General features: G+C 40.7%; 62 protein-coding genes (2 of these 62 cut by a window edge). 41 read left to right on the forward strand and 21 right to left on the reverse strand.

Going from position 1 to position 57,671, the window contains the following annotated elements:
- Together AY606_RS06680 and AY606_RS06685 are read right to left on the reverse strand one after the other, a co-directional pair.
- A protein-coding gene (locus AY606_RS06680; RefSeq protein WP_067866631.1) for a MacB family efflux pump subunit crosses the window boundary here: on the reverse strand, positions 1-274 show its 5' portion. It extends 1,706 nt beyond the left edge of the window; 274 of the gene's 1,980 nt are visible here — the first part of the coding sequence; it begins with the start codon at positions 272-274; its stop codon lies off the left edge, out of view.
- Positions 275-276: 2 nt separating this feature from the next.
- A complete protein-coding gene (locus tag AY606_RS06685) occupies positions 277-1,620 on the reverse strand; it encodes a MacA family efflux pump subunit (protein ID WP_067866377.1) in 1,344 nt (447 codons plus the stop codon).
- 583 nt (positions 1,621-2,203) lie between these two features.
- On the opposite strand from AY606_RS06685, the gene AY606_RS06690 reads away from it, so the two are divergent.
- Positions 2,204-2,653, forward strand: a complete 450-nt coding sequence (locus AY606_RS06690) for a bacteriohemerythrin (protein WP_067866378.1) — start codon at positions 2,204-2,206, stop codon at positions 2,651-2,653.
- Here AY606_RS06690 and holA read toward each other — a convergent pair.
- The 4 genes from holA to AY606_RS06710 all read right to left on the reverse strand — a co-directional run bounded on the left by holA (position 2,650) and on the right by AY606_RS06710 (position 7,554).
- Positions 2,650-3,648 (reverse strand): DNA polymerase III subunit delta, encoded by a 999-nt coding sequence (holA, locus tag AY606_RS06695; RefSeq protein WP_067866381.1) that lies wholly within the window; start codon positions 3,646-3,648, stop codon positions 2,650-2,652. The genes AY606_RS06690 and holA overlap by 4 nt on opposite strands.
- A gap of 16 nt (positions 3,649-3,664) precedes the next feature.
- Complete coding sequence (locus tag AY606_RS06700; protein WP_067866383.1) at positions 3,665-4,198, reverse strand: LPS-assembly lipoprotein LptE; 534 nt, start codon at positions 4,196-4,198, stop codon at positions 3,665-3,667.
- 212 nt (positions 4,199-4,410) lie between these two features.
- Positions 4,411-7,047, reverse strand: a complete 2,637-nt coding sequence (gene leuS, locus AY606_RS06705) for a leucine--tRNA ligase (protein WP_067866385.1) — start codon at positions 7,045-7,047, stop codon at positions 4,411-4,413.
- A gap of 147 nt (positions 7,048-7,194) precedes the next feature.
- Positions 7,195-7,554 carry a DUF4124 domain-containing protein gene (locus AY606_RS06710; protein WP_067866387.1) on the reverse strand — a complete coding sequence of 120 codons (360 nt, stop codon included), beginning with the start codon at positions 7,552-7,554 and terminating at the stop codon, positions 7,195-7,197.
- Between the two features lie 788 nt (positions 7,555-8,342).
- Here AY606_RS06710 and AY606_RS06715 point away from each other — a divergent pair.
- The 21 genes from AY606_RS06715 (at position 8,343) to AY606_RS06815 (ending at position 30,069) form a co-directional block, all read left to right on the forward strand.
- Positions 8,343-10,070 carry an acetolactate synthase 3 large subunit gene (locus AY606_RS06715; protein WP_067866389.1) on the forward strand — a complete coding sequence of 576 codons (1,728 nt, stop codon included), beginning with the start codon at positions 8,343-8,345 and terminating at the stop codon, positions 10,068-10,070.
- The gene (gene ilvN / locus AY606_RS06720) at positions 10,067-10,558 is read left to right on the forward strand and encodes an acetolactate synthase small subunit (protein ID WP_067866391.1); all 492 of its coding nucleotides are present in this window, start codon (positions 10,067-10,069) and stop codon (positions 10,556-10,558) included. Before AY606_RS06715 ends, ilvN begins: the two co-directional genes overlap by 4 nt.
- Before the next feature lie 120 nt (positions 10,559-10,678).
- Complete coding sequence (gene ilvC / locus AY606_RS06725) at positions 10,679-11,695, forward strand: ketol-acid reductoisomerase (protein ID WP_067866393.1); 1,017 nt, start codon at positions 10,679-10,681, stop codon at positions 11,693-11,695.
- A gap of 250 nt (positions 11,696-11,945) precedes the next feature.
- Positions 11,946-12,761: an XAC2610-related protein gene (locus AY606_RS06730; protein ID WP_067866395.1), complete on the forward strand. Its 816-nt coding sequence runs from the start codon at positions 11,946-11,948 to the stop codon at positions 12,759-12,761.
- 907 nt (positions 12,762-13,668) lie between these two features.
- Positions 13,669-14,199, forward strand: a complete 531-nt coding sequence (locus AY606_RS06735; RefSeq protein WP_067866396.1) for a hypothetical protein — start codon at positions 13,669-13,671, stop codon at positions 14,197-14,199.
- A 73-nt stretch (positions 14,200-14,272) separates the two neighbouring features.
- Complete coding sequence (locus AY606_RS06740) at positions 14,273-14,977, forward strand: fimbrial biogenesis chaperone (RefSeq protein ID WP_067866398.1); 705 nt, start codon at positions 14,273-14,275, stop codon at positions 14,975-14,977.
- 21 nt (positions 14,978-14,998) lie between these two features.
- A complete protein-coding gene (locus tag AY606_RS06745; protein ID WP_067866400.1) occupies positions 14,999-17,329 on the forward strand; it encodes a fimbria/pilus outer membrane usher protein in 2,331 nt (776 codons plus the stop codon).
- A 13-nt stretch (positions 17,330-17,342) separates the two neighbouring features.
- Entirely contained in the window at positions 17,343-17,759 is a 417-nt protein-coding gene (locus AY606_RS06750; protein WP_067866402.1) for a hypothetical protein, read from the forward strand.
- A 182-nt stretch (positions 17,760-17,941) separates the two neighbouring features.
- On the forward strand, positions 17,942-19,225 hold the full coding sequence (locus AY606_RS06755; protein WP_067866404.1) for a glycosyltransferase family 4 protein: 1,284 nt from the start codon (positions 17,942-17,944) through the stop codon (positions 19,223-19,225).
- Positions 19,226-19,256: 31 nt separating this feature from the next.
- Positions 19,257-19,808 carry a phosphatase PAP2 family protein gene (locus tag AY606_RS06760; RefSeq protein WP_067866406.1) on the forward strand — a complete coding sequence of 184 codons (552 nt, stop codon included), beginning with the start codon at positions 19,257-19,259 and terminating at the stop codon, positions 19,806-19,808.
- An 85-nt stretch (positions 19,809-19,893) separates the two neighbouring features.
- A complete protein-coding gene (iscX, locus tag AY606_RS06765; RefSeq protein ID WP_067866409.1) occupies positions 19,894-20,094 on the forward strand; it encodes a Fe-S cluster assembly protein IscX in 201 nt (66 codons plus the stop codon).
- A 109-nt stretch (positions 20,095-20,203) separates the two neighbouring features.
- The gene (gene ndk / locus AY606_RS06770) at positions 20,204-20,635 is read left to right on the forward strand and encodes a nucleoside-diphosphate kinase (RefSeq protein ID WP_067866411.1); all 432 of its coding nucleotides are present in this window, start codon (positions 20,204-20,206) and stop codon (positions 20,633-20,635) included.
- A 123-nt stretch (positions 20,636-20,758) separates the two neighbouring features.
- Positions 20,759-21,994, forward strand: coding sequence for a dual-specificity RNA methyltransferase RlmN (gene rlmN, locus AY606_RS06775; RefSeq protein WP_067866412.1), 1,236 nt, complete (start codon positions 20,759-20,761; stop codon positions 21,992-21,994).
- Positions 21,995-22,055: 61 nt separating this feature from the next.
- A complete protein-coding gene (gene pilW, locus AY606_RS06780) occupies positions 22,056-22,817 on the forward strand; it encodes a type IV pilus biogenesis/stability protein PilW (RefSeq protein ID WP_067866414.1) in 762 nt (253 codons plus the stop codon).
- Positions 22,808-23,596, forward strand: coding sequence for a helix-turn-helix domain-containing protein (locus tag AY606_RS06785; protein ID WP_067866416.1), 789 nt, complete (start codon positions 22,808-22,810; stop codon positions 23,594-23,596). Before pilW ends, AY606_RS06785 begins: the two co-directional genes overlap by 10 nt.
- A gap of 24 nt (positions 23,597-23,620) precedes the next feature.
- A complete protein-coding gene (gene ispG, locus AY606_RS06790; RefSeq protein WP_067866417.1) occupies positions 23,621-24,736 on the forward strand; it encodes a flavodoxin-dependent (E)-4-hydroxy-3-methylbut-2-enyl-diphosphate synthase in 1,116 nt (371 codons plus the stop codon).
- Positions 24,737-24,743: 7 nt separating this feature from the next.
- Positions 24,744-26,039 carry a histidine--tRNA ligase gene (hisS, locus tag AY606_RS06795; RefSeq protein WP_067866419.1) on the forward strand — a complete coding sequence of 432 codons (1,296 nt, stop codon included), beginning with the start codon at positions 24,744-24,746 and terminating at the stop codon, positions 26,037-26,039.
- A 30-nt stretch (positions 26,040-26,069) separates the two neighbouring features.
- Positions 26,070-26,771, forward strand: a complete 702-nt coding sequence (locus AY606_RS06800; RefSeq protein ID WP_067866420.1) for a YfgM family protein — start codon at positions 26,070-26,072, stop codon at positions 26,769-26,771.
- On the forward strand, positions 26,771-27,919 hold the full coding sequence (gene bamB, locus AY606_RS06805; protein ID WP_067866422.1) for an outer membrane protein assembly factor BamB: 1,149 nt from the start codon (positions 26,771-26,773) through the stop codon (positions 27,917-27,919). The genes AY606_RS06800 and bamB overlap by 1 nt, the downstream gene beginning before the upstream one ends.
- 3 nt (positions 27,920-27,922) lie before the next feature.
- Complete coding sequence (der, locus tag AY606_RS06810) at positions 27,923-29,332, forward strand: ribosome biogenesis GTPase Der (RefSeq protein WP_067866424.1); 1,410 nt, start codon at positions 27,923-27,925, stop codon at positions 29,330-29,332.
- Between the two features lie 89 nt (positions 29,333-29,421).
- Positions 29,422-30,069 carry a 4'-phosphopantetheinyl transferase family protein gene (locus AY606_RS06815; RefSeq protein WP_081408374.1) on the forward strand — a complete coding sequence of 216 codons (648 nt, stop codon included), beginning with the start codon at positions 29,422-29,424 and terminating at the stop codon, positions 30,067-30,069.
- A 75-nt stretch (positions 30,070-30,144) separates the two neighbouring features.
- On the opposite strand, the gene AY606_RS06820 is transcribed toward AY606_RS06815, so the two are convergent.
- Positions 30,145-30,918 (reverse strand): SDR family oxidoreductase, encoded by a 774-nt coding sequence (locus tag AY606_RS06820; protein WP_067866428.1) that lies wholly within the window; start codon positions 30,916-30,918, stop codon positions 30,145-30,147.
- A 121-nt stretch (positions 30,919-31,039) separates the two neighbouring features.
- On the opposite strand from AY606_RS06820, the gene mazG reads away from it, so the two are divergent.
- The 9 genes from mazG (at position 31,040) to yjgA (ending at position 37,670) form a co-directional block, all read left to right on the forward strand.
- Positions 31,040-31,801 (forward strand): nucleoside triphosphate pyrophosphohydrolase, encoded by a 762-nt coding sequence (gene mazG / locus AY606_RS06825; RefSeq protein WP_067866430.1) that lies wholly within the window; start codon positions 31,040-31,042, stop codon positions 31,799-31,801.
- A gap of 67 nt (positions 31,802-31,868) precedes the next feature.
- Entirely contained in the window at positions 31,869-32,219 is a 351-nt protein-coding gene (locus tag AY606_RS06830) for a ComEA family DNA-binding protein (protein ID WP_249409229.1), read from the forward strand.
- A 136-nt stretch (positions 32,220-32,355) separates the two neighbouring features.
- On the forward strand, positions 32,356-33,807 hold the full coding sequence (pcnB, locus tag AY606_RS06835; protein WP_067866434.1) for a polynucleotide adenylyltransferase PcnB: 1,452 nt from the start codon (positions 32,356-32,358) through the stop codon (positions 33,805-33,807).
- A complete protein-coding gene (folK, locus tag AY606_RS06840) occupies positions 33,804-34,292 on the forward strand; it encodes a 2-amino-4-hydroxy-6-hydroxymethyldihydropteridine diphosphokinase (RefSeq protein ID WP_067866436.1) in 489 nt (162 codons plus the stop codon). The genes pcnB and folK overlap by 4 nt, the downstream gene beginning before the upstream one ends.
- 39 nt (positions 34,293-34,331) lie before the next feature.
- Complete coding sequence (gene panB / locus AY606_RS06845; protein WP_067866438.1) at positions 34,332-35,141, forward strand: 3-methyl-2-oxobutanoate hydroxymethyltransferase; 810 nt, start codon at positions 34,332-34,334, stop codon at positions 35,139-35,141.
- Positions 35,142-35,143: 2 nt separating this feature from the next.
- Entirely contained in the window at positions 35,144-35,989 is an 846-nt protein-coding gene (panC, locus tag AY606_RS06850; protein WP_067866440.1) for a pantoate--beta-alanine ligase, read from the forward strand.
- A gap of 24 nt (positions 35,990-36,013) precedes the next feature.
- Complete coding sequence (gene rapZ, locus AY606_RS06855) at positions 36,014-36,865, forward strand: RNase adapter RapZ (RefSeq protein ID WP_067866442.1); 852 nt, start codon at positions 36,014-36,016, stop codon at positions 36,863-36,865.
- Positions 36,862-37,131 carry an HPr family phosphocarrier protein gene (locus AY606_RS06860; RefSeq protein WP_010325935.1) on the forward strand — a complete coding sequence of 90 codons (270 nt, stop codon included), beginning with the start codon at positions 36,862-36,864 and terminating at the stop codon, positions 37,129-37,131. The genes rapZ and AY606_RS06860 overlap by 4 nt, the downstream gene beginning before the upstream one ends.
- 2 nt (positions 37,132-37,133) lie before the next feature.
- Positions 37,134-37,670, forward strand: a complete 537-nt coding sequence (gene yjgA, locus AY606_RS06865; RefSeq protein WP_067866444.1) for a ribosome biogenesis factor YjgA — start codon at positions 37,134-37,136, stop codon at positions 37,668-37,670.
- Between the two features lie 250 nt (positions 37,671-37,920).
- Here yjgA and AY606_RS06870 read toward each other — a convergent pair whose 3' ends face one another.
- On the reverse strand, positions 37,921-39,561 hold the full coding sequence (locus AY606_RS06870; protein WP_067866447.1) for an acyl-CoA synthetase: 1,641 nt from the start codon (positions 39,559-39,561) through the stop codon (positions 37,921-37,923).
- Between the two features lie 532 nt (positions 39,562-40,093).
- Between AY606_RS06870 and AY606_RS16080 the strand changes: the two genes are divergently transcribed.
- From AY606_RS16080 to infC, 3 genes are all read left to right on the forward strand, one after another.
- Positions 40,094-40,243: a hypothetical protein gene (locus tag AY606_RS16080; protein WP_155858135.1), complete on the forward strand. Its 150-nt coding sequence runs from the start codon at positions 40,094-40,096 to the stop codon at positions 40,241-40,243.
- Between the two features lie 232 nt (positions 40,244-40,475).
- Positions 40,476-42,398: a threonine--tRNA ligase gene (gene thrS / locus AY606_RS06875; RefSeq protein WP_067866449.1), complete on the forward strand. Its 1,923-nt coding sequence runs from the start codon at positions 40,476-40,478 to the stop codon at positions 42,396-42,398.
- A gap of 5 nt (positions 42,399-42,403) precedes the next feature.
- Positions 42,404-42,955, forward strand: coding sequence for a translation initiation factor IF-3 (gene infC / locus AY606_RS06880; protein ID WP_067721967.1), 552 nt, complete (start codon positions 42,404-42,406; stop codon positions 42,953-42,955).
- A gap of 151 nt (positions 42,956-43,106) precedes the next feature.
- Here infC and AY606_RS16590 read toward each other — a convergent pair whose 3' ends face one another.
- Positions 43,107-43,247 carry a hypothetical protein gene (locus AY606_RS16590; protein WP_249409226.1) on the reverse strand — a complete coding sequence of 47 codons (141 nt, stop codon included), beginning with the start codon at positions 43,245-43,247 and terminating at the stop codon, positions 43,107-43,109.
- Between the two features lie 323 nt (positions 43,248-43,570).
- On the reverse strand, positions 43,571-44,029 hold the full coding sequence (locus tag AY606_RS06890; protein ID WP_067866451.1) for an Hsp20 family protein: 459 nt from the start codon (positions 44,027-44,029) through the stop codon (positions 43,571-43,573).
- Positions 44,030-44,357: 328 nt separating this feature from the next.
- On the opposite strand from AY606_RS06890, the gene AY606_RS06895 reads away from it, so the two are divergent.
- From AY606_RS06895 to AY606_RS06905, 3 genes are all read left to right on the forward strand, one after another.
- Positions 44,358-44,981 carry a glutathione S-transferase N-terminal domain-containing protein gene (locus tag AY606_RS06895; protein WP_067866453.1) on the forward strand — a complete coding sequence of 208 codons (624 nt, stop codon included), beginning with the start codon at positions 44,358-44,360 and terminating at the stop codon, positions 44,979-44,981.
- A gap of 108 nt (positions 44,982-45,089) precedes the next feature.
- A complete protein-coding gene (locus tag AY606_RS06900) occupies positions 45,090-45,374 on the forward strand; it encodes a hypothetical protein (protein WP_067866455.1) in 285 nt (94 codons plus the stop codon).
- Positions 45,375-45,392: 18 nt separating this feature from the next.
- Positions 45,393-45,815, forward strand: a complete 423-nt coding sequence (locus tag AY606_RS06905; RefSeq protein WP_067866633.1) for a YqaA family protein — start codon at positions 45,393-45,395, stop codon at positions 45,813-45,815.
- A gap of 50 nt (positions 45,816-45,865) precedes the next feature.
- On the opposite strand, the gene AY606_RS06910 is transcribed toward AY606_RS06905, so the two are convergent.
- Together AY606_RS06910 and AY606_RS06915 are read right to left on the reverse strand one after the other, a co-directional pair.
- Positions 45,866-46,609 carry an energy transducer TonB family protein gene (locus tag AY606_RS06910; RefSeq protein ID WP_067866456.1) on the reverse strand — a complete coding sequence of 248 codons (744 nt, stop codon included), beginning with the start codon at positions 46,607-46,609 and terminating at the stop codon, positions 45,866-45,868.
- A 103-nt stretch (positions 46,610-46,712) separates the two neighbouring features.
- Positions 46,713-47,972, reverse strand: a complete 1,260-nt coding sequence (locus AY606_RS06915; protein ID WP_067866458.1) for an MFS transporter — start codon at positions 47,970-47,972, stop codon at positions 46,713-46,715.
- Between the two features lie 236 nt (positions 47,973-48,208).
- Here AY606_RS06915 and rpmI point away from each other — a divergent pair, with 236 nt between their 5' ends.
- Positions 48,209-48,403, forward strand: coding sequence for a 50S ribosomal protein L35 (gene rpmI, locus AY606_RS06920; RefSeq protein ID WP_067721945.1), 195 nt, complete (start codon positions 48,209-48,211; stop codon positions 48,401-48,403).
- 12 nt (positions 48,404-48,415) lie between these two features.
- Entirely contained in the window at positions 48,416-48,775 is a 360-nt protein-coding gene (rplT, locus tag AY606_RS06925) for a 50S ribosomal protein L20 (RefSeq protein WP_067721943.1), read from the forward strand.
- Between the two features lie 121 nt (positions 48,776-48,896).
- Here the strand turns inward: rplT and AY606_RS06930 are convergent, their stop codons facing one another.
- The 3 genes from AY606_RS06930 to lgt form a co-directional block, all read right to left on the reverse strand.
- Positions 48,897-49,277 (reverse strand): hypothetical protein, encoded by a 381-nt coding sequence (locus AY606_RS06930; protein WP_067866460.1) that lies wholly within the window; start codon positions 49,275-49,277, stop codon positions 48,897-48,899.
- Positions 49,277-49,663 carry a hypothetical protein gene (locus AY606_RS06935; protein ID WP_067866462.1) on the reverse strand — a complete coding sequence of 129 codons (387 nt, stop codon included), beginning with the start codon at positions 49,661-49,663 and terminating at the stop codon, positions 49,277-49,279. Before AY606_RS06935 ends, AY606_RS06930 begins: the two co-directional genes overlap by 1 nt.
- Before the next feature lie 223 nt (positions 49,664-49,886).
- On the reverse strand, positions 49,887-50,699 hold the full coding sequence (gene lgt / locus AY606_RS06940; protein WP_067866464.1) for a prolipoprotein diacylglyceryl transferase: 813 nt from the start codon (positions 50,697-50,699) through the stop codon (positions 49,887-49,889).
- Positions 50,700-50,792: 93 nt separating this feature from the next.
- Here lgt and AY606_RS06945 point away from each other — a divergent pair, with 93 nt between their 5' ends.
- Positions 50,793-51,575 (forward strand): NRDE family protein, encoded by a 783-nt coding sequence (locus AY606_RS06945; protein ID WP_067866465.1) that lies wholly within the window; start codon positions 50,793-50,795, stop codon positions 51,573-51,575.
- A gap of 79 nt (positions 51,576-51,654) precedes the next feature.
- Here the strand turns inward: AY606_RS06945 and AY606_RS06950 are convergent, their stop codons facing one another.
- From AY606_RS06950 to AY606_RS06965, 4 genes are all read right to left on the reverse strand, one after another.
- Entirely contained in the window at positions 51,655-53,883 is a 2,229-nt protein-coding gene (locus AY606_RS06950) for a PhoX family protein (protein WP_067866467.1), read from the reverse strand.
- Positions 53,884-54,070: 187 nt separating this feature from the next.
- A complete protein-coding gene (tatC, locus tag AY606_RS06955; protein WP_067866469.1) occupies positions 54,071-54,850 on the reverse strand; it encodes a twin-arginine translocase subunit TatC in 780 nt (259 codons plus the stop codon).
- On the reverse strand, positions 54,847-55,314 hold the full coding sequence (gene tatB / locus AY606_RS06960; RefSeq protein WP_067866471.1) for a Sec-independent protein translocase protein TatB: 468 nt from the start codon (positions 55,312-55,314) through the stop codon (positions 54,847-54,849). Before tatB ends, tatC begins: the two co-directional genes overlap by 4 nt.
- Before the next feature lie 6 nt (positions 55,315-55,320).
- Positions 55,321-55,554, reverse strand: a complete 234-nt coding sequence (locus tag AY606_RS06965) for a Sec-independent protein translocase subunit TatA (RefSeq protein WP_067866473.1) — start codon at positions 55,552-55,554, stop codon at positions 55,321-55,323.
- Between the two features lie 154 nt (positions 55,555-55,708).
- Between AY606_RS06965 and AY606_RS06970 the strand changes: the two genes are divergently transcribed.
- Positions 55,709-56,584, forward strand: a complete 876-nt coding sequence (locus AY606_RS06970) for an AEC family transporter (protein ID WP_067866475.1) — start codon at positions 55,709-55,711, stop codon at positions 56,582-56,584.
- 161 nt (positions 56,585-56,745) lie between these two features.
- Here AY606_RS06970 and rdgB read toward each other — a convergent pair whose 3' ends face one another.
- Both rdgB and AY606_RS06980 read right to left on the reverse strand, forming a co-directional pair.
- Positions 56,746-57,372, reverse strand: coding sequence for an RdgB/HAM1 family non-canonical purine NTP pyrophosphatase (gene rdgB / locus AY606_RS06975; RefSeq protein ID WP_067866478.1), 627 nt, complete (start codon positions 57,370-57,372; stop codon positions 56,746-56,748).
- Between the two features lie 115 nt (positions 57,373-57,487).
- Positions 57,488-57,671: the end of a tetratricopeptide repeat protein gene (locus AY606_RS06980; protein ID WP_067866480.1), read on the reverse strand. 404 nt of this gene lie beyond the right edge of the window; 184 of the gene's 588 nt are visible here — the last part of the coding sequence; its start codon lies beyond the right edge, outside the window — the gene reads right to left on this strand; the stop codon is at positions 57,488-57,490.

The following is a 57,671-nucleotide window of genomic DNA, read 5'->3' on the forward strand; positions in this document are numbered from 1 at the left end:
AATATTCACGGCGTAGTTGCGCCAGTTCATCTGCTACTAATTTTCGTGTTTCGCGTCCTTGAACCTGATAGCTGCCCGCAGTTGGCTGATCTAAACAACCGAGGATATTCATTAAGGTTGACTTACCCGAACCGGATTGCCCAACAATGGCCACGAGTTCTCCCGGATAAATCTCTAAATTGATGCCCTTCAGAATCTGAATGGTGTTTTCCCCGGCAGGAAATTCACGAGTCAGATCTGTGACCTTGAGCAAAGGTTGTTGATCTTGACTCATCATTACATTCTCATTGGACCGGCACCACCGCCAGCACGGTTACTACGTTTTGCAGAATCATTCGAGGTATCAGAACCATCTGCAATCACTACTTTGTCACCTTGTTTCAAGCCTTTAATCACTTGAGCGGTTACACGGTTATTTAAACCCACCAATACCGGTTGCGGTTTTGCCGTACCATCAGCCTGAACCACGCGAACCATCGATATAGAGGCTTTACCTTGTTCAATCAGTGCTTTTTCTTCGGCAGAAAGTTCCAGGCGTTTTGGACGTTCGGCTTTAGCTTGATCGGTATCAGTTGGTTTTGCTGCTTTGGTTCTGTCTGCACTGCGATCAGTACGTTTGCCTTGTGGACGGTTTGAGCTTTGCAAGGCTGCTGCCGGGACAGTTAAGGTATTTTTTGCTTCACTGAGTACGATATAAACCTGCGCAGTCATATCAATACGCAACTTGCCATCTTCATTGGGTACATCAAATAAGGCGTTGTAATACACTGCAGAACTTGAAGATGAGGTTGAGCTGTTATTGGTTTCAGTATTAATTGAATTCGGTGCAGGTTCTACTTGGCGTAGTTTTGCATAATGCTTTTTGTCACTATTACCCAAAGTGGTGAAGTAAACGGTTTGACCTTCTTCAACTTTCATCACGTCAGCTTCTGAAATTTCAGCCTTAATGGTCATGGTATCGAGTTTTGCAAGTTTAACAATGGTCGGTGCACTTTGGTTGGCATTTACCGTTTGACCTTCCTCGGTCACAATTGCCACAATAGTGCCATCCATAGGCGCAACAATTTGGGTATAGCCCAAATTTTCTTTAGCAGTTGCCAGTGTTAAGCGAGATTGTTCAATTTGCGCATTAATCGCCAAAATGTCGGCTTGTGCAGTTTTATAACTGGCCAAGGCTGATTCTAATTCAGCGCGTGAAGTCGCATCTTGAGCATACATGGCTTGCTGGCGTTGATATTCAGCTTGAACTTTGGCCAAATTTGCTTGCTTGACTGCGAGTTGAGCCTGTTGATTTTTAATACTCGCTTCAGCTGTTTTAAAATCATTTTCCTGACGAATCGAATCAATTTGCGCAATCAGTTGACCTTGTTTCACTTGGTCGCCCAATTGCACATACATTTTTTTAACCTGACCGGAAACCTGTGCACCAACGCTAACCATTTTGGTGGCTTCAAGTACACCCGTGGCAAGTACCGAGTCTTCAATATCGCCGCGGCTGACTTCGCTGGTAATGTATTGGGGTTGTTGTTCCTTGGGTTTTAAGAAATACCAGGCGGTAAGGGCGATAGCAAGAATGCAGACCACCGCGACAATTATTTTGGACGGTTTTATTTTTGGCATAGTGAGCGTATAAATTCAGTAAATTGAATAGATTATAAAAGCTAAATGAGGATAAAACGTGAACTTTTTAATAAAGAAATGATAATTATTTTCTTTTTTTGAACTCTCTTGAAAAGTGACTAAAGAAATTGTGAACTGATTTTAAACCAGCCTTTTACGGCATGAATTGTAGGCGATTGGCACTCTATTGAATTTGGATTTAATGAAATTTCTGAAATTACAGTTTTGTTTGATTGTTGAGTTTCGCAGAAATACTGCTGTGAAAGTGCATTTCTGTCAACGGATCTCAGGCCTCGAGAACACATTAGATTTGAGTAGAATGATGCTGGAGTTATTTCATGATTTTTATTTGAATAATTTTTTATGTTTAATATTTTCGCTTTGCTTTTATTCCGGAATACCTAGCGAGGAAGTTATTCTGATTATTTTAAAAAATCTTTGTTTTATCTATAGATTTAAATAAAAAAAGTTTGTAATATTAAATCCCATATTTTCTTTATGGGATTAATAATAACAGCGTTATGCACAATGATTGTGCACAATAAATCATGACTTTAATAGAAAAATTTGTGAGAGATAACTGATGAAATGGAATGAAAGTTATAATATTGGAATCGAAGTGATTGATAATCAACATCGCCAAATCTTGGATTACATTAATGCTCTAGAGAAGATTAGAGTGAGTGGGGATCGTAATCAGATCAAAGAAGTCTTGGATGATTTGATTGATTATACCCAATCACATTTTAGCTTCGAAGAAAACTTGCTTGAACAAGTGAGTTATCAGTATTTGCCTTCTCATAGAGGCATACACGACTTATTTGTTAAACGGCTGAATGATTATCGTCAAAAATTTGATCGGGGAGAATCGATCGAAAATGATTTATATAGATTACTGTCAAAGTGGTTGATTAATCATATCCAACATGATGATCAAGATTATGTGGATGCTGTGCGTGACAATATGCTGCACTATTTGCGTTCACAAGAACAGAAGAAAGGTAAAAGCTGGTTTTCGCGTTTTTTCAGCTAAGCAGTAGGTGATTCAAATAACATTTGACCACACATGCTGCTAATCGCTTGTAGGACCAGATGTTCGGGGTTTTCTTTTCCCAGACCTTTAATGGATGCATCAATACGCAGTAGCAGCGAAGGCCAAGTCAGAAAGTTATTTGGATTGAGTCGTCTTAAAGCCTGTTGATATTGACTGACTTTGTTTTTCCAAATCCCAAGTTGCAAGGCATTTTGCGGCTGTTCAAATAATTGCATCAGCAAGCGCATTTCTTTACTGATGCTCCACAAAATCAGGCTCATCGGCTCACCCGAGGCAATTAAATATTGGAAAATTTTAATTGCCTGCGCCAGATTTCCGGTCAACAGCGCATCAGTTAAATCATAAGTGGTATAGCGCGATTGGTCTTGTAAACATGAATACAAATGCTCAATCTGAATCACGCCGACATCGGCAAAAGTGTCACTGACGCGCATTAAACTGTTTTTGGCTGCGAGCAAGTTGTGCTCATGATGTTGCTCAAGCCATTGCCATGCATCATTGGCGAGTTTAATTCCGAGCTTTTCTGCCTCTATGCCTAAAATCCGTTGCCGGTCTTGTGGATAATTGGCTGTGAGAGGAACAGTCACACCGTTGGCATCCACCACTTGGAAAAAACTTGATTTTAAGCTGCTACTGTCCTGTTTGGGCATGACTACAAGCAACAGGTTTTGTTCATTGTGCTGAATATAGCTTTTCAGTTGCTTGATGGCATTGGCATCGGGCTTGATATTGCCATGCACTTCAATGGCAAGCTGATTAGAAAAAAGCGATAAGCTATTTAAAGCATTAAAGACCGTTTTCCAGTCGCTGACATTGTTAATGTCATAGCGTTGACGTTCAATTTCCTGGGTATGCCAGCTTTTTCGAAAAGCATCCAGTAAGTTTTGCTCAAGCAATGGCTCTTGACCATACATAATCCAGGCACCGCGAGCTTCATCAACACGTTTTAGTGCTTGTGGATAGTCAAGTTTCATAGCTTAATTTCTGTCTTTAAGGTTGTGCTGGGGTAGTCGGTTTAGTGACGACTTTCGGTAAACGATTGGATGAAATCTGACGCACAATTTGCTGTGCAATATCATCAATAATCACTTCATTAAGATACTTCTGTTCTTGATCATCGGTGTTTACGGTTGCGACATCATACTGATAGCTGCGTGAAGCGGTCAGTGTACGTGGTTCAGTCACGGGATTGCCTTGTGCATCTTCAATACGGAAAGTCACGGTTAAGCGCAGTAATGTTTCAATTAATTTACCATTGAGTTCATGACGTTGAGGCGTGTAATCGAGTATATGTAACACATAAGCATCTGGATTGTTGCTGAGTTGAATACCGGCTGCACCCAAATAAATGGCAAGTTTTTCGTGTAATTCTTCTGTGTTATTTGGAAGCGCTAAACTCATTTTTGAGTACGCAACAGGGGCCGTAATTGGATTAGTTCCTTTAAGATGAAAACCACAACCGACTAAGCTGGCACTTAGACCCAAAGTCAATACAACTGCTGCAACACGTTGAACTAAATGCATGCTTATTCCTCTGTTTATCCCAAAGATGGGTAAATGAATTTCTGAGTTGATTGTAAAGTCAAAGCCCGTTGGCTGGCAACGGGCTTTGTTTGGGAATTGTTTAATCCTTAAGAAAAGCTCCTTCTCCCTCTGGGAGAGGCTTAGGATGAGGGGTTTTTAAAATAAATACCTCTTCCTACGTCTCTCCTGAGAAGAGCGGGAACCTAAGGAATTTAAACCACCAAATTCACCAATTTATTTGGTACCACAATTTCTTTTTTGGTTGGACCGGTCAAGAACTGTTGAATTTCTGGTAATGCTTTGGCTTGCGCCAAGATCTCATCTTTAGATGCATCGACAGACACTTCCAATTTGCCGCGAAGTTTACCGTTTACTTGAACTACGATGGTTTGAGTATTACGAGTCAGCGCAGACTCATCCACAACAGGGAATAAAGCTTCGGTGAGCTCAATACCAAATTCAGTCAATAAGGTTTGACTTAAATGAGGCGCAAATGGCGCTAATAAAGTCAGCAGGGTGGTGATGGATTCACGGGCTACCGCAGCATCATTATCATCTTTCGCTTCAAACTTGTTGTTGGCATTTAACAATTCCATCATCGCTGCAATAGCGGTATTAAATGCATGACGACGATCTAAGTCATCACCCACTTTTTGAATGGTTTCATGCGTTTTACGGCGTAAATCTTGTGCATCTTTTGATAAATTTGCTTTATCAATAGTGGTAGTGCTATTGCCTTGTTCAAGGAAACCTGTCGCCAAACGCCAAACACGCTTCAAGAAACGGTGCGCGCCTTCAACGCCTGCATCAGACCACTCTAATGATTGATCAGGCGGTGCAGCAAACATCATGAAGACACGTGCAGTATCTGCGCCGTATTGATCAATAATGGCTTGCGGATCGATACCGTTATTTTTCGATTTCGACATTTTTTCCTGACCGCCGACCACAACTTCCTGACCGTCGCCTTTATATTTCGCTGAAAGCACACGACCTTTTTCGTCTTTTTCTAACTCAATGTCCGCAGGATTAAACCAGGTTTTCTTACCGGATTCTGCTTCACGATAGAAAGTATCAGCCAAAACCATACCTTGAGTAAGAAGATTCGTGAATGGTTCGTTGCCCTGTACCACACCTTCATCACGCATTAATTTATGGAAGAAACGTGCGTACAGTAAATGCAAAATTGCGTGTTCCACACCCCCGATATACTGGTTTACAGGAAGCCAAGATTGTGCAGCCTCAGGTTTAACCATACCGCCCGTAAAATCTGGAGAAGCATAACGTGCGTAGTACCAAGAAGACTCTACAAAGGTATCCAAGGTATCGGTTTCACGACGAGCATCCGCGCCACAGCAAGGACAAGTGGTTTGATAGAATTCAGGCATTTTGTTTAGTGGGTTACCTGAACCGTCAGGAACCACATCTGTCGGAAGAATCACTGGAAGCTGTTCTTCAGGTACAGGAACCTGACCACAAGTTTCACAGTTGATCATTGGAATTGGACAACCCCAATAACGCTGACGCGATACACCCCAGTCACGTAAACGGAACTGAACTTTGGTATTTGCAAGGCTTTGTGGTTCTAATTTTGCGATAAAGGCATCAAAAGCATTTTGGAAATCTAAACCGTCAAACTCACCCGAGTTGACCAGTTTACCTTCTTTCGAACCGTACCATTCTTGCCATTGTTTTGAGTCAAAGTCTGCATCGTCTGCGCCTTTGGCATCAATCACCTGCTTGATGGTTAAACTGTATTTGTTGGCAAATTCGAAGTCCCGTTCATCGTGTGCTGGAACCGCCATCACCGCACCTGAACCGTATGACATCAATACATAGTTAGCAATCCACACTGGAACAGCTTCACCTGTTACAGGATGCTTAACAGACAAACCTGTTGCCATGCCTTTTTTCTCGGCAGTGGCAAGATCTGCTTCGGCAACAGAACCCATACGGCATTCTTCAATGAATGCAGCCAATTCAGGGTTGCCTGCTTCTGATTGGAGAGCAGCAGCTTTCAGTGCCAGTGGATGTTCAGCCGCAACCGCAACATAAGTTACACCCATCAAGGTGTCACCCCGTGTGGTATAAACCGTTAAATCATCGGCATAGATTTCTGGCTTTGCTGAAGGGAAAGTGATTTCCATACCTTGAGAACGACCGATCCAGTTACGCTGCATGGTCAACACTTGTTGCGGCCAGCCGTCTTTGAGTGAATCTAAATCGTCTAGTAATTCTTGTGCATAGTCGGTAATGCGGAAGTAATACATTGGAATATCACGTTTTTCAACCAATGCACCAGAACGCCAGCCGCGACCATTTTCAACCTGTTCATTGGCCAAAACGGTTTGATCCACCGGATCCCAGTTCACTGTTGAAAGCTTGCGATAAATCAAACCTTTCTTATAGAGCTGTACAAATAACCACTGTTCCCAGTGATAATACTCTGGAGTACAGGTTGCAAATTCACGATCCCAATCCACTGAAAGGCCAAGCTTTTTCAATTGATCGCGCATGTATGCGATATTTTCAAACGTCCATTTTGCCGGAGCAACCTGGTGGGCAATGGCTGCATTTTCTGCAGGTAAACCGAACGCATCCCAACCCATTGGTTGCAGTACAGTTTCACCTTTCAAGCGATGAAAACGGCTGATCACGTCACCAATGGTGTAGTTACGCACATGACCCATATGCAGCTTGCCACTTGGGTAAGGGAACATCGATAAGATATAGCGATGTTTACCTTCTACAGTGTCGGCAACTTTAAAGGCTTTGCGAGTTTCCCAGTCTTGTTGGACAGAAGGTTCAATCGCACTGGCTTGATATTCAGGGTCAATGTGAGTAGTCATAAACGTAATTAAGAACAACGGTTAAAAGTTTGTTGCACAGCATAGCGCAAAATGTACCTAAAAGTGAATTTTGCGGTGATGGATAAATAAGAAAATATCGAAGTTTTTGGATAAAGATCAGCAGTTGAATTTATACAGCCAAATCGGTCATCGTGCTTCAGGTGATAAAGTATTATTATCCGGTTGGGCCTGGTTAACTGGTGCTGCAGTTGGCACCGGTAGAACAATCACTTTTTCACCTGACACTATGGTCGTGTTTTGATTCGGCTGTTCTATGCTGTTGATTTTTTCAGGGGCCGGTTGGCGAGGTGTTGAGGAATGAGTGGCACCATAGGTATCCACTTTGCCTTTTTTCTTGGCCGATTTTGGAGGAGGAGTGCTGGTGTAATGCGTCGAACCTTTTGCATCGACCCATTTGTAATATTCTTTAGCAAAGCCAGTGGTGGAACTTAGACTGAAGGTAACGCATGCAGCCATGAATCCAGTTTTAATCAAAGATGATGACATAATGAACAATTCCCTATAGTAATCAGTCAGTTGTAAAGTATGAAATATAGTCACATTCTATGTTTTCTATTTTATATGATTTTCATTTATTTGCAGAAAAAAAAGATAAGCTGATCAATGGTATTGAAGATTTAATTCAGGGTGTAATTAGTCCAATTATGCGGTACTTTTGTTAAATATAAACTTTTCTAGATTTGATCTATTTATCATCTTATTTACCATGCGGACAAAATGAAAATAAAGACTAACTGATCGAGTGATTGGTTAATTTTTATTCAGAAAGATTAATTTAGAATATAATGATACATTAAATTTATTTATATAATTTATAATATTTTTTTATTAGTAAAACGCACAGGGAGATGAAGTGATTGGTTTTTCTCATAAAATCATCATCAAAGAAATGAACATTGAAATTCACCCTAAAGCTTAAAAAACAGACGGTCTGTAAATAATCAAGAAAAAGCCAATTTTTAAACTTGACTTTAATAGTCGAAACCACAAAAATGCTGACTGTAGTTTTATATGCGTCGATTTGATCACCCTTCGAATCAGCGTCATTTTAGCAATGGACTTCTTCTCTAGCCGAGAAGCTGAACAAAGCCAACAAAATATGTTTATCCCAACATGTTTTAGACCTCATATTGCTCAAACAGCAGTCAGGTCAGATTTTTTTCCTATTGCTATGAAAACTATGAAATTTGTGTGCTATAACAGTGCAGACAGTTAATGAATTAACCACTACAAATGCCCTCCATTTGTTAGTGAAAAGATTAGGGTGAATCACGTTGGAACTTTTATCTGGTGGTGAAATGCTCGTTCGCGCATTGGCGGACGAAGGCGTTGAACATTTATTTGGATACCCAGGCGGCGCAGTACTGCATATTTACGATGCGCTCTTTCAACAAGACAAAATCAATCATTACCTCGTGCGTCATGAGCAAGCTGCTGGTCATATGGCAGATGCTTATTCACGTGTAACAGGTAAAACTGGTGTGGTACTTGTCACATCAGGCCCAGGTGCAACCAATACAGTAACGCCTATTGCAACGGCATATATGGACTCAATCCCAATGGTGATTTTGTCTGGTCAGGTTGCAACACATTTAATTGGCGAAGATGCATTCCAAGAAACAGACATGGTGGGCGTTTCTCGTCCAATCGTGAAACATAGTTTCCAGGTACGTCATGCCAGTGAAATTCCTGGCATTATCAAAAAAGCATTTTATATTGCCTCTTCAGGTCGTCCAGGTCCTGTAGTGGTTGATATTCCTAAAGATGTAACCAATCCTGCAGAAAAATTTGCTTACGAATATCCTGAAAAAGTGAAGATGCGTTCGTATCAACCGCCACATCGTGGTCACTCAGGTCAAATTCGTAAAGCCATTGAAGAATTGATTACTGCTGAACGTCCAGTCATCTATAGCGGTGGTGGTGTTGTTCAAGGCAATGCATCTGAATTATTGACAGAACTTGCACATCTTTTAAATTTCCCGGTAACCAATACCCTTATGGGCCTAGGTGCTTTCCCGGGGGATGATGAGCAGTTCATTGGTATGTTGGGTATGCATGGTACTTATGAAGCCAACATGACCATGCACAATGCAGACGTGATTTTGTGTATCGGTGCGCGATTCGATGACCGTGTAACCAATAATCCTGCAAAATTCTGTCCAAATGCCAAAGTCATTCATATTGATATCGACCCAGCGACGATTTCAAAAACCATCATGGCGCATATTCCAATTGTGGGCGCAGTAGAACCTGTACTGCAAGAGATGCTGGTTCAATTGAAACAAATGAATGTTTCTAAGCCAAATCCTGAAGCGATTGCTGCGTGGTGGTCTCAAATCAATGAATGGCGCAAAGTACATGGCTTGCGCTATGAAGCCGGTGTTGATGGGGTGATGAAACCACAACAGGTGGTTGAAGCCCTTGATCGTATCACCAACAGTGAAGCCATCATTACTTCAGATGTAGGTCAGCATCAGATGTTTGGTGCCAACTACTATACATACAAACGTCCACGTCAATGGATCAACTCAGGCGGTTTGGGAACAATGGGTGTCGGCTTGCCATATGCCATGGCGGCGAAACTCGCATTCCCTGATCAGCAAGTGGTATGTATTACCGGTGAAGCTTCTATTCAGATGTGTATCCAGGAACTTTCTACATGTAAGCAATATGGCTTAAATGTGAAAATCCTCTGCTTGAATAACCGTGCTCTAGGGATGGTTAAACAATGGCAGGATATGAACTATGAAGGCCGTCATTCAAGCTCTTATGTAGATTCATTGCCAGATTTCGCCAAATTAATGGAAGCATACGGTCACGTCGGCATTCAAATTGACCATGCAGATGAGCTTGACTCTAAGCTTGCAGAAGCAATGGCCATTAATGATAAATGCGTATTTATCAATGTCATGGTTGACCGTTCAGAGCATGTGTATCCAATGTTGGTTGCCGGTCAATCTATGAAAGATATGTGGTTAGGAAAAGGAGAGCGCACAAAATGAGACACATAATTTCTGTACTCGTTGAAAATGAAGCTGGTGCGCTTTCTCGCTTGGTGGGTTTGTTTTCTCAACGTGGTTATAACATCGAGACCTTGAATGTTGCGCCGACTGAAGATCCAACCATGTCGCGTTTGACCCTGACGACTTATGGTGATGACCATAAAATTGAACAAATCACCAAACAGCTCAACAAGTTGGTTGAAGTTGTAAAGGTTGTGGATTTGTCGGAAGGTGCGCATATTGAACGCGAACTGATGTTGATTAAAGTGAAGGCACTTGGATCAGCACGTGCCGAAATCAAACGTACTGCAGACATTTTCCGCGCACAAGTGGTTGATGTAACACCAACGACCTATACCGTTCAAATCGCGGGTACCACTGAAAAGCTAGATGGCTTTATTGATGCGCTGGCAGAAAACACCATTCTTGAAGTGGTGCGTTCAGGTGTATCAGGTATCGCGCGCGGCGAAAAAGTTTTAACCATTTAACAGATTTTAATTTTATTCACACATTCTGCTCATCTTATAGAGGAGCTTCTAAGCCAGTGAATACCTATAACATCATTGGCTTAGATAAAAGGAAACAAAAGCATTTAAGCGGAGACAGCAATGCAAATTTTTTACGATAAAGACACTGACTTATCTATCATCCAAGGTAAAAAAGTAGCGATCATCGGTTATGGTTCACAAGGTCACGCACATGCGCTTAACCTTAAAGACTCTGGCGTTGACGTAACTGTTGGCCTACGTGCGAACTCTACTTCTTGGAAAAAAGCTGAGAATTCAGGTCTTAAAGTTGCTGAAGTTCCTGCTGCAGTTGCGCAAGCTGACGTAGTCATGATCTTGACTCCAGATGAATTCCAGTCACAACTTTACCGTGACGTGATCGAGCCAAACATCAAGCAAGGTGCTACTTTAGCATTTGCTCACGGTTTCTCTATTCTTTATAACCAAGTTGTTCCACGCGCTGACTTAGATGTAATCATGATTGCACCTAAAGCACCAGGTCATACGGTACGTTCTGAATACCAACGTGGTTCAGGTGTTCCTGACTTAATCGCCATTCACCAAGATGCGTCTGGTAATGCTCGTAACGTTGCACTTTCTTATGCTTCAGGTGTAGGTGGCGGTCGTACGGGTATCATCGAAACTTCATTCCGTGAAGAAACTGAAACTGACCTTTTTGGTGAGCAAGCAGTTCTTTGTGGTGGTGCTGTTGAGCTTGTTAAAATGGGCTTCGAAACTTTGGTTGAAGCTGGTTATGCACCAGAAATGGCTTATTTCGAATGCTTACATGAACTTAAACTAATTGTAGATTTAATGTTTGAAGGCGGTATTGCGGACATGAACTATTCAGTATCTAACAATGCTGAATATGGCGAATACGTAACTGGCGCTGAAGTTATTAACGAACAGTCTCGTGAAGCGATGCGTAATGCACTTAAGCGTATTCAGTCTGGTGAATATGCGAAAATGTTCATTAACGAAGGTGCTTTAAACTATCCATCTATGACTGCTCGTCGTCGTCAAAATGCTGAACACGGTATTGAAGTTACAGGTAACAAACTTCGTTCTATGATGCCTTGGATTCAAGCGAATAAAATCGTAGATAAAGAAAAGAACTAAGTTCTAATTTCTAAATAAAAAAACCCTTGTTTTATAACAGGGGCTTTTTTATGCTAAGCAATGCATTCTGACTTCGTTCAAAGCAGTGTTTTGAATTTGCTCATACCTTGGATTCAAGCAAAAAAAATCGTAGATAAAGAGAAAAACTTAGTTTTCTTTCTGTTTTAAAGATACAAAAAGGCCGCTCAATTGAGCGGTTTTATTGTGATACAGTACTCACAATCGTCCGCAGTATTGAGTGTGCTGAACAATGAAAACTAAATTATTGCTTTGTATGGCTGCATTTGCTTTTTCAAACCTGAGTGCTGCTGAAACAGCTTTGAATACTCCAGAATACAAGCCACTCAATAACGTTCGTGTGTCCATGCAACGTATGTTGCGTTCGAGTGAGGGGAGATATTTCCTTAGCTTGTATGCAGGTATTTGGAATCCGCATGCCACGCTATATGACCTTGTTGAAACTCAGACAATTAACTTAAAAGGATTGCAAAAGGGAGATCAGCTGAATTTAAAATCTGTCGATGTTGATTCTGAAAATATAACAAATAGGGTTTATCAATTATCAGGGATGCTCAATGCCAATAGCGGTGATCTTAAAGGGATACTTGTGGAGAGTGAGGATACTTTAGGGAAATCTATTCAGTTTGAGCCTGCAATAAAAGTTTCAGATAAACCTAATTTCATTTTTAAATTTTATGGTCTGGAAGATATTAACCAACCCTATGGTTCGGTACTCAAACGATTAGATATTGTGAATAAAAATAATAATAATGTTGTACAAAATCTGACAGGGTTTAGCGCATTTCCGAAAAGTATCGGTTATATGGATGTTAATTTTGATGGATATTACGACCTGGTGTTGTCAGATATTTCAGATGAACGAACCATTCAGGATAAGCGTTATATTTACTGGATATTTAATCCAAAAACGCAACAGTTTCAGCGCTCCCCTCAACTTGAAAAGATTGTAGGATTTCCAAAACTATATGGAGAAAAACAACAAATTGATTTTGGAGATGGTCAGTTATATCAAGTGAAAAATGGCTTATTGAATCGGATGGAATAAGGGGGAATTTTTAACAGGTTTAATATAGAGATTGGATTTAAATCAAATTAAGTTTTTAAGCTGGATAATTTTTAATATCAAGTTTTTATATAAGGCAGATTAAAAATACATTTTTATTAAATTTATTAGTTTTAAAAATTTAATCTTTAGAATGCTCAGTTGCTCTTTTAGGCTTATAAAAAATAAAATGCTATTAATTGAGTGAATATTAAATATTTTTTAATATCATAATAGATTTTCCTGGAAAGAAATGATTAAAGAAATATCATCTCCCCCAATCCAAGTAATTGCGGTTACTTACTACTTATAAAATCCTGGAATTAAATAAAGATAGTCTATAAATTAAAGTTATAATAAGTGTTTTCTTATTGGAAAGATTTTTTTAATTATTTCAGTTACTTGTGTTTTTTAGTCTAGGGTTTAAGAATGGGTAAATGAAATTAAAATAATATAGACTTATTTGAAAATGAATATAAAAACAATAAATAAATCACAAAATCATTAAGAAGCATGCATTGAATTACAGTATTTTGTAAATTATGTAACTTTGTTAATGTTTTACGTAAGAATATGATAATTTATAAAAAATATATTAATCATAGGTTTATCGTAATTAACATGTTTTTAATATTTTTACTGATTGTTTTGGACATGATTGGAAACAAATTAGAATTGTATCTTAATATTTTATAAAATAAAACTCAATTAAAATAGGGTTTTAGATATATTTATAATGATAATTAAAAAATAAAAAATATATTGTGAATAAGAACGTTTTTTAAATTTTTGAATTAATAGTAATAAGATAGCTGAACGGTTACGAGATCTTACTCATAATAAGAAGAGTTACAAACGTAATCGTTAAAATCAAATAAATACATTCTTTTAAAAAGAAATGGAGAAAGTTATGAATAAAATGACTCAAGCAGCCTTAGCAGCCTTAGCCTTTGGTGTGTGTGCAACAAGTGTGTATGCAGGAGATGAAGATCGTGGAGGTGGTTACGATCCTAAGCCACCTGTTGACTGGAGTAAGTGTAATACTTTAGGTTGTGAAAAAGAAATTCCAATCACCCTCGATATTAAGAAAAAATGTGTTGTTACTGGGGGCCAAGGAATTGTTCTCAGTGCTGCGGGAGGAACTCAGACCACTAACTATTCTATTACAACAAATACTCCTTATGTTTTGAATTTACAAACAGCGAATGCGGGTACTAGTAATACGACCTTTGTAAAACATGAATCAGATCCAACTGCAAAAGTTTCGACTACGATTGTTACTACTAAATCAGGTCAGGTGGCTGCTGTTGGTTTAGGTAATTCAAATCATGCGGGTGAAGCTACTGACGTATTTACTCTCAAAGTAACTAATGCAGCAGTAAGTGCTTCACAAAAATCAGGTATTTATAACGATAAATACCTGATTAAAGCTTACTATTAATAGTTAAATAAACCTAACCTGGCGCAAGTGTTGGGTTAGGTTTTTATTATAAAAATAATAAGGATATAATTAAATGAAAACTATAAGTATATTTTTGGCCACTTTTATTTTATTTATATCGGGTGTACAGGCAGATGTTTCAATAGATCCTGTTCAGATGTATATATTGAATGATGCTAAGCAAAAAACGACGACTTTAACTCTTGAATCTATAAATGAAACTGAAAAAAAATTTTTTGAAGTAAAGGCATATAAATGGGATCAGAATAAGAATGGGGAAGATGTATTAGAGCCAGAAGATGCATTAATTATTAATCCTAGGAGTTTTATCCTGCAACCAAAAGGAAAACAGGTAATCCGGATCGGATTTAATCGTCCTACACAATCTATATTGGCCGGTAAACAAGAGGGTGCTTGGCGAATTTTGGTAGAAGAAATACCTCAAGCTGTAAAAGAGTCATCGATTACTTTTTTACTTAACTTTAATTTACCTTTGTTTATTGGAAAACAAGATGATATTAAATTAAAATTCAATATTGAAAATGATAAGTTAATTGTATGGAATAAGGCAAATTCCCACATTCAAATTGCCAATTTGAAAATTATTGACTCGAATAAAAAAGAAATTTTTAAAAGTGATACATTGGGCTATGCACTTGCTAATAAAAGTCTTTCTTATGACCTGAAGGGGCTAAAAATACAAGATATTAACAATTATAATGTTAAATTACAAACAGATAAATCAAATGAAATGGTAGAGCTTAAATTTATGGAATAATTTTTATTTAGGGGATTTCCTATGAAATCAAACCAAGGGGTCTTAATATTAATAAATATATTTCTCATTTTTAATGTTAATGCAAGTGAAAATAAGTTAGAAGAAAGCTTTGCAAACTTATGGATCAACGATTTAGATCACAATACTGATATAGTTTTGTTGAAATATAATGAACAATTTTATGTTGAATGCAATGAGTTATCAAACCGAAATATTAATATAAATAAATTATTGCGATTAATATCCAGAAATAATTTTTGTTTGGTTTCAGGTGACTCTATTCAATCTCAATTTGATAGTTCTATTCAGGCTATTAAACTCACAGTACCTTCTACACTTTTTACATCTTCTTCAAATATTTTAGACATGAATACGATACCAGAAAAAGCAAGTTTAGGCGGTTTTATAAATTATGATTTAACCTATTTAAATAATCGTATGGATGGTGAAATCGATAATTCATATAATGGTTTAGCTGATTTAGGAGTTTTTAAAGATTATTGGATTTTTAGAAATTCAGTTGCTTACCAAAATACACCAGCAGGTGATTTTTTTAATCGATTAAGTACAAATATTGATTTTGAAATCCCCAGTAACATGACACGCCTCACACTGGGTGATACTACCACTATATTTAATCCACTTATTAATTCATTACGATTTGCAGGTTTGAGTTGGGGAACTAATTATACAGAAAGACCAAATTTTATTTATTGGAATACTCCTGCGCTACAAGGAAGTGCTCGTCTTCCATCAACCGTTGATTTATATATTAATGGTGTAAGTATTTATAGTCAAAAGGTCAGTCCGGGTGAATTTAATCTTCAGACGGGTGCTCAAATTCAACAAGCTGGAAATGCACAAATTGTTGTCGAAGATGTTTTAGGAAATAGAAGTGTCCAAAGTTTTCCTATATTAGTCACAAACCGTTTATTGCGTCCTGATTTAAGTGAATATAATATTTCTTTAGGTAAGTTGCGTTACAATTACAATATTAAAAGTGATGATTATCGTGATTTTTTTTCTAATTTCTATTACAGGCGCGGCTTATCAAATACAACGACGCTTGGTTCTAATTTTCTCTACAGTGATGAAATACAAAACTTGGGTTTAATGTGGACTCAAGCCATTAGTCATTATGTTGTACTGGATAGTATAGTTCAGGCATCACATGATAGTAATCAATTTAATTATTCATATGGATTATCAGCCAGTAAGGACTTTGGCCGATTTTCATTAGGGGCAAGTTCAAAATATACAGAAAGAAATTTTAAATTTTTAGGGGATGATCTAAATGGGGTGTCTGTTTATCCTAAATTTGAGCATTTAATTTATGGCGGAATGAGTAATGTACCTGTATTACAAAATATTTTCTTTAATTATGCAGAGCAAAATTATCATAAAGGATCAATAGTTACTGAAGATAATGTTGCTTTTTTACAGCAAGACCGTAAAACATTTAGTATAGGTTTTAATCGGCGTTTGGGTAGGAAAGCGACATTAGGGTTGAGTTATTATAATTCATTTGGTGAAGAGAGAGATGCTAGCGCAATATTAACTTTTAGTTATAGTTTTGATGATGATAAAGCTATCTATTTTAGTCATTCAACAGATGATAATACTAAATTACAATTTGTTAAGAGTAATGCCAATCAAGTTGGTTTTGAATATGAAGCAGGGATAAACCGGAGAAATGAAGAGAATTTTTATAACCTAAAAGGTCGATTAAAAACTAATGTTGGTGATTTAAATTTTTATCATATAGAAGGTGATAATGAAGGAGAATCACAATTAAATTATCGTGGGGGACTGGTTTGGTTACAAAATAGTTTAAGCTTTACAAAGCTTGTCGATAATGCTTTTTCTATTGTGAGTGTAGGTGATTATGAAGATGTTGATATTTTACGCTCTTTATCGGTAGTAAATAAGACCAATAAAAAAGGCTATGCATTTATTCATGATATTATTCCTTACGTAAATTATGATATTGGATTTGATCAAAATCAGTTGCCGATAGAGGATAAAATTCCATACTTAAGTAAAAAGCTTACAGCCTTTAATCAGCGCGGCTATGTAATTAATTTTCCGGTTTTTCATGCGAAGCAAGTTACGGTTCGTCCTTTAGATATTAATAATAAAACATTTATAGCGGGTTCTGAATTACATATTGATAATGATGAAGGGGAGGTATATCCAATTTCATCAGACGGTACGGTGACTTTGTATGGCTTAATTCCTAAAACTTATAATGTGAAAATAAAAACAAATGATCCAAAAACCTGTTCAGCACAGTTAATGGTTACTGAGAATCCAAATACGGCGGATAAGGTGATAAATCTTAATTGCAAATAAATGGAGAAATAAAATGAAATTTAAATTAGGTCTACTTATATTAGCCATGTGTTTTAGTAACCTTGGTTATGCTGGCCGATGTCAGATTGAAAAAGCCACAGCATCACAACTTCAACTGAGTTCTTCTTACTTAAGTCAGGCAGCTACATCATTTTCAGTGGCATGTGATAGTAATTATGCGATTAAATTCAGTTCTCGAAATTTAACCAGTCCTGCTGGAAATAGCTATTTGATTAGTGATCGAAATCGTAAAATAAGAACACAAATGTTTATTTCGGGTGCAACATCTTCAAGATGGAATACCCCCATCTCACAACCGGCAACCGATCAAACTAAATTTGTTGTGCTTGTGCAATTGGCGGAACAGCCCACTGCATCTACGCCAGCAGGGCTTTATAAAGATAGTTTATATGTCAGTCTTATATATTAGGTAGATATGGGAATATGTTCATAAAGCCTGATAAAGTTTTCTTATAGCAGAGAGTGTTTTTTTCATTGAAGCAGATAAATTCGATAAAGAAATATATTAATTATTAAATTTGAGGTCTTATTATCATCAAACTGAAAGAAACAACATCTAAGCTAAGATTAAAATAACGACACAGGTGTTGTATGACAAATTTGTATGCGACCAGTCTGCTAAAACACCAAAATTTTCCAGAAAGCTTTCAATTTTATTTTAAGCAAAGAAAGCAGGATATTTCGTTTGATAACGTTCAAATTTTAAAAGACTTGGTTCGTCCACGCCTAAAAATAGCCATTGTTACTGAAACTTGGCCTCCAGAAATTAATGGGGTAGCCCTATCTTTACTACAATTATGCAAAGGTTTACAAAAACAAGGTCATAAAATTTTACTGATTCGGCCAGAGCAACAACACGCATGTTGTGATTTTTTACCCAATCAAGAATGTCTGGTCAAAGCACAATCTATTCCTAAGTATCCAAGCCTTCAATTTGGTTGGCCACAATTTTTAAAAGTATCACATGCGCTGGATGATTTTGTACCGGATGTTGTGCATATTGTTACCGAAGGGCCTTTGGGTTTGAGTGTTTTGCAAGCTGCAAAAAGCAAAGGTATTCCTGTTTCAAGTGGTTTCCATTCACCTTTTCAAGAATTTAGTCGCTTTTTCGATTTAGCTTTTTTGGTTAAGCCCATTCAGCGCTATTTACGTTGGTTTCATAACAATACACAACTGACATGTATTCCCGGTAAAGATACAGAATATATTTTAAGAAAGTTTGGTGTGCGTTGTCCTTTGGCTATTGTTGGACGTGGTGTAGATGTTGCTTGTTTTTCTCCAGAACATAGTTTGAGTGCTTTACGTCAACAGTGGAAAGCGACTTTAGAGACCCGGGTGATGCTCTATGTAGGACGACTGTCTCCCGAGAAAGAAATAGATGTTTTGGTAAATGCCTATATCGCTATGAAGCAAGTGACTCAGCAAGATGTAAAACTGGTGATTGTAGGTAATGGGCCAGATCGGAGTCGTCTGGAAATGTTATGTCAAAGCCATGATGTTATTTTTACCGGAAATTTAACCGGTCTGAATTTAGCGCAAGCCTACGCAAGTGCCAATGTTTTTGTATTTGCCAGTCAAGTTGAAACTTTTGGTAATGTGGTGTTGGAGGCAATGGCAAGTGGTTTACCCGTGATTGCTTATGATTATGCCAGTGCACATTTGCATGTGAAAAACGGTGAAACTGGGTGGTTAAGTCCTTTAGGGCAAATAGATAAACTGATTCAGTTAATTTATCAACTACCGAATAATCAACAGTTGAAACTCATGGGAGTGCAAGCCCGTGAAACAGTGCTAAATGTAGGATGGCAACATCCGGTACGGCAGTTCGAGCAGGCACTGTATGGCGTTGCCAGAGAGATAAAAATGACATCCTGAATTTAAAGCAGATGCTTAAAGGAGAATCATCATGAAATTAAAAAAAGCAATAATAACGATGTTAGATCTCGACTTAAAAGGATGTATGTATCTGAATCATTTTTCACATTCACACACGGTTGCCTATTTTTTTAAAATCATTAGCCGTCTTGGCAACGGTTTGTTTTGGTGCTTCATGTTGGCAAGTCTGTGGATATTGGAAGATACGTTTTATATCGAACAATTACTTTATCTTTTGATTGGTGGCTCTGTAGGTTCTGCAATTTATAAAATTTTAAAACAGAAAACCACGCGTCCTCGACCTTATCAAGTACATCAGGTGGTTCTATTGCAAGAACAACCGCTAGATCACTTCAGCTTTCCTTCTGGACATACCTTGCATGCTGTTATGGCGAGTACGGTGATGGGGTATATTCAGCCGATGTTACTTGTTTTGATGTTGCCTTTTACGCTTTTGGTGGCCATATCCCGTATGGTTTTGGGACTGCATTATCCAAGTGATGTCATTGTAGGTGCCCTGATTGGGGTATTGGTCGCAACCGGCATTATTTTTACCGCGCCATTTTTAAATATCGTGTTATAAAATGTCTTTTTAAAAATCGAAAACCTATTTTACGATTTTAGGAATTTGTTAAAGTAGGGCATTCATTTAACGTTTAGGAACACCCATGGGTTTACGTTGGACTGACACCATTGATCTTGCCATTGAACTTTCTGAAGCACATCCAGATGTCGATCCACAATGGATTCGCTTTACGGACTTGCATGCATGGGTTTGTGCATTGCCAGACTTTAAAGATGACCCGGAAAAATCGACTGAAGGTCTGTTGGAAGGGATTCAATTGGCATGGATTGACGAAGTTCGTTAATCGCTAAATTGAAAAAAACTATTTTTTACATATCAAAAGCTGATACTTGCTGATTATCTCGGTATAATGCGGCAAAATTTTCTCGTCAAATTGACATAAGGAGCCAATCATGGCTATTGAACGTACTTTATCTATCGTTAAACCAGATGCTGTTGGCAAAAACAACGTTGGTGACATCTTTGCTCGTTTCGAAAAAGCTGGTCTTAAAATCGTTGCGACTAAAATGAAACACCTTACTCAAGCTGAAGCTGAAGGCTTTTACGCTGAGCATAAAGAACGTGGTTTCTTCGGTGACCTAGTTGCGTTCATGACTTCTGGTCCTGTTGTAGTATCTGTTCTTGAAGGCGAAAACGCTGTTCTTGCTCACCGCGATATCTTGGGCGCAACTAACCCTAAAGACGCTGCTCCTGGTACTATCCGTGCAGATTTCGCTGTAAGCATCGACGAAAATGCTGCTCATGGTTCTGACTCAGTTACATCTGCTGATCGTGAAGTTAACTACTTCTTCGCTCAAACTGAGATCTGCCCACGTACTCGTTAATTCGAAGTATTCAAACCAGATAAGTGTTATTATACTTATCTGGTTTTTTTATTCTTTGAATAAAACTTTGCTCGATTATTGAGCTTCTCCTTTCATCTTTAGACATGGTTTAGGTAATTACACATGAGTACTGAAGTCGTCGCTGTCTCTGCAATTTCTGATGCACAGCAACCATCTCCATCCACTCCGATACAGCAAAATGCTGTAGAAAAAGTGAACTTACTCGGCATGTCACGTCCGCAACTGGAAAAATTCTTCGAAGATATTGGTGAGAAGAAATTCCGTGCCGGTCAGGTGATGAAGTGGATTCATCAGTTCTTTGTGACTGATTTTGCTGAAATGACCAATGTTTCAGGCAAACTTCGTGAAAAACTGGAACAGATTTGTGAAGTCAGAGCACCAGAAGTGGTGCACCGTAACTATTCTAAAGACGGTACCCGTAAGTGGGTGTTCCGTGTTGGTGATGGTGACGGTTCACTGGTTGAAACCGTACTGATTCCGGCAGAAGATAAAACCGGTCTGCGTAAAACCTTGTGTATTTCTTCACAAGTGGGTTGTGCGCTGGACTGTTCATTTTGCTCAACCGGTAAACAGGGATTTCAGCGTGATTTGACACCTTCAGAAATCATCGGTCAGCTGTGGATGGCAAACTATTCTTATATGGAAGAAGTACCTGTTGCAGAACGTGAGCGTTCAGTCACCAATGTGGTGATGATGGGTATGGGTGAACCATTACTCAACTATGACGCTGTTCTTAGCTCAATGCACATTATGCTCGATGATTTTGCTTATGGCATGTCTAAACGTCGTGTGACTTTATCGACCTCGGGTGTTGTACCGAAAATTGACCAAATGGTGAAAGATATTGATGTGGCACTTGCTATTTCTTTACATGCGCCAAATGATGAACTGCGTAATGAACTGGTTCCAATTAATAAAAAATATCCGTTAGAGCAACTGATTGCTGCATGTCAGCGTTATATTGCTAAAGATGGTAACGAAAGTTCTCGCAAACATGTGACCATTGAATATGTGATGTTGGATGGGGTGAATGATCATCCTGAACATGCACAACAGATGATTAAGTTACTGAAAAATTTACCAAGTAAAATTAATTTAATTCCGTTTAATCCATTCCCGCATGCACCCTACGGTCGTTCAAGCCGTAACCGCATTATTTCTTTCCAAAAAACTTTGTCTGATGCAGGTTTTGTGTGTACGATTCGTCAGACACGTGGTGATGATATTGATGCTGCGTGTGGACAGCTGGTGGGTCAAGTGGCTGACCGTACGCGTCGTGCGGAACAGTGGAAAAAGAAAATTGCGCAAAGTAATGAGATTATGCGCTCTCAAGGATAATAAAAGGGGACGCCAATTGAGAAAGCCCGCATATAAATTAGCTTTTATTACAACGATTTGTATGTCTGCTATTTTTATCACTGCTTGTCAAACATCGACAACAATGGTGAAGAAAGATCCAGAAAAAGCAATTAAAGTTCGCACTCAATTGGCTGCAGAATATATTAAATCGGGTGACCTGGACTCGGCAAAGCGTACTTTAGACCAGGCGCTGGAAATGAATTCCCGAGATTCTGCTGCAAATATGATGATGGGGATTTTGCTGCAACAAGAAGGCAGTAAAATCAGTATGGATAAAGCAGATGCTTATTTTAAGCGTGCTATTTCTGCTGATCCCAAAAATGCGCAAGCGCGTAACAACTACGGTACTTATTTGTATCAAATTGAGCGCTATAATGATGCGATTGAGCAACTCAATGTTGCAGGTACGACATTGGGTTATGATCAACGCTATAAAGCATTTGAAAATGTGGGGCGAATTTATTTAAAGCTAGGTGATGTGACGAATGCTGAAAAATCATTCAAACAAGCCCTACAAGTAAATCGTGATTCCTACATTTCAATGTTAGAGTTGTCCGAAATTTTTTATTTGAAACAGCAGACCGCTGCTGCGACACAGTTGTATGAACAGTTTGTGCGTGGAGTAGGTCAAAAGAATCAAGGTGCGCGTGCGCTCTGGATCGGTATCCGAAATGCACGGGCAAATAGTGACACAATGGGAATGCAGGTACTTGTTAATCAATTACGTGCGCTTTTCCCGGAGAGTCCAGAATACCAACGTTATCTGCAATTACAGTACAGTACTGAGGCCGTATGGAAGTAAATCCTAATTCACAGCAATCAAATGGTTCAAGCGTAGCACCCAATGCATTAGGAAATGTTCAGCGTCCAGGTGAGTACTTACGTCAAATTCGAATTGCACAAAAGCGTGAATTAAATGACGCTGCCAAAGATTTAAACATGCAAGTGAAAACTTTGACAGCTTTAGAACAAGATGACTATAAAGCTTTGCCGGAAGCGACCTTTATTAAGGGTTACTATCGTATTTATGCAAAATATTTAAAGGTCGATGCAACAGCGATCATCCAGCGTTTTGATGAAATTTATCAAAATGATACAGGATTATTGCCAAATCATGCCTTAAACAATTCACCGATTAAAATCATGGGCAAACTGCCAGGTTCGAATCGTGATCGTAACAAGAAATGGTTAAAACGGATCGTTATTGCTTTGGTGGTGTTGTTAGCTGTGATTGCTGCCGTGATGACTATGCAAAACATGTCCTCAAATCAAGATGCTAGCCAAGAAATTGCACCAGCAAAATCTGATGTGGAAGTGCTGAATTTAGATCATTCAACTGCTGTATCAGGTGATCAGTTGGAGCTTGAGTTTGGTCGTCCAACTTCTGTACATATTGTAGATTCAACGGGTAAAGTTCTGGCAACAGGTCGTCAGGCATCGACAGTGAAATTAAATGGTGAAACCCCATTTCAAATTCGTCTGGATGATGCATCAGCTGTAACCTTAACGTTAAATAATGAAAAGATTGCGTTGTCACCTTATACAGTGAATGGCAAAGCAGACTTCCGTTTGTCACGTTAATGGGTAAAGAGAAGAGCGATATTAATGATTGAAAATCCGATTAAGCGCCGTCCCACTCGTAAAATCCGTGTTGGCTCCGTCTATGTAGGTGGTGATGCACCGATTAGCATCCAGAGTATGACCAATACCGAAACTTGTGATGTCGCGGCTACTGTTGCACAAATTCAGCGCTGTGCCGATGTCGGTGCAGACATCATGCGTGTTTCTGTACCTTCAATGGAAGCAGCAGCAGCATTCGGTGAAATCCGCAAGCAAGTGACAGTACCCTTGGTTGCCGATATTCATTTCGACTATAAAATTGCTTTGGCTGTGGCCGATGCGGGTGCAGATTGCTTGCGGATCAATCCGGGCAATATTGGTTCGGAAGCAAAAATTCGTGAAGTGGTTGCTGCGGCACGTCACAACGATATTTCCATGCGAATTGGGGTGAATGCCGGTTCGTTGGAAAAAGATATTCAGAAAAAATATGGCGAGCCGACAGGTCAAGCATTACTTGAATCTGCGATGCGTCATATCGATATTTTAGACCGTCTGGATTTCCAGGAATTCAAAATTTCGGTGAAAGCATCGAATGTGTTTTTAACCATGGATGCCTACCGTTTGTTGTCTGCACAAATCGATAATCCATTACATTTGGGTGTGACTGAAGCGGGTGTTTACCGGACTGGTTCAGTGAAGTCAGCAATTGCCTTGGGTGGTCTGTTGATGGAAGGCATTGGCGATACCATGCGTATTTCCTTGGCAGCAGAGCCTGAAGAAGAAGTGAAAATTGGTTTTGATATCTTGAAATCATTGGGGCTTCGTTCTAACGGGATTAACTTTATTGCCTGCCCAAGCTGTTCGCGTCAAGAATTCAACGTGATTAAGGTGATGCAATCACTGGAAGAGCGTTTGGAAGATATCCGTACCCCGATGGATGTATCGGTGATCGGGTGTAAAGTGAATGGTCCGGGTGAAGCTAAAGAAGCGGATATCGGTGTTGTTGGTGCAAGTCCGCGTTCACTGGTGTATCGTAATGGCGAGAAAAGCCATTTAATCGATACCAATCAATTGGTTGATGAAATCGAAACTATGGTTCGTCAACGTGTTCAAGAGATTGAAGAAGCTAAATCTAAAGAAATTATTCGTACAAGTTTTTGAGTAGGTCATGAGTTCAATTGTTGCAATCAAAGGTTTTAATGACATTCTTCCAACGCAAACTGCTGCGTGGAGACGTCTTGAGCAACATTTAGCATCGCTTATGGATGCTTATGGTTACCAGCAAATCCGTTTGCCGATAGTTGAGCAGACCAATCTGTTCAAGCGTTCAATTGGTGATGCGACGGATATTGTTGAAAAAGAAATGTACACTTTCTTGGACAAGGGTAATCCACCTGAGTCTTTGACTTTGCGTCCAGAAGGGACTGCAGGCTGTGTACGTGCCATGCTTGAGCATAATCTGCTTCGCGGCGCGACCCCTCGGGTCTGGTATGTCGGACCAATGTTCCGTTATGAAAAACCACAAAAAGGTCGTTACCGTCAATTTCATCAGTTTGGTGTGGAAACATTTGGTGTCGCTACACCGGATATGGAAGCAGAATTGATTTTGATGACTGCACGTTTGTGGAAACGCATGGGAGTTGCCGATAAGGTTCAGCTTGAACTGAATACTCTAGGTGAGTCTGATGAGCGTGCTGCATATCGTGCTGCATTGGTGGAATTCTTAGAATCACATAAAGGTGATTTAGACGAAGATTCACAACGTCGTTTAGAAACTAATCCACTGCGTATCCTTGATTCTAAAGATGCACGTACGCAAAAAATTCTTGAAAATGCACCCAAACTTCACGACTTTATGGGTCAAGAAACTTTGGCTCACTTTGCGCAATTGCAGCAGTATTTAACTGATGCAGGAGTGGAATTTGTCATTAACCAAAAACTGGTTCGTGGGCTGGATTACTACAACAAAACTGTTTTTGAATGGACAACTACACATTTGGGTTCACAAGGAACAGTATGTGCCGGTGGCCGTTATGATGGTCTGGTAGGTCAATTGAAAGGGAAGGCTGATCAGTCTGTACCTGCAGTTGGCTTCGCTATGGGGATTGAGCGTTTGCTGCTTCTACTTGAACAAGTGGAAGACAATACCCCTTTACGCGATTGTGAAGTATTCTTGTTGTCAGATCCTGCATCACAAGGGAAAGCTCTGGTACTTGCAGAACAAATTCGTGACCAGCTGGAAACGGCAAATAGCAATATTCGCCTGAAAGTCGGTTCACAAGGTTCGATGAAGTCTCAGATGAAAAAAGCGGATCAATCAGGCGCTATTTTTGCCGTGATTGCTGGTGAGCGTGAATGGGAAGCACAACAATTAGCGGTGAAAGAATTGGCAACTGCGGAGCAAACTGATGTTGCTGTAGCGGATATTGTGCCATTTTTCATTGAAAAATTTTCTTCAAAATAAGCTTAAAAAACATAAGGAAAAGGTAATCACATGAACGCATTGAGTGATGATGAACAACTTGATAGCTTAAAGTCTTTCACTAAAAAATATGGCTCTGCCATGATTAGTGGGATTTTAATTGCGTTGATTGCCTTTTTCGGATGGGAATATTGGCAGAAGAAAAACCTGGCTGAATCCCAGATGGAAACAGCCAAGGTTCAACAGTTGATGGATGATGCAAAAAATGTACAAGGCAATCCCAATGCATTTAATGTCTTATCTGCAACTGCGGACAAAATTGTAAAAGAAGCACCCAATTCTGCCCAGGCTATTCAAACGCAATTGCTGATGGCTAAACTGGCGTATGACAAAGCAGATTATGCGCATGCAGAAAGGGCATTGAAAAAAGTTGAAAATTCAAAGCTGGATGATGCAGGCTTGGTTCAGTTGGTTAAGCTGCGCCTGGGTTATGCTCAACTTGCGCAAAAGAAATATGATGATGCATTAAAGACATTGGCTGCAGTGACAGATCCAGCTTTTAAAGCCACTGCTGATGAAGCACTTGGTGATGTATATGTTGCTAAAAATGATATAGAAAATGCTAAAAAATCGTACAAGAGTGCATGGGATGCACTGGTTGAACGTAAGCAGGAGCGTCAAATTTTACAAATTAAACTCGAAAGTGTCGGTGTTTTAGTTGATGATCCTGATGTGGAACGACCGATTTTAGAAACACAAGTGGATGAGTCATGATGGATAGAAAATACAAAATACCGTTTGCGCTGACAATTTTAACATTCGCACTTGTTGGCTGTTCAACGAATAAAATTAAAGTGGAAGAGGCTAAACCTAATCCATTACCTAAATTGGTCCAAGCCAAAAGTCTTGTTCCTGTATTTTCTCAAAGTGTTTCATCAACATCGGAAGCAGATCCTTTGCGTCTGCGTTTAGATGTGGATAACGGTGTAATCTTTGCATTAGATCCAAAAGGTGAAGTGGCAGCTTATCAAGGTAAGCAGCGCATCTGGGAGAAAAAGGTTTCTAAACAGGGTTTAAGCTCTGGTGTAGAGGCGGGCGAAGGCATCGTTGTTGTAGGCAATAAGAAAGGTCAATTGTTTGCTCTAGATCAGGCGACAGGTGAACAAAAGTGGACTGCCCAGTTGTCGGGTGCCATTTTATCTGCTTCATTGATTCAATCAGGTCGTGTGATTACTGTTAGTAATAACGGCACTGTGTATGCGCATGATCTTTCCACCGGTCAGCAAGTTTGGACATATAACCTTCCTAATGTACAATTTAGCTTGCGTGGAATGGCATCGCCGGTTGCACTCGATCCGCGTACGGTATTGATTGCTTCATCCAATGCTTATGTTTATGCCCTGGATATACTCAGTGGTGTACCGCGTATGCAGCGCCGTGTTGCAGTAAGCGATGGCCGTTCAGATATTCAGCGCCTCAATGATATTGATGGCGATCCAGTTGTTGCAGGTCAGTTTCTTGTAACAACCAGTTTCCAAGGACAAGTCACTGTTACAGATTTGGCTTCACAACAAGTGGTGTGGAGTGAAGATGCAAGCAGTATTCAACGTCCAGAAGTAGCGAATAATACCGTTTTTGTTGCACAAGCAGATGGCAAAATTACTGCTTACGCACTAACAACAGGTGAGCAATTATGGCAAAACGATAGTTTGCTCAATCGTCAGCTCAGTAATCCTGTTGTGCTCGGACAAGACCTGGTGGTTGGTGATCTCGATGGTGTATTACACTTAATAGATCCAACTTCTGGGCAACTCATTGGTCGATCAAAAACAAGTGGTGAAGTACGTTCACTACGCGTAATTGATGGACAACTATATGTCTCCACCAGAAAGGGCGCGTTAAGCGTTTGGCAGAACCGTTAATTTATGAAACCCGTAATTGCGCTAATTGGACGTCCGAACGTCGGTAAATCAACGCTATTTAACCAGATTACCAAGAGTCGTGATGCACTCGTGGCTGACTTTGCTGGTCTTACTCGTGACCGCAAATATGGCGATGCAGTATTCCAAAATAAATCCTTCATTGTAGTCGATACAGGCGGTATCGGTGAAAGTGAAGCTGGTATTGATTCATACATGGCTGAGCAATCAAAAACAGCCATCAATGAAGCCGATATTATTGTTTTTGTTGTTGATGCGCGTGCGGGATTACTAGCGTCAGATGAACAAATTGCACGAGAACTTCGTACCCTCGGGAAAAAAGTTTACTTGGTTGCAAACAAAGTTGATGGTGTACATGCCGAAGCTGCAGTGGTTGAGTTTTATCAACTTGGCTTTGGCGAACCCATGCATGTTGCAGCAAGCCACGGTCGTGGTGTGGCTCAAATGCTTGAAGATGTGCTTGAAGATATTCCTGAGGATGAAGATCCTGCGTTGCATGATCAGAACACCGGTTTACGCTTAGCCGTGATTGGTCGTCCAAACGTCGGTAAATCAACTTTGGTCAACCGTTTACTGGGCGAAGAGCGTGTTGTGGTTTATGACATGCCAGGTACCACGCGTGATTCTATTTATATTCCGTATGAACGGAATGAACGCAAATACACGCTGATTGATACTGCAGGTGTGCGTCGTAAAGGCAAGGTAGATGAAATGGTTGAGAAATTCTCAATCGTGAAAACGCTACAAGCGATTAAAGATGCCCATGTTGTGGTTGTAGTATTGGATGCACGTGAAGGTGTGGTTGAACAAGATCTGCATTTGATTGGCTATGCTTTAGAAGCGGGCCGAGCAATGGTGATTGCAATCAACAAATGGGACAACATGACAGAATACGACCGCAAGCAATGTAAGCTTGATGTCGACCGTCGTTTTGACTTTATCCCATGGGCCAAAGTGCATTTGATTTCAGCATTGCATGGTACCGGTGTAGGCGAGTTATATCCTTCCATTCATCGTGCATTTGACTCTTCACATTTGAGAGTTTCGCCTGCGAAATTAACTCAAATTTTGAATGATGCCACTGAAGCACATCAACCGCCAATGATTAGCGGTAAACGTATTAAAATGCGTTATGCCCATATGGGTGGTCAGAATCCACCAACGATCATTGTACATGGTAATAAAGTCGATAAAACCCCTGCGGATTATCGTCGTTATTTGGAAAATGTATTCCGTCGAGTGTACAAACTTGAAGGGACGCCAGTGCGTATTGACTTTAAAACGTCTGAAAATCCATTTGAAGGTCGTAAGACGCAAATGGATGAACGCATTGCAGCACGTAAACGTCGTTATGTTCAGAAATTCAAGAAAGCTGAAAAGAAATTTAGAAATTAATTAATCTTCTATTGATCAAAAAAGCCTGAAGTTTACTTTGGGCTTTTTTGTTTTAAGATGTCATTATATTTTTGGATCAGGGAATGCACGTGACCAGATTGATACGCGTAGATGTCGATAAAATTGAGCATATTGTCCCGCTATCTAAAGAGTTGGATCGCAAGACTAAAATTCAGCAGCAAAAACAGGCCATTTATCGTTACCGGAATCAATTGCTCTCACAGCAATTAGGCACAACCATTCAGCAAGAAGATTTTGCGAGTACGGAACATGGCAAACCGTATTTAGTTAAATCTCCTCAATTTTATTTTAACCATAGCCATAGCCAAAAAAATTATGCTTTAGCCACCAGTACCCATATGCCAGATTTAGGGGTGGATATAGAAGATTTAGACCGAAAGGTGCGCTTTGAAGCTTTGGCAGCGCACGCTTTTCACCCCAATGAATTACAACACTGGAATGAACTGGACCAAGACCCTGCTTACTGGTTTAAAGTCTGGACCACTAAAGAGGCAGTATTAAAAGCATCGGGTTTGGGTATACATCTAAATTTAAATGAGTTAGAGACTCGGGTGCATCCTGTTTATGATGGAGGATTATGCAGTCATCCTTTAATTGGCACATTTGCTTATCAAAATTTCAATTTAGGTCATGTTATGTTAACGGTCGCATGGCGTTCAGAAGCTTCATGTAAGGGTTTTGCTTTCCCGGAAATTAAAATACATTTCCCATCTTAAAAATAACTTTAATAAGCTCGATGCAGCATTGAGCATTTAAAAAGAGCCTTATGATCAGGCTCTTTTTTTATTGAATCATTTTCTTTTGGCTAAAAACATCGTGCTCATCCGGTTAATGAACTGCGGACTGAGTTTGGATAGATTGAACATGATTTTAGTTTTTAATCCCACAGGTTGGTGGGTGGGGGTAAATATACTGTTTTTAAGCTGTACCAACTGGTAGATCTGTTGAGCCACATCTTTTGCACTTAAATGCACGCCCATATTTTGGATAGTCCCTGCATCCATATCTTTAACCATCGCGGTTTGAACAAATAAGGGCATGACATCTAAAACCCGAATACCGTATTTTTGCCATTCGATATCTAAGCCTTCGGTAATGCCGCGTACCGCAAATTTACTGGCGGAATAAGACACTAAATCAGGTTGGCCATAAATGGCAGAAGCCGAGGACAGATTAATCACTCGTGCAAAAGAGGCTTTCTGTAAATAGGGCAAAGCGGCATGGCAGCCATTTAACACACCATTCACATTAATATCGATGGTTCGGTGATGTGCTGCGATGTCGGTCTGTTCAAAAGCTCCCGAATAAAGAATCCCTGCATTGTTAACCAATACATTCACTTCACCTGCCCAGAGTTGAAATTCATCAAGGGCGTGCTGCCATTGGCTATAATCAGCGACATCGAGCGAACCCGCTTTTGCTCGTGATCCTAATTGTTGGGCAAGTTTCTGGGCTTGAATTTCGTTGATATCATAGATGCCGACTTTGTAGCCGTGTTGATAAAACAGGGTAGCAATAGCAGCACCAATTCCTTGTGCTGCACCGCTAATAAAGATACTGTGCATGTGTTTTTTCCCTTTCAGTTTTGTTTTTGTGGCACTAATTTTTTAATAATTCGAGCTTGAGCATAACAAATATTGAGGGTGAAAAATGCTATTTTTTTAAAATGACGGGAGTGATCAAACCATGGATAAATTATTGGCAGTGATGCGTGAATTACGTGAAAAATGTCCTTGGGATCAGCAGCAAACACCGCAAAGCCTGACCAAATATGCCATCGAAGAAGCGTATGAGGTGGAAGCAGCAGTCAGGGATGGAAATACCGACGAAATTCGGGATGAACTCGGGGATTTGCTCCTGCAAGTGGTTTTTCAGTCACAAATGTATAGCGAAGTCGGGGCTTTTGATTTTAATGATGTGGTGAATGCGATTACTGCAAAGTTAATTCGTCGTCATCCCCATGTATTTCAGGCAGAGCAATGTTCACAGCTTAGTTCAGATGATGTGGCTATGCTTTGGAAAAAAATTAAACAACAAGAAAAACAAGGCCAAGCTCAATCGCGTTTGGATGAGATCAAACATGGGCCTGCAATTCAGCAAGCACATGAAATTCAAAAAAATGCAGCACAAATTGGCTTTGATTTTCCTGATGTGGCAGGCGCCTATGGCAAGCTGAATGAAGAATTAGATGAGCTGCAACACGCTATGCACAATCAAAATTCCGACGAAATATTCGATGAATTTGGTGATTGTTTATTTTCACTGATCAATGTTGGACGTAAACTGGGACTTTCCAGTGAAATGGCGCTTTTAAGCACTATTCATAAATTTAGAACACGTTTTGCTTTCATTGAAGATCACGCCCAGCAACAGCATAAAAAAATTGAGACGCTATCTTTAGAAGAAATGGATCGGCTGTGGGAGCAGGCAAAACAACAATTAAAATAAAAGGCTAATAATGAAAAAAATAATACAGCTGCTGAATGCGATTTTTTATATGGGTACTTTGATTGCAATGTTGAGTGGAACGGCTGCTTATGCTCAGCAATTCGATCAAAAATACTTAAAATGGAAGGCTGAACAGGAAGCCGAAGATGCACGCTTAAAAATACCGCATGTATCTCCACCCAAAAATTATTATTTGGCGAAACCTGCTTTACAGGCATCTATGGAGACAAAAATAAGTTTGAACCACGCCAATCTGGAACAGCTACAAGAGCTGACTGGGGTCGGTTTAAAAAAGGCTGAAGCGATTATTGCCTACCGTCAAAAAAATGGTAAATTTAAAAACATTGAGGAAATACAGCAGGTCAAAGGGATTGGACCGGCTTTATTTGCCAAGAATAAAGCTCGATTAGCCTTATAATTTGTGGCTTAATCTGGCAACAAGGGCTAAACAATATCTTGAGCATCGAGATAATCAAATTGCCCTTTGATTGTGATAGATATATGATTAGCGTCATCTTAGATATTTTACGTTCAGACGTAGGAGACAGCGTCTTTTGCAAACTTTGCGCGCGTCAAAATGTGGTTTATCAACCGCTCAATTACCTTCTTCCATATTAGATGTTATCGATGCCTTAAATAAGGCAGGCTTTGAAGCTTATCTTGTCGGTGGTAGTGTCCGTGACTTAATGTTGGGTCTTAATCCTAAAGATTTTGATGCCGTCACCGATGCAACACCTGCCCAAGTGAAAGAAGTTTTCGGACGGCGTTGTCGTATTATTGGACGACGTTTTGAGCTTGCTCATGTCTATTCAGGCCGAGAACTGATCGAAGTTGCGACATTCCGTGCACCACCTAAAAAAGCAGTGACTTCTGCTTCAGGCATGATTCTACGCGACAACAATTGGGGTACGATTGAGCAAGATTTTGTGCGTCGTGATTTTTCCATTAATGCGATGTATTACCAGCCGCGTAAAGGGATCGTGCTCGATTTCTGTAATGCCATTGAGGATATCGAAAATAAAACTTTACGTTTATTGGGTGATCCGACTTTACGTTTTGAAGAAGATCCGGTGCGTATGCTGCGTACTTTGCGTTTCGCAGCAAAATTAAATTTCACTATTGCACCTGAAATTTTAGAGATTTTCACCCCGGAAATGACTCAGTTACTGCGTGATATTTCTCCGCATCGTTTATATGATGAATCGCAGAAATTGTTCACCATGGGTCATTTAAATCGCGTGCTGCCGATGCTGATTGATTTTGATATCTGGCCTCAGCTATTTGCCGATATCTCTCCGGTTATTTCAACCTTTATTGAACGCGCAGCCATCAATACTGATCAGCGTATTCAAATCGGTAAAACCATCAACCCTGCATTTTTCTATGCAGTGTTGCTGTGGAAACCTTTTTTAGAGCGTTGCGAATTTTATCTCGGCAAAGGTGTAGTTGCAGCAGAAGCACGTGCACAAGCGGGCCTGGATGTATTAAAACGTCAGGCCACCCGTACCATCATTCCACGTTTTGCAGAAACCTTTATTCGTGAAGTTTGGGAAATGCAAACCCGTTTGCTCAATCCAAAACCACAACAAATCCAAGCTTTATCGACCCATGCGCGTTTCCGTGCCGGTTTCGATTTCCTGTTGCTTCGCGAAAAGTCTGGCGACAGCACCACCCAAGGTATGGGAATGTGGTGGGATGCTTATCAGCTGATGAGCACCGATGAAAAAGAGCGGGCCATTAGTCAGTACAATCGTCAACGTGCAAAAAGTCGTCGTAAAGCGGCAACAGAAGATGTGATTGAATCTAGATCTGTCTCTGTAGAAATTGAACCTCTGGTTAACGAGCCTGAACCACATCGCCGTGAACGCAAGAGCAGAACCCGACCTGACAGACCTGTTCAAACAGTTTCTGCTGGCGGCTCAGAGATTGCATATGACCATCCAATTCTAAAACGTAAACGGGTAAAACGTGATTTAAGCCAAGTTGTTTTTGGACCCACACAATGACCACAGTCACCTATATTGGCTTAGGTAGCAATTTGGGTGATTCACGCCAGATTTTGCTTGAAGCTGTGCACAAGCTGGCAACGCTTGGAGGTGTGAAAACCTCGAAGTTATATCAAAGTCCACCCATGGGTCCCCAGGATCAGCCGAATTATTTAAATGCGGTGGTGCAGCTAGAAACTGATTTAGCACCTTTGGTCTTATTGGATGAGTTGCAACGTTTTGAACAAGAGTCGGGTCGGGTGCGTTTACGCCATTGGGGCGAGCGTACCTTGGATCTAGATTTATTGCTCTATGGTCAAGAACACATTCAAAATGATCGTTTAACTGTTCCGCACGTGGGATTGTGCGAACGTGATTTTGTGGTCATACCCCTGTTAGATTTAGATGTAAATATACAAATTAAAGCACAACGATTAAAAGATTTACCCCTGGTTCAACATCCGACAATTGCTGTTCTGGATGATGAAACTTGGTCAAATATTTAATTTAGACATGTGGAAAGCATGGGTTAGAGGAATATCTTGATGATTAGTCTCAGCGACTTAAGAAAATTTAAAACGGATGGACGCAAATTTTCTTGTTTGACTTGTTATGATGCAAGTATGGCAAAAGCAATGGAAATTGCCGAAGTCGACAGTATTTTAATTGGTGATTCTTTAGGGATGTCGATTCAAGGGCGTGATTCCACTCTGCCGGTTACTGTAGAAGATATGGCTTACCATACTGCAGCGGTACGTCGTGGTAATCAGCATGCCTTTATTATGACTGATTTGCCGTTTATGAGTTATGCGACACTAAATGATGCATTGCAAAGCTCAAAAACGGTTATGCAAGCTGGCGCACAGATGGTCAAAATGGAAGGCGGTGCGTGGTTAAGCGAAACCGTCACTGTTTTGACCCGGAATGGTATTCCAGTCTGTGTCCACTTAGGCTTAACCCCACAATCGGTTCATGTCTTTGGCGGTTATAAGTTACAAGCCCGGACACGAGAAGCCGCGGATCAGCTGATCGCAGATTGTAACGCCGTAGTTGATGCAGGTGCTGCAATATTATTATTAGAATGTGTGCCTGCACAATTGGGTAAAGAAATTGCTGAACTGTTCCCGCATATTCCTGTGATTGGGATTGGTGCTGGCGCAGATACCGATGGTCAGGTACTTGTAGTGCAAGATATGTTGGGGCTGACCTTTGGCCGTGTGGCTAAATTTGTACGTAATTTTATGAAAGAACAGGCAGGGGAAACTGCAATTCTGGATGCTTTTAAAGCCTACCATGCTGCAGTACAAGAGGGTTCTTTCCCTGCCAAAGAACACACTTTTCAAGTCGAGCTGTAAAAATGAAAACAGAAACTAGCATTCAGGGATTAACTGCTTCACTGAGTCCAGCTCGATCGGCGCGAAAAATTATTGGTTTTGTTCCAACCATGGGTAATTTACACGAAGGTCATTTAAACCTTGTACGTGAAGCGCGTAAATTATGTGATGTGGTGGTGGTCAGTATTTTTGTCAATCCCATTCAGTTTGGTCCAAATGAAGATTTTGAAAATTATCCGCGTACTTTAGAGCAGGATAGCCGTTTGTTGGCAGACGTAGGCTGTGACATTGTTTTTGCACCCACCGTTGAGCAAATGTACGGCAATAAACCCCGTTTAACCAATATTAGTGTTTCTGAAATCACCAATGATTTATGTGGTTTACAGCGTCCAGGTCATTTTGATGGCGTAGCCGTTGTGGTGACTAAACTGTTTAATATGGTGCAACCCAATTTTGCTTTCTTTGGACAAAAGGATTACCAGCAACTGGCTGTGATTCGTCAGTTTGTACGTGATCTGAATATTCCGTTGGAGGTGATTGGGGTGCCGATTACCCGTGCCGAAGATGGTCTGGCTCTTAGCTCGCGTAATGGTTATTTAAGTGAAGAACATCGTCAGATTGCACCGACCATTTACCAAAGTTTAAAAGCGGCTGAACAAGAACTTCAAAGCGGTATTACTCTAGCGGAAGTGTTAGAAAATATTAAGCAAAAGTTGACACAAGCTGGTTTTATTGTGGAGTATGTGCAAGCGCGTACTCTGGAATTACAACCAATAGAAGCATTTGATCAGGATGTGGTTTTGTTTGTCGCGGCAAAATTAGGTTCAACCCGATTGATTGATAACTTGCAAGTTAAGTATATTGCGTAAAACTTAGTTAAGGACAGCCTTGCCATGAAACGTATTTTAATCGTTACAGGACAATCCGGATCAGGAAAATCATCTGCGTTGCAGATACTTGAAGATTTAGGATATTACTGTATTGATAATTTACCCTTGGCATTACTGCCTGAAATTGTTGCTAAACTGGACAATGAAAATAATTTAGAACAATTGGCTTTGGGGGTGGATGTACGCAGCACTCGTGCAGACCTAGAAGAGTTTGATCATGTTTTTGAACAACTGCAAACCCATGGTTCGGTCGATATCATTTATCTGACCACTCAGGATCAACAATTGATTTCCCGTTTTAGCACTTCGCGTCGTCCTCATCCTTTGTCCAGTCGTTTTAAAAGTTTGAATCAGTGTATTCAGGAAGAAAAGACTTTATTGCTTCCGATACAATTACGTTCAACGGTACATATTGATACTACGGATAAAAGTGTGCATGATCTCAAGCACACGTTGTTGTCTAAACTTGGACAATCCGATAACCTCATTTTAATTTTGCAGTCTTTTGGTTATAAGCACGGTATTCCATTGGATGCTGATTATGTGTTTGACGTCCGTCATTTGCCTAATCCGCATTGGGAGCTGGAATTGCGCAAATATTCAGGTTTGGATTTACCTGTACAGCAATTTTTACTGCAAAGTGAACAAGCCAACGAAATGTTCGAAGATATTTATCATTTTTTAGATAAATGGTTGCCTGCCTTTGCCGAGGGGCACCGTCACTATATGACAGTGTCGATTGGGTGTACCGGAGGGCAGCACCGTTCAGTATATATAGTGGATAGACTCAAAAAAGCTCTTGAGGCAAAATGGTCTATTCAGGTCTTACACAGGGAAATGAAGCACTGGTCATGATTGACACAACTGTTGACGTAATTAATAAACTAGGTTTACATGCGCGTGCATCTGGAAAACTAATTGAGGTTACCACCAAATTTCGTTCATCGATTCAAATTGGTAAAGGTGATAAATTAGTCGATGCAAAAAATATTATGTCCTTGCTCATGCTCGGTGCAGGCAAAGGCACAACTTTACGTTTAGTGCTTGAAGGTGCAGATGAAGAACAAGCTTTATCTGAAATTCAGGCGCTATTTGCAGCAAAATTTTACGAGGCAGATTAATCGTGGCACGTCGACCGCAACAGCGTTTTACTGAAGATGACTTTGAAACTTTAGAAGGACGTGCAAGCAAAACCGAACAAAAAAAAGCAGTTCAGCGTATGGCTGCTTTAGGTGAACAACTCTCTGAACTGAATGTTAAACAAATTCAGAAACTCCCTGTAGAAGAGCGTTTAATTGATGCACTGCTAGAAGTACGTAATATTACGTCCTATGAAGCACGTCGTCGCCAGTTTTTACGGATTGGTAAATTATTGCGTAATGAAGATGAGGCAGTGATTTTATCTTATTTAACCCCGCAACAAGGTGCGAAAAAAACCGCGCAATTGCAGCGCTGGGTTGACCGAATGATTGCACAGGGTGATCCGGCAATCAAAGAATTCATGAAAGCGCATAATGCTGCTGAACATCACCCAATTCGTCAGCATATCTTGCGTATTCAGCGTGACATCAGCAAACAGTTGCCTGAAGAACAAGTCGCTGCGTCCAAGTTGAAATTGTTTAACTATATTCAGCAAGTGGCCTTAATTTCAGATAACTGATTTTTTTCCATGATAGAAATAAAAAAGCGACCTAATCGGTCGCTTTTTTATGCTTGAAGAATTCTCTTGCCCCTTTGGAGGCGAGTTGAAGAGGATGGGAGCTTTATCCTGAAACATATCTTTGAAATAAATCATTTTTCAACGAGTTATTTGAAATCATATATTTTTTAAATATATATGAATTTTCTCAACCCCTCTCCTAAAAGAAGAGGAAACTGCGATTATGAGAAAAAAGCGGGTTCAGGAGAAATTAATTACACTCACCTGTAGCACGTTCTTTAGCCCAGTCACGCAAGATGAATTTTTGCAGTTTCCCGGTTGAAGTTTTAGGAATCTCGGTAATCACCAGATCTTTAGGCACTTTAAAACGTGCTAGATGCTGTTTACAGAATTCAATCAGCTCTTCAGGGCTGGCTGTTTTGCCTTGTTTTAGTTCCACAAAGGCACATGGAACTTCCTGCCAGCGTGGGTCAGGTTTAGCCACCACCGCCGCAGTGAGGACCGCAGGATGCTGATAAAGCACTTCCTCCACTTCAAGCGATGAAATATTTTCACCACCGGAAATGATCACGTCTTTGGAGCGGTCAGTGATTTTGGCATAGCCATCTGATTGGCACACAGCAAGGTCACCGGTATGGAACCAGCCGCCGGCAAATGCTTCGGCCGTTGCTTCAGGATTCTTTAAATAACCTTTCATGACAATATTGCCACGGAACATGATTTCTCCCATGGTATGACCATCATGTGGAACCTCTTGCATGGTCTCTGGATCAAGCACTTTCATACCATCTTGCAGTGGGTATGGAACGCCTTGACGCGAGTGCAACTGCGCTTGTTCCTGAATCGACAAATCACTCCAGCCGGCTTGCGCTGCGCAGAGAGCAGAAGGACCGTAGGTTTCTGTCAGACCGTAGACATGAGTGACATTGATGCCAATATTACGCATACCTTCAATAATCGCTGCTGGAGGCGCAGCACCCGCCACCATGACTTCGACGCGGTGATCCAGCTTGGTCTTCTTCTCTTCAGGAGTATTGATGAGCAGGGACAAAACAATTGGCGCACCGCAGAAGTAATCCACTTTATGTTCAGCAATTAGTTTAAAGATCAGTTCAGCATCGACCTTACGTAAGCAGACATTTGTTCCGCCATTGGCAGCCATGGTCCATGCAAAGCACCAGCCATTACAGTGGAACAGCGGTAATGTCCATAAATAGGTGGCACGAGGCATCATGCCGCAAGCAATGATATTACTGGCTGCGTTAATGTAGGCACCGCGGTGATGGTAAACCACGCCCTTAGGATTGCCTGTGGTGCCAGAGGTGTAACTTAAGCTGATGGCATCCCATTCATCTTGAGGTAAATGCCATTCAAAATTTGCATCGCCTTGGGCAATCCAGTCTTCATATTCAACTTGGCCAATCGGTGTCGACGCATTTTCATATTCTTCGTCAGCCACATCAATCACATAGATCTCTTGTGACACCAGTGTAAGTGCCTCTGTAGCCAGCGCAGCAAATTCGGGATCGACCAATAATACTTTGGTTTCAGCATGCTCAAGCATAAATGCCAGTGTCTTGGCATCCAGACGTGTATTTAAGGTGTTGAGTACCGCACCTGCCATAGGCACGGCAAAATGCGCTTCAATCATGGCAGGAATGTTCGGCAGCAGTACAGACACGGTATCATTTTTACCGATGCCTAATTTTTGGAGTTGGCTAGCAAACTGACGGCAACGATTGTATTTCTCACGCCAGGTAATACGACGCTTACCGTGAATAATCGCATCTTGATTTGGATAGATATACGCTGCACGATCAAGATAGCGCAAAGGTGATAACGCTACAAAATTTGCGGGGGTACGCGGTAATTCATCGTATGCGTTAACCATTTTAAAACTCCGTTGTATATTTATTTTCATATCCTGTTAAAAAGATATGCGCTTCTTGGCAATCTTGCATTTAGGCTTTAGTCGAGTGCGTTTTTATAATTCTTAACATATTGAATATTAAGGGTAATATTTAGCGATACTGCAATATTTTGAACGCCCGGATTCCCCTATTTGATTTTTTAGGTATTTTACTCTAATTGGGCAGTTAAAATAATATCAGCCAGGGAAGAATAATGAAATTATATATAGCATCGCCCACAGAGTGTCTGTAATGATCGGGCTTTTGGTTCCATGCTGCTTAAGCCGAGTGCTTGTGATCTGGACAATTTATCAGAACTAAAATGTACACTGTGGATTGCTACACCTGTGTTAAGTTTTTTTACCTTATAGCCAATTTTCCGGTTGAGAATTACTGAATTACCTTGTTCATAATAATCAAACTTTGTTCATGTAGGGAGATTGGCGCGCCGATTATATTTATCCTGCAAAACATCAGCCGGATATTTTATATGGATATAGCAGTAACCCGAAAATGATGCAGGTTCTCAAACAGCGCGATGGCGTCGTGGCTAATTATGTGTTTTTAATGCGGCAACAGAGCAAAGCGGTTATTCTGCAATTTGACGAATTTTATGCCTATGCTGAGGCAGAATTTGCAGAGCGGGATACCTGTAGAGAATAAAATCAGAAGCAAGAATCCCCAATTCTGGTAAGGGGAGAGTATTGGCAAATAAATTCAAAATGAGCCAAATCGCGAATTTTCTAGGTAAAAAGGTTTAATCCTGTGGATAAGACGTGTAAAATTCGAGTCGATTTTATCTATCCACCGTTTTTATCTTTTGAGGATTTTCCTCGATCATAATCTCGCGGTGATATGCCCCAGGGTACGGGGCATCACTCCTTAAGGATTTTTTATGCCAATTATCACTTTGCCAAATGGCGATCAAAAACAGTTTGATCAAGCCGTATCTGTGATGGACGTTGCGCTCAGCATTGGTCCCGGTCTTGCCAAAAATACAGTTGCTGGTCGTGTGAATGATCGTTTAGTGGATGCGTCTGATCTCATCACTGAAGATGCAACGCTACAAATTATTACGCCTAAAGACGAAGCAGGTATCGAAATTATTCGTCACTCATGCGCGCATTTGGTCGGTCATGCTGTTAAGCAATTGTTCCCAGAAGCAAAGATGGTCATTGGTCCGGTCATTGAAGAAGGTTTCTACTATGACATCTGGATGCCACGTCCCTTTACCTTAGATGACATGGCAGCGATTGAAGAGCGTATGAAAAAGCTCATCGATCAAGACTATGAAGTCGTGAAAAAAATGACCCCACGTGATGAAGTAATTGCAGAATTCACAGCACGCGGTGAAGACTACAAATTACGCTTGATTGCAGACATGCCTAACGAGACACAAATGGGCTTGTACTACCATCAAGACTATTTGGACATGTGCCGTGGTCCGCACGTTCCAAACACCAAATTCTTAAAATCATTCAAGCTGACTAAAATCTCGGGTGCTTACTGGCGCGGTGATGCGAAGAATGAACAGTTACAACGTATTTACGGTACAGCTTGGGCAGACAAAAAACAGCTTGCAGCGTATGTAAAACGGATTGAAGAAGCAGAAAAACGCGATCACCGTAAAATTGGTAAAGCGCTTGATTTGTTCCATATGCAAGAAGAAGCGCCGGGTATGGTGTTCTGGCATCCAAATGGCTGGACCATTTACCAAGTGCTTGAACAATACATGCGTAAAGTTCAGCAAGACAATGGCTATGAAGAAATTCGTACTCCACAAGTCGTGGACTTCACTTTGTGGGAAAAATCAGGACATGCTGCAAACTATGCAGACAACATGTTCACCACGCATTCTGAAAACCGTAACTACGCCGTTAAACCAATGAACTGTCCTTGTCACGTACAAGTGTTCAATCAAGGTTTAAAATCGTATCGTGATCTTCCGGTACGTTTAGCAGAATTCGGTTCATGTCATCGTAATGAACCATCGGGCTCACTGCACGGCATTATGCGTGTACGTGGATTTACCCAAGATGATGCCCATATTTTCTGTACCAAAGAACAGATTGGTCAGGAAGTTGCAGACTTTATCAAATTGACACTGGATGTATACAAAGATTTTGGCTTCGAAGAAGTACAAATGAAATTGTCGACTCGTCCTGAAAAACGTGTGGGTGAAGATGCACTTTGGGATATGGCAGAAAAATCTTTGGCAGATGCTTTGGATGCTGCGGGTCTTGAATGGGATTTACAACCCGGCGAAGGTGCATTCTACGGGCCGAAAATTGAATTTTCGTTGAAAGACTGCTTAGGTCGTATCTGGCAATGTGGTACTATTCAGTGTGACTTCAATTTACCAGGCCGTCTAGACGCATCTTATGTAACAGAAGATAATGATCGTGATCAGCCTGTAATGTTGCACCGTGCGATTCTTGGCAGTTTTGAACGATTTATTGGTATACTTATTGAACACTATGCGGGCTTTATGCCACCATGGTTAGCACCCGTTCAAGCGTGTGTCATGAATATTACCGATTCGCAGGCCGAGGCGTGTGAGTCAGTCGTCGCTAAACTTAAAGAAAGTGGAATTCGTACCATTTCTGACTTGAGAAATGAGAAAATCGGCTTTAAGATTCGTGAACGTACTTTAGAGCGTATTCCTTACTTACTGGTTCTTGGAGACCGTGAAGTAGAGGAAGGTACAGTAAATGTCCGTACCCGCTCAGGAAAAAATTTAGGTACTATGTCAATTGATGCCTTCGTTGACCTAGTGAAAGCAGCCGTAGCCGAACGTGGCCGGTACATTGTGGAGTAAGAAAGATTAAACAGCCTGACCGTAACCAACAACAAGGTGCTAAAAGCAATCGTCCTGCATTGAATGACGAGATCCGTGCAAAAGAAGTACGTCTCGTTGGTGCTGAAGGAGAGCAAAAGGGCATCGTTTCTTTAGCTGAAGCGTTGCGCGCTGCAGAAGAAGTTGAGCTTGATCTTGTTGAGATCGTTGCTAATGCAGAGCCGCCTGTTTGTAAAATCATGGACTTTAACAAACATTTATTCGATCTGAAGCAAAAGCAAAAAGATGCGAAGAAAAAACAGCATCAAGTTCAGGTTAAAGAGATTAAGTTGCGTCCTGGTACAGACATTGGTGATTACAACATCAAGTTACGTGCAATTCTTCGTTTCCTAGAGGAAGGCAACAAGGTAAAAATTACCTTGCGCTTCCGTGGTCGTGAAATGGCTCACCAACAATTAGGTCTTGCTCAATTACAAAAAGTTGAAGCAGACGTAATTGAATTCGGTACAGTCGAACAAGCACCAAAAATGGAAGGTCGTCAAATGGGCATGCTCATTGGACCGAAACGTAAAAAATAAGTATGCGTTGATCCATTAATAAAAAAGCACTGCAAATGCAGTGCTTTTTTATGCCTGTTTTTTACTTATTGTTGTAGAGGGCTATTGTTTTTACATGCTTCCACAATTGGAGTATTGGCTTCGGGTCGATACATAAAATTTGCTGAATCGGTCATAATGCCTCACCAAAGGCGCCAATACATTGCTGTGTACTGTATTCAGGATATCTTTCGCAGTGACCGATTAATTTTATCGCTTGAGCACACAATTTGGCATTTTCCAATTCTGCTTTGGCTGCCTGAACTTGAATCATTTTGCATTGTTCTGCTTTTGCCCATGTCGCTCATCCATAGCTTGTTTCCATATTTTTATTATCTGCCCAGTCAAAAATAAATAAACTGATGAGAATCACCAAGCATATAAAAGCGATAAAAATCGTGGTTGAACCCGTATTGGCTGATTTTAAATAATGCACATTTTGCCTATTTTTTGCCAATATTGATGATTTTTTATGTACTGCTTGAACGGAATTTTTCAGATAATTTTTAAATATTAGTTTATTTTTTTCAGTTAATTTTGCATTAAAAGTAGAGGAAATAGAAAAAGACCTGCATATAGGCAGGTCTTTTATACGGTTTATGCGTCGACAGTAGTAGACTCTAAGCGTTCAACTTTCTTACCAATCGGAATTTGTCTCGGCAATTTTTCGTCCGGAATAATGCGCTGTAAGTCTATTTTTAATAAACCATTTTCATAGTCGGCATGCTGTACTTCAATATGTTCATCTAGGCGTAGCGAGAGCTTGAATGAACGACGGGCAATTCCTTTATGTAAAAATTCAATGGTGCTATCGGTATTTTCTTCCGCAGGTTTACCTAAAATGGTGAGTACTTGATTTTCAAGATTAATCATCAGGTCTTTTTCGGCAAAGCCTGCGGTAGCAACCACAATGCGGTAGTGATTGTCACCGGTCTTTTCAATATTATAAGGTGGATAATTAGGGGTGTCACTTTGCATCGCATAATCAAATAGATCATTGAGACGGTCAAAACCGATACTGCGACGAAATAGTGGAGTAAGACTTACATTGCTCATTGATAGAACCTCCTGAGTTCAGCAAAGTTTTATAAATAAGATTTCAAGGCTGTCATGCTGCGCATCAACAGTCTGTAAAGCTATGACTTCACGCGATCATTGCTTTACTTTAAAAAATATAGGTCTGAAATTTAGCTTTTCAAGCACTTTAATTAAAAAAATTGAGAAAAATCTTAATGGGATAATAGGGGGAGAATATTAGGCCAAGCCGCTCAATTCAGTTTATTAAGTTTCAGTAAGGATTAAGGTTCAGCACAATAAAACATGCTATAAATATCCATATTGTTCAATAATGTCATGTAGAACCAGAAAGACAAAAGGTGGAAAAATGATTGATCTCTATTATTGGGGAACGCCCAATGGTCATAAAATTACAATAGCTTTAGAAGAAATGGGTTTGGATTATCAAATTTTCCCCATCAATATTATGGAAAACGATCAGTTTCAACCTGACTTTTTACGTATTTCTCCAAACAATAAAATTCCGGCCATTGTCGATCAGGATGGTCCAGGTGGTGAAGCCATTTCCGTATTTGAATCGGGTGCAATTTTGCAATATTTGGGCCGTAAAACCGGCTCGTACTATCCAACCGATGAACAGCAACGTGTTGAAGTTGAACAGTGGTTGATGTGGCAAATGGGTGGTTTAGGACCTATGCTTGGGCAGAACCATCATTTTGGTAAATTTGCAGCTGAAAAAATTCCTTATGCGATTGATCGTTATATCAATGAAAGTAAGCGTTTATATGGCGTGTTAAACAAACAGCTGATGGGTCAAAAGTATGTCGCGGGTGAATATTCGATTGCCGATATGGCAATTCTGCCGTGGATTTTGCGTTATGAATGGCAGCAGATTCAACTCGAAGACTATCCATACGTAAAAGAATATATTGAGCGCTTAACTGCACGCCCGGCAGTACAGCGGGCATTGGCAATTCAAGTGAATTCCTGAGGATAAAAATTGCAAAAGGTTTTTGTGCTAATATTACGCAATAATACCGCTTAAATCTCGCAAAAATAAACCACCCGTTGCGGTGGTTTTTTATTGGACCTCATGGCTATGAAAGACTTTTTCTTAAATTTGACCCATATTGTTGAAACAAATAAGAAAATTTATTGGGCAATTATCTTTGGTATTGCAGCTTGCTTATTGCTCTTTATTGCTGAAGTCGTACATATGCAGTCAGTGGCAGAGGCGCTAAAAGCCAATGATCCAACCATCTCTAAAGAAATTTTTCGCGTAATTGCGCATCGTTATGATTTAGCACGATGGGTAGTCATGATTTTATTTATCGTTTGGTCAGTTTATGAATATCAATCTACCAAGAAAAAACTCGGTCTTTAAACTGTTGTTCGCATAATGCTGTCCTACGCTTTACTGTTTATTTCTGCTTTCGGCGCAGCGACTTTATTGCCATTACAGTCTGAAGCGGTTTTATTGGCATTGTTGGCCGAGGGCAGTCATTCAGTTATTGGCCTGCTGTTTGTTGCAAGCGTGGGAAATATTTTGGGATCCTGTGTGAACTGGTGGCTAGGCTTTCAAATCGAACATTATAAAAATAAGAAATGGTTTCCTGTTTCAGCACAGCAAATGTTAAAGGCACAGGGGATTTATCAAAAATATGGATACTGGTCTTTGCTGTTGAGCTGGGTGCCGATTATTGGTGATCCGATTACTTTAATTGCAGGCTTGCTGAGACAGAATTTCTGGCGTTTTTTAGGGATAGTGAGTATTGCCAAAGTAGGACGATATTTATTTATCTATGCTGCTTTTTCAATGTTTTAAAAAAGAGATGCATGGCGCATCTCTTTTTATTGCCTAGACCCGTATTTAAATTACTGACATTGATTTAAATCGAACTTAATTTCATCTTTAAAACTAGATTTTTTATACAGCCATAAGGTATTGGCGGTACGTTTTACTGAAATGTGACTGTTGGATACAGCTTGAACGACCTGTTGGTCTAAAGCGTAAATACCGGACCCTTTTTTCACTTTGACTTTTTTAACATCCCCCTGTTTATTCACTTTAAAGGTGAATTTCACTGCACGATTATGCCCGTTGAGTTGTTCAGAGTTAATATCCAAATTCGGTTGAGCGCGATATGAAAAGGGTACTTTTTTGTCTTGCTGCTGAGCCTGCCAGTTTTTAGAGTTAAAGTTGTATTGGCAAACTTCAGTGTCATTGTCTTGGCTTAATTTCAGGCTAAAGGTTTGATAGCCAATTTGTGGAAGGGCTGTATTATTTTCGACATGCGGTTTTACACTTACCTCACGTACCGCTTTAATTAACAGATCATCTAAATCAGTTAAGCCGGTACTCTCCTGAATACTGGCTTTGCTAATTGTACCGGTTTCATCGGCATAGATCCGGATAATCGCACTACGGTTTTGATCTTTTAAATCTTCATTTTTATAAGAAGGATGTGGAAATTTGGTCCACTGAATGCGCGTGGTTAAATGCGCCGGAAGGGCTGCGCTTTTTTGCACCGCGAGTTGTTTGGATGCATTAGCTGTAGCACTATATGTAGCGCTTAATGGTAAGCTCATGAGTAGAGAAAAACACAGTATTTGCTTCATAAATATTAAGTTCTTTAATCAAACCAAAGGTTGCGGCGGTAGCGGAGCATTGTGAGTGCGAAGTATTTCCTGAATTTGAAATACTCGCAAGTCTAAAAGTGAATTAATCTTTTTGATCATCACCTTGAGTGATATCTACATCAAATAAATCATGGGTTTTGGCCCAACTTATCGCAACCACCACCATGGTCATACAGCCCCCAAAGACCGTTGCCATAATGGCACCCATGTATTTTGCCGCCAAGCCAGATTCAAATGCACCCAGTTCATTGCTTGACGAGACAAACATGCCGTTTACTGCGGCAACACGTCCACGCATATTTTCAGGGGGATAAATTTGTAGAATCGTTTGACGAACCACGACTGAAATACTGTCACAGGCTCCGGTCATGGCTAAAGCAAACAGGGATAGCCACATATTATTTGAGAAGGCAAACAGCAGCGTGAACACGCCAAAACCAGCCACGGCAAGCAGCATATTACGCCAGGCATTTTGAGTGGGTGGAAATCTGGTTAGGGCAATCATGGTAAAAAGTGCGCCAATGGAGGGTGCGGCGCGTAAATAACCGAGCCCTTCAGGACCGGCTTTTAAAATATCTTCAGCGAAAATTGGCAGCAGGGCAATCACGCCCCCAAATAAGACTGAAACCAGATCTAGAGAAATTGCCCACAAAACGATTTTGGTTTTCCAGATAAAGCGGAAGCCATCGCCCAGACTTTCAAGCAGATTATTCGTTTCGATTTTTGGGAAGCTACGTTTTTGCAGCAGGTTAATCAGGACAAAACAGATACTCAACAATACCGCGACCGATAGCAAGCTGGTTTCACGACCTAAAAATGCCAGCATGAAACCGCCCAGCATGGGTCCAATAATCACGCCACTTTGCCAGCCGATGGTGGTCCAGGTTGCACCATTGGCATAGAGTTCACGTGGAATCAGAAATGGCTTAAGTGAAGTCGCCGAGGGATTGTAAAAACCGCGAATTGTTCCGAGGCCAAAAATTACGGCATAAATTCCCCAAGAAAGAGTATTTATCCCAATTTCAGCTAAACCATAACGATGAAATAGCCACCATAAAACCACAGGTAAAGGCACTGCAAAGAACAAACAGATTTTCATAATGGTCTGTTTGTTGAAGCGGTCAGCAAAATAGCCACCCCATAAAGACAAGGTGATAAACGGAATCGCCTCGGCTAAACCAATCAACCCTAGGGTTAGAGGATCTTTGGTAATTTGATAAAGTGAATACGCGACAATAATTTCTTGAATTAAAATGGCGAGAGTGAGACAGAACTGATTCACCGTGACAATTGAGAAATCACGATAGCGTAGTGCCGCAAAAGCATCCGGTGCGGGAGTCATGTTGATCCAGTATTCTTGTGTTGTGATAATTATAAGACTGAACCCGGAAGTTATTAATAAAAAATCCCACATTTTATATTGGAAATAAAACTAACAGCGGCAGACGATTGGTTGGGTATTTTGAGGATATGTGCTTTTGTTTTAAGCAAAGATGCTTTAGAATACCCGCTCCCTTACCTGCAGGTCGTTTTTGCAATGGTGCAGACGTTCCGAACAGGTGTTCAAAAGAGGTTGTTATGCCTAAGATGAAAACTCGCCGTGGTGCTGCTAAACGCTTTAAAGCGACAGCTAACGGTATCAAGCGTAAACAAGCGTTCAAACGCCACATTTTGACCAAAAAATCTGCTAAGCGTATTCGTCAATTGCGCGGCTGTGTAATGGTTCACGTAAGTGACGTTGCTTCAGTTCGCCGTATGTGCCCATACCTTTAAGGAGATTTATAAATGGCTCGTGTAAAACGTGGTGTCCAGGCTCATCGCCGTCATAAAAGAATTCTTGCTCGTGCTAAAGGTTACTACGGCGCTCGTTCACGCGTATATCGCGTAGCGTTCCAGGCAGTAATTAAAGCAGGTCAATATGCTTATCGCGACCGTCGTCAGAAGAAACGTCAATTCCGCGCTTTGTGGATTGCACGTATCAATGCTGGTGCGCGTCTTAATGGTTTATCGTACAGCCGTATGATCGCTGGCTTGAAAAAAGCTCAAGTGATTATCGACCGTCGTGTACTTGCAGACATCGCTATGCATGATGCAGTTGCATTTGCTGCTATCGCTCAAAAAGCGAAAGACGCATTAGCTGCTTAATCGTCTCCGGATGATTGAAAAAAGACCGCTTTTAGCGGTCTTTTTTATTTTGCAGAAGTAAAAAACTGATCAATTATAAAATTCATCAGTATTGATAAAGATCTATGAATTACATGCTGAATCATCTCTCTTCATGTTTATCAAACCGGCGATTTGGAAATGTCGAGAGAATAAATAAACCAATTGCAGCAAAGCCAATTACTTGTATAGCAAGAATGATTTTATGCTGTGGCGCTAAGGTTGAAATTAAAGTAATCAATGCAATAAGCGGCATCAGCACAATTAAAATAGAAAAACCTTTTTTATACGGATTGTCAGCGGCAATTTTTAAGCCTAAAGCCCTTAATCCATGTAGGCCCATGCCAATAGCAATGCTGGTGCCGCTAAACAAGGATGAAAGTTGTTGTATGGTCGAACACAGATAAATCATCACACAGGTAGCAATACAAACCATCAGCTTGATTTGACGGCTACATTGATCTGAATACCAAAATTCCAGCATTATTTTTTCTCGTCTGAAATATCGTTTTTATTCAGTAAAGACAAAGGTGAAAACAAACAGATGGCCAAAGCCATAAAGCCAATGCCTTGTGCACCCGGAATTAAAATTTCACCCTCTTTCATCTGCATAAAAATAAGCGACAGCAATAGGGCAATCGGAATCCAATTCAGTAGACGATATAATAACCCGGTTGGATTTTTTGCAGCAAAATGAATTTTACAATAACGGCAAATCAAAAAAATGATACCCGTGCCCAAGAACATTAGGATAGCATCAGGTTTTAGCGGTTCCATCCAGTAAAGTACGCCGGTAGCAATCGCAATGACTGCAAAGATCATGAGTTTACGGAGAAGGGAGGTTTTAGGATCAAACCAAAATTCGAGCATATTGTTCTGATAGATAAACGAGGACTGACTGCACTTTAGCATATGAGCTAAAGGGAAGCACAGATTCAGCATGCCTGTAGATTGTCTTAAATTTCTTTATTAACAACTCAGAACTGGCTAGAGAGATGAAAAAAGGAGACATTTTGTCTCCCCTTATTCTAATCTTCTCTTACAGTTAAATTTGAAGCCGTGCTTAAATCTAAGTTCAGGGAGAAGGAGTTTTTTAGCTATTTTTCTGTGGACCCCAATCATAAATTTTCTTTTGGTAGGCATACCACATCATCCAGAGACCGATCAAAATCATTGGCACAGTCAGGAATTGACCTTTACTCATCCAGCCAATAAACAGTTGTCCATTGTCCGGTTCGCGGAAGAATTCCACCACAAAGCGTGCAATACCGTAGCCAATCAGGAACAAGGCTGAAACCGCCATGCGTGGACGCGGTTTTGAACTGAACCACCACAACACAATAAACAGAATCAATCCTTCACCTAAGGCTTGATAAAGCTGTGAGGGGTGACGCACCAATTGCAGCGGATCGGTGGGGAAAATCATGCCCAAGGCAAAGTTTGGATCAGTAACTTGGCGACCATACAATTCACCACCAATAAAGTTGCCGATTCGGCCAAACATCAAGCCCGTTGGTACACAGGGTGCAATAAAGTCGAGCGTCTGGAACCAGGTTTTCTGGTATTTTTTACACCAGAACAGCATGGCAATCATTACACCCAAAAATCCGCCATGGAAGCTCATGCCGCCAGTCCAGACCTGAAATAACCAGAGTGGATTGGCAAGGAATTGCTCAAAACCATAAAACAATACGTAGCCAAGACGGCCCCCGACCACCACACCTAAGGCCCCATAAAAAATCAGGTCAGACACCATATCGGGGGTCCAGCCATCACGGTGTTTGGTACGATAAGTCGCAAGTCCCCAGGCAAATAAGAATGCCAGTAAATACATCAATCCATACCAGTGGACTTGTAACGGTCCCAGCGATACGGCAACGGGGTCAATATTGGGATAGCTCAGCATTCCTGTTCCTTGTGATTCTGTTTTGCACAGATTTTAGCTGAATGTGATGAAAAATGTTGTACATTCAATGTGTAAAGATAAAGAGCATAGATTATGTGTATTGTCGCCTTAGCTTGGCAAGTCTTGGAAGATACGCCTTTATGTCTGATTTCCAATCGGGATGAGTTCTATGCCCGTCCGACGGCCGGTTTAAAAACTTGGCAAAATAGCCCGATTATTGCTGGCCAAGATTTACAGTCGGGTGGAACATGGATGGGAATTACGGCATCAGGACGATGGGCAGTCGTGACCAACTTTCGAGAGGCAACCGATAAAAAAACCTATCCGACTTCACGCGGTCATCTGATCCAATCATTTTTAGAGTCAGATTTAACGCCGATCCGCTTTGCACAAGCGCTAGAAAAACGCCAGTGTGATTATGCCGGTTTTAATTTATTGCTAGGGAATCAAGATCAGGCGGTTTATATGAGTAACCGCGGTGAAGCACCTCAGGTTTTAGCCCAAGGGGTATATGTGGTATCCAATGGTTTGATGACCGAACATTGGGAAAAGACCAAACATTTACGTAAACGTTTTACCCAAGAATTTTTGCCGATGTTGCAGCATTCGACTACAGCTGCAACTGATCTTGAAAATGCCGTTTGGGATATCTTGGAAGATGAACGCAAAATCATTCCTGAGCTGCTTCCGCAAACCGGGATAAATGCCGAGATGGAAAAATTGCTCTCATCAACGTTTATTCAAAGTCCGGTATATGGCACACGCTGTTCTAATTTTTTAACAATGAAAAAGAATAGCTGGCAGTGGTTAGAAAAATCTCAGCAGGGAGAAACGGCCGGGCAGGTCATTCATCTCGATGTCCCTTTGTCGATATAAAGTCCCGAATAAAATATGCATATAAAAAATGCCGACATTAAGCCGGCATCTTTATCTTGTTGTTATCTTAAATGAACGATTAAGCTTTTGCTGGCTGGGTCTGTTCCAAAGATTCAGCGGCAATTTCCTTACCATTGGTACGAGTAATCACCACAGTTGCTGAACGTGGACGTGTACCAACCCCTCGACTTGAGTTCAGGTTGCTTGGGTGATTTGATGGCCATGTTCCACTGGGATGCTGCACGTTGACAAAGATAGCTTTGTAGTCAGGTGTCATGGTTACACCAGTAATTTCACAACCGCTTGGACCAGTCAAGAAGCGTCGAAGTTTACTGTCATTCAAAACCGCACCTGCAGGCGTTTGTTGGGTTGCCGTGCCAGAAAGCGCTGTAGTCACTTGACCATCACCCGCTTGACCCGGTAATGCCGCAAGCATCATACAGTTGGTTTCATCGGTATAGGCACCATCATCGGTTTGTACCCAAAGCACACCGCGTGGATCGAACCACATGCCATCCGGACTGGAGAAGTCGTTGGCATCGGTCAGGCCAGATAGATTCACATTTGTTAAGGAATCAGCTTCCGCACCAAACAGGAATATATCCCAGACGAAGCTGGTCGCAGTGGTTTGGTCATTATTTTCACGTAAGCGAATAATATGTCCGTTGATATTGCCCTTTAAGCTGGTTGAGCCGCTATCGTTATCAAAATAGTTACGTGGATTGGCAGCATCTGTAGCATAGGCTTTACCACGGTTCGAGTTGTTAGTTAAGGTGATATAGACCTCACCATTTTTCGGGTTGACTGCACACCACTCTGGACGGTCCATTTTGGTTGCGCCCAAAGCATCTGCAGCTAAACGTGCATTGACTAAAACATCGCCCTGATCAGCAAATTTATAGCTCGCATAATTGGCAATACGCGCATTGCTAATATTCAGCTCAACCCATTCGCCAGTGGCTTTTTGCGTGACTTCGTTAAAGTCGAATTTCGCAACATACAGCTTGCCGCTATTTAAGTATTTATCTCCAGCTGTGTAGCCTCCATTGATATCTTTGGTATCCCATTTGGCATTCGATACATATTTATAGATGTACTCGCCGGGTGAGTCATCACCCATATAAAAGGCGAGTTGCTGTCCTTCGATGGCACGGCTGGCACGACAGTCTTCATGCGCAAAACGACCCAGTGCAGTACGTTTTACCGGGAGCTGGCGACCATCAAAGGGATCAATCTCCACAATCCAGCCAAAACTGTTGGCGGAGTTACGGAAATCTTCCGCCGCTGTTGCAGCAGTGATGGATGAATTCCAGCGCTCATACATGTCTTGAGTGAGCAAACTTGCCTGTGGGGTATTCCATTTATACTGAGAAGACTGACCTTTTTTGATTTTATAGCGGGTCAGTGCATATTCAGTTTGAGGATCACGCTCATCATTGGCATTACGGGCCAGATAGCCATCAAAGTTTTCTTCAGTGGTTAAATAAGTGCCCCAAGGCGTATAACCATTACCGCAGTTATTATGCGTACCGAAAGTAAATGAACCTTCCGGACTGATTTTGCTTTTAACTAATGCATGGCCTTTGACCGGACCTGAAAATTCAATTTTCGATGCTGCAGTAATACGGCGGTTAAAGATTGAGTTTTTATCAATTTTAACTTCTTGGGTACTCGGATCTTTGGTCACATGCACAATGGAAACACCGTGAGAGTTGACCTCACGGATCACTTCATCTTCTGAGCGAATAGCATCTTTAATCGTGTTAATAGCTGGGTGTAAGTAACCTTGATTGATGTATTCATGATTCAGCACCAGCAAACCTTCATGGGATACTTTCGGATCATAATTGCCTTTGGATTTATTCATTCCAAAAAAGCTCATGCCATCATGATTATCACCTGAACGCATGCTAAATGTTGCACCAGCGGGAATATTGTTGTCATCCCATTCCGGCACACCTTCAGTAAGCGGGTCACCCAAAGCAAATAACACACGCGCTTGGTAACCTTCTGGAACCGTAAAGGCATTTAAGGTGTTTTTATCTACAGTCTTAAAAGTTAATGAAGTCGGTGTTTTTGCTTCGTCAACCGGTGTAATCGGCGTACTGCCGTTATTTGAACTGTTATTATCGTCATCATTACAGCCGGTTAAAGTGGCTGCTAAAGTTAGAGCAACAGCACCGCCTGCTGATTTTGTAATCAGGTCACGACGGGTAATATTTTTATTAAATAAGTCTTTAAATTCAGAATTTCCTGACCCATTGCTGTCGTAAACATTATCTTCATGATGAGGCGTAAAGTCTGTCATGATAATTTTCCAAGTCTATGGTTGTTATAAAGTTGTACTAAACTTAGGTGAAAAATATGACAGCGCGCTGACGTTTGAATGACAGTCTGGTGAAGAAAATAAGTCAGATTGATGAAAAGGTCTGAATGGAAAAAACTTGATAAAAAAAGCAGACCGAAGTCTGCCTAAAAAAATTTGCTAGAAGTCTTTAAACAGCTCGGCGTTTTTCAATCAGTTTGCCAAAGAACAGCCCCGTTTCAAATAACAGCCACATGGGAATGGCCAGCATGATCATGGAAAGCGCATCCGGTGGGGTTACAAACATCGCGACAAAGAAACAGCCCACCACAATAAAACGCCGTTTTTCGACGAGCTGTTGGGTAGAAACCACTCCAATTAAAATCAGCACCAGGGTAATGATCGGGATTTCAAAGGTAAAACCAAATACCAGGAACAGTTTTAAACAGAAAGCCAAGTAACTGTTAATGTCGGTCATTGGGGCGACCGTTTCCGGTGAAACACTAATGAAAAAATGCAGAATAGAAGGTAGGGCAACGAAATAGGCGAAAGCAATCCCTGCATAAAACAAGCTGATGCTACCCAGCAGTAATGGCATGGCTAAGGTCTTTTCTTTTTCATAGAGTGCTGGTTTTACAAAGCGCCAAACTTGATAAATGATGAAAGGCATGGCCAACATCAAGGCAACGAAGAAATTTAACTTAAAGGGTGCCATGAATGTCGCGGTGACATCGGTGGCAATCATCGATGAGCTCACAGGGAGCTGCGCACGTAATGGCTCAGACATGAGTTGATAAGTTTGATTGGCAAAAGGCAATAAGCAAAAAAACAGTGCCAACAGTAAGCCTACAATTTTAAACAGATGCTGACGCAAGACCATGAGATGTCGTGTAATCGGCATTTCTTCCAGATTAGAAGAGTGTTGATCTGTCAGGGAAATGGGCAACTGGTTTTCTATAGGCGTACTCATACTGCCACCTTTAATTCATTTAACTGCGAAAGTGGAGGCACGATGTTTAAAGTCTTTTCTGTTGATGACCTAATGCTACCAGCACTTTGTGTGCTCAAATAAACGCTGGAAGACCGAGGTTGTTTAATAAAACTATAAATAGTGGGAGCATTTTTATTATGGAGCACTGCGTTTTGTAATACTGGTGATTTTGCAGGTTGTGCTTGTTGTTTTAGTTCATGCATTTGAGTGTGCATCTTTTGTTCGAGCTCTTGAATCCGCTGCATTTCATTCTGCATCTGTTCACGTAATTCAGACAAACGCAGTTCGCGGTCAATATCATTTTGTACATTGCTGATCATACGTTTGATTTTAGCGTACCATTTCCCTGCGAAACGTGCAGCTTCAGGAAGCTTATCTGGCCCAAGCACCAATAAACTAATAATGCCAAAAGCCAGCAGTTCAGTCATACCAATATTGAGCATAAGGTTTTAGCCTGAGTGGGTTTTTGCCGGAGAATTAACATCAGAATGGCTGTTTTGATGTTCAATTGTTTTAGGTTCATTTAATGACGAAATAGGGGTTTCATCTTCCTTGATCGACTTTTTAAAATCTTTGACTGCACCACCGACATCTTTACCTAAATTTTTTAGTTTTGATGTGCCAAACAATAAAAGTACCACTATTGCAAAAATTACAACGTGCCAAATCGATAATCCTGCCATGTCCTTTACTCATTTTTTATTTAGCACCATCTGAACATGTTGCGATGACAGCAATGTGACTGAAAAATTGCAGTTTAAAGACAAAAGGCATTTAATCTGATGTTGTGCTTGATTCGGTGCTAGCATATTTATACTGAGTACTTGGAATGACGTTGTGGCTTTGCTGTTACCGCTTTTTGGCTTTTTATTTGGCTGGGGACTTGCTACAAGCCAATTTTCAACACGTTTAAAATCACTGTTTGCGAGCCTATTGGCCCGAGTTTTTATCCCCGTCGTAATTATTTACCACATGGTGTTTTATCAAGCGGGCAGCTTGAGTTTGATGCTCTTTAGCTTTGTGGTTGCGGTGCTGCTGTTCTATTTTTCCCTTGTATTGTCTAAAGACCCATTGCGAGCTTTATGTTTTAGCTATGTCAATATGGCATGGCTAGGCTTTCCTTTTGCAATTGCTTTATTTGGCCCTGAAATTAGTGCGCCGATGGTGGCTTTATATGTGGGCGGTTCTATTTTTGGTAATATTTGGGCAGTCACTTCCGTCAGTTCAGACAAACAAGCTATCCCTGATATTGCAAAAAAAGTCATGCAATCTCCCCCCATACTGGCATTAAGTGTGGCCCTGATCTGTCGAATATTGGGTGTGCAGCATTTGGAATTACATCAATCGCTGGATCTCATTTATAGCCTGGCTAAAACTGGAATGAGCTTTACTGGAATGTGCGTATTGGGGATGTGGTTACAGCAGACCAAAGTGTATAAAAAAGATTTACTGCAGAGCAGTGGTGTTGCCGTATTAAAACTTGGTTGTGGTGTCGTGTTGTGTGGACTGACATATTGGGTGATTCCAATACCGAATATTGGACAATATATTGGGGTAATGTTCTTATTGTTCTGTTTACCGCCAGCAGCCAATATTGTGGCATTAGAAACTTACTATCAAGGCACTGGCACTTCTGCCAGATATATCGCTTCAGGAACAATTGTTAGCTGTGGTGTGGTGATGTTATATGGCGTGGTGTTGCATTTTATTTAAAGCTGAATCTCCCTGTTCAATATCTTCCTTATCTTTTTGAAGAGGGCTTTTCCTGCCTTTATGAAAGCAAGACAAGGCGAGATTTATGAACCAGAATTGAAATTTCCTCTCCTGAGCCAGATCTGGCACAAGAGAGGGGGACGTTCTTTGAGAGCAAGAAATTACTTCTCTAAACTCGCCTTAAACAGTTTCATCGCCTGACCACGATGGCTGATCTTGTTTTTATCTTCCTTACTCATTTCTGCGCTAGAAATGCCCAGCTCAGGCAACCAGAACAAAGGGTCATAGCCAAAGCCATTTTCACCACGCGCTGTTTCCAGAACTTCACCTGTCCAGATGCCCTGAAAAATTTGTGGAAGCGGATCTTCTGCATGTTGAACTAGAGCCAGGACACAGACAAACATCCCTTCAATCACTTCGCCGTCTTTACGTAACGGTTTTAAGTCCGCTAACAGTTTTTCATTATTGGCAGCGTCATTGCCATGCTCACCGGCATAACGTGCAGAGTAGATTCCAGGTGCACCGCCTAAAATAGGTACACAAATCCCGGAATCATCGGCAATGGCCGGTTTGCCTGAAATTTTGGCTGCATGACGGGCTTTAATAATTGCATTTTCGACAAAGCTTAAGCCGTCCTCGACAGCATCTTTAATGTTGAGTTTGCCTTGAGCAACCACTTCGACAGGTAGATTCAGTTCAGCAAACAGTTTTTCAAATTCGGCAATTTTACCTTTGTTATTGCTTGCAAGCACCAGTGTGCCTTGGGATAACCAATCTGTAGAAGCCATGATTTCGATCTTTATTTGAAAATGATTGTGCGTATTTTAGCAAACTTATCTAGAGAATTTAGCCAATAAAAAAGCACCCGAAGGTGCTGTTTAGAATCAAGTAAAATTTTCTAAATTACTGAGCCTGAATCCATTTGTCGGCACGGTCACGTGCCATACGAATTTGCTCTTGAGTTAAGTTGGCAGCCAAAGCTGTTTTCTTGCCTTCAGACAATGAAATAACTTTATTGTCGAGCATGCCATCACGGGTAGACAGTTCATACCATTGATATGCGCCAACGTAATTTTTCTTTTGCTCT

The sequence above is a fragment of the Acinetobacter sp. SFB genome, from assembly GCF_001647545.1.
In the GTDB taxonomy this organism is placed as follows: domain Bacteria; phylum Pseudomonadota; class Gammaproteobacteria; order Pseudomonadales; family Moraxellaceae; genus Acinetobacter.

Excerpts from the sequence above, each read along its gene's own strand:
- hisS (WP_067866419.1), top strand. The coding sequence starts at position 24,744 with ATGAGTTCAATTGTTGCAATCAAAGGTTTTAATGACATTCTTCCAACG.
- AY606_RS06965 (WP_067866473.1), bottom strand. The coding sequence starts at position 55,554 with ATGGCAGGATTATCGATTTGGCACGTTGTAATTTTTGCAATAGTGGTA.
- AY606_RS06740 (WP_067866398.1), top strand. The coding sequence starts at position 14,273 with ATGAAAACTATAAGTATATTTTTGGCCACTTTTATTTTATTTATATCG.
- rplT (WP_067721943.1), top strand. The coding sequence starts at position 48,416 with ATGGCTCGTGTAAAACGTGGTGTCCAGGCTCATCGCCGTCATAAAAGA.
- rapZ (WP_067866442.1), top strand. The coding sequence starts at position 36,014 with ATGAAACGTATTTTAATCGTTACAGGACAATCCGGATCAGGAAAATCA.
- AY606_RS06755 (WP_067866404.1), top strand. The coding sequence starts at position 17,942 with ATGACAAATTTGTATGCGACCAGTCTGCTAAAACACCAAAATTTTCCA.
- AY606_RS06945 (WP_067866465.1), top strand. The coding sequence starts at position 50,793 with ATGTGTATTGTCGCCTTAGCTTGGCAAGTCTTGGAAGATACGCCTTTA.
- AY606_RS16080 (WP_155858135.1), top strand. The coding sequence starts at position 40,094 with ATGATGCAGGTTCTCAAACAGCGCGATGGCGTCGTGGCTAATTATGTG.
- AY606_RS06800 (WP_067866420.1), top strand. The coding sequence starts at position 26,070 with ATGAACGCATTGAGTGATGATGAACAACTTGATAGCTTAAAGTCTTTC.
- ndk (WP_067866411.1), top strand. The coding sequence starts at position 20,204 with ATGGCTATTGAACGTACTTTATCTATCGTTAAACCAGATGCTGTTGGC.
- AY606_RS06690 (WP_067866378.1), top strand. The coding sequence starts at position 2,204 with ATGAAATGGAATGAAAGTTATAATATTGGAATCGAAGTGATTGATAAT.
- AY606_RS06710 (WP_067866387.1), bottom strand. The coding sequence starts at position 7,554 with ATGTCATCATCTTTGATTAAAACTGGATTCATGGCTGCATGCGTTACC.
- AY606_RS06860 (WP_010325935.1), top strand. The coding sequence starts at position 36,862 with ATGATTGACACAACTGTTGACGTAATTAATAAACTAGGTTTACATGCG.
- bamB (WP_067866422.1), top strand. The coding sequence starts at position 26,771 with ATGGATAGAAAATACAAAATACCGTTTGCGCTGACAATTTTAACATTC.
- AY606_RS06895 (WP_067866453.1), top strand. The coding sequence starts at position 44,358 with ATGATTGATCTCTATTATTGGGGAACGCCCAATGGTCATAAAATTACA.
- rdgB (WP_067866478.1), bottom strand. The coding sequence starts at position 57,372 with ATGGCTTCTACAGATTGGTTATCCCAAGGCACACTGGTGCTTGCAAGC.
- tatC (WP_067866469.1), bottom strand. The coding sequence starts at position 54,850 with ATGAGTACGCCTATAGAAAACCAGTTGCCCATTTCCCTGACAGATCAA.
- AY606_RS06900 (WP_067866455.1), top strand. The coding sequence starts at position 45,090 with ATGAAAGACTTTTTCTTAAATTTGACCCATATTGTTGAAACAAATAAG.
- holA (WP_067866381.1), bottom strand. The coding sequence starts at position 3,648 with ATGAAACTTGACTATCCACAAGCACTAAAACGTGTTGATGAAGCTCGC.
- pilW (WP_067866414.1), top strand. The coding sequence starts at position 22,056 with ATGTCTGCTATTTTTATCACTGCTTGTCAAACATCGACAACAATGGTG.
- AY606_RS06890 (WP_067866451.1), bottom strand. The coding sequence starts at position 44,029 with ATGAGCAATGTAAGTCTTACTCCACTATTTCGTCGCAGTATCGGTTTT.
- AY606_RS06760 (WP_067866406.1), top strand. The coding sequence starts at position 19,257 with ATGAAATTAAAAAAAGCAATAATAACGATGTTAGATCTCGACTTAAAA.
- thrS (WP_067866449.1), top strand. The coding sequence starts at position 40,476 with ATGCCAATTATCACTTTGCCAAATGGCGATCAAAAACAGTTTGATCAA.
- ilvN (WP_067866391.1), top strand. The coding sequence starts at position 10,067 with ATGAGACACATAATTTCTGTACTCGTTGAAAATGAAGCTGGTGCGCTT.
- AY606_RS06700 (WP_067866383.1), bottom strand. The coding sequence starts at position 4,198 with ATGCATTTAGTTCAACGTGTTGCAGCAGTTGTATTGACTTTGGGTCTA.
- AY606_RS06750 (WP_067866402.1), top strand. The coding sequence starts at position 17,343 with ATGAAATTTAAATTAGGTCTACTTATATTAGCCATGTGTTTTAGTAAC.
- AY606_RS06870 (WP_067866447.1), bottom strand. The coding sequence starts at position 39,561 with ATGGTTAACGCATACGATGAATTACCGCGTACCCCCGCAAATTTTGTA.
- AY606_RS06930 (WP_067866460.1), bottom strand. The coding sequence starts at position 49,277 with ATGCTGGAATTTTGGTATTCAGATCAATGTAGCCGTCAAATCAAGCTG.
- panC (WP_067866440.1), top strand. The coding sequence starts at position 35,144 with ATGAAAACAGAAACTAGCATTCAGGGATTAACTGCTTCACTGAGTCCA.
- AY606_RS06820 (WP_067866428.1), bottom strand. The coding sequence starts at position 30,918 with ATGCACAGTATCTTTATTAGCGGTGCAGCACAAGGAATTGGTGCTGCT.
- AY606_RS06915 (WP_067866458.1), bottom strand. The coding sequence starts at position 47,972 with ATGACTCCCGCACCGGATGCTTTTGCGGCACTACGCTATCGTGATTTC.
- panB (WP_067866438.1), top strand. The coding sequence starts at position 34,332 with ATGATTAGTCTCAGCGACTTAAGAAAATTTAAAACGGATGGACGCAAA.
- ispG (WP_067866417.1), top strand. The coding sequence starts at position 23,621 with ATGATTGAAAATCCGATTAAGCGCCGTCCCACTCGTAAAATCCGTGTT.
- rpmI (WP_067721945.1), top strand. The coding sequence starts at position 48,209 with ATGCCTAAGATGAAAACTCGCCGTGGTGCTGCTAAACGCTTTAAAGCG.
- AY606_RS16590 (WP_249409226.1), bottom strand. The coding sequence starts at position 43,247 with ATGATTCAAGTTCAGGCAGCCAAAGCAGAATTGGAAAATGCCAAATTG.
- AY606_RS06785 (WP_067866416.1), top strand. The coding sequence starts at position 22,808 with ATGGAAGTAAATCCTAATTCACAGCAATCAAATGGTTCAAGCGTAGCA.
- lgt (WP_067866464.1), bottom strand. The coding sequence starts at position 50,699 with ATGCTGAGCTATCCCAATATTGACCCCGTTGCCGTATCGCTGGGACCG.
- AY606_RS06935 (WP_067866462.1), bottom strand. The coding sequence starts at position 49,663 with ATGCTCGAATTTTGGTTTGATCCTAAAACCTCCCTTCTCCGTAAACTC.
- AY606_RS06730 (WP_067866395.1), top strand. The coding sequence starts at position 11,946 with ATGAAAACTAAATTATTGCTTTGTATGGCTGCATTTGCTTTTTCAAAC.
- rlmN (WP_067866412.1), top strand. The coding sequence starts at position 20,759 with ATGAGTACTGAAGTCGTCGCTGTCTCTGCAATTTCTGATGCACAGCAA.
- leuS (WP_067866385.1), bottom strand. The coding sequence starts at position 7,047 with ATGACTACTCACATTGACCCTGAATATCAAGCCAGTGCGATTGAACCT.
- AY606_RS06910 (WP_067866456.1), bottom strand. The coding sequence starts at position 46,609 with ATGAAGCAAATACTGTGTTTTTCTCTACTCATGAGCTTACCATTAAGC.
- AY606_RS06830 (WP_249409229.1), top strand. The coding sequence starts at position 31,869 with ATGTTGAGTGGAACGGCTGCTTATGCTCAGCAATTCGATCAAAAATAC.
- AY606_RS06745 (WP_067866400.1), top strand. The coding sequence starts at position 14,999 with ATGAAATCAAACCAAGGGGTCTTAATATTAATAAATATATTTCTCATT.
- AY606_RS06735 (WP_067866396.1), top strand. The coding sequence starts at position 13,669 with ATGAATAAAATGACTCAAGCAGCCTTAGCAGCCTTAGCCTTTGGTGTG.
- iscX (WP_067866409.1), top strand. The coding sequence starts at position 19,894 with ATGGGTTTACGTTGGACTGACACCATTGATCTTGCCATTGAACTTTCT.
- tatB (WP_067866471.1), bottom strand. The coding sequence starts at position 55,314 with ATGCTCAATATTGGTATGACTGAACTGCTGGCTTTTGGCATTATTAGT.
- ilvC (WP_067866393.1), top strand. The coding sequence starts at position 10,679 with ATGCAAATTTTTTACGATAAAGACACTGACTTATCTATCATCCAAGGT.
- mazG (WP_067866430.1), top strand. The coding sequence starts at position 31,040 with ATGGATAAATTATTGGCAGTGATGCGTGAATTACGTGAAAAATGTCCT.
- AY606_RS06685 (WP_067866377.1), bottom strand. The coding sequence starts at position 1,620 with ATGCCAAAAATAAAACCGTCCAAAATAATTGTCGCGGTGGTCTGCATT.
- AY606_RS06950 (WP_067866467.1), bottom strand. The coding sequence starts at position 53,883 with ATGACAGACTTTACGCCTCATCATGAAGATAATGTTTACGACAGCAAT.
- folK (WP_067866436.1), top strand. The coding sequence starts at position 33,804 with ATGACCACAGTCACCTATATTGGCTTAGGTAGCAATTTGGGTGATTCA.
- der (WP_067866424.1), top strand. The coding sequence starts at position 27,923 with ATGAAACCCGTAATTGCGCTAATTGGACGTCCGAACGTCGGTAAATCA.